At 52.2% G+C, this 57671-nt stretch carries 57 protein-coding genes (1 of these 57 running past the window's edge); 30 read left to right on the top strand and 27 right to left on the bottom strand.

Translation table 11 applies throughout. From position 1 onward, the window contains the following. Positions 1–403: the beginning of an acetate--CoA ligase gene (gene acs / locus B4N58_RS07135; RefSeq protein WP_291747440.1), read on the bottom strand. Its footprint begins 1580 nt before the window's first position; the window shows 403 of its 1983 coding nt (coding positions 1–403); it begins with the start codon at positions 401–403; the stop codon falls past the left edge of the window. Between the two features lie 203 nt (positions 404–606). Here acs and B4N58_RS07130 point away from each other — a divergent pair, with 203 nt between their 5' ends. Next, positions 607–1143, top strand: a complete 537-nt coding sequence (locus B4N58_RS07130; RefSeq protein ID WP_291747437.1) for a TIGR00645 family protein — start codon at positions 607–609, stop codon at positions 1141–1143. Positions 1144–1182: 39 nt separating this feature from the next. After that, positions 1183–2703 (top strand): fumarate hydratase, encoded by a 1521-nt coding sequence (locus tag B4N58_RS07125; protein ID WP_008252280.1) that lies wholly within the window; start codon positions 1183–1185, stop codon positions 2701–2703. Positions 2704–2725: 22 nt separating this feature from the next. Here the strand turns inward: B4N58_RS07125 and B4N58_RS07120 are convergent, their stop codons facing one another. Together B4N58_RS07120 and B4N58_RS07115 are read right to left on the bottom strand one after the other, a co-directional pair. Beyond that, positions 2726–3496 carry a M48 family metalloprotease gene (locus B4N58_RS07120; protein ID WP_291747432.1) on the bottom strand — a complete coding sequence of 257 codons (771 nt, stop codon included), beginning with the start codon at positions 3494–3496 and terminating at the stop codon, positions 2726–2728. Between the two features lie 120 nt (positions 3497–3616). Continuing rightward, positions 3617–5530 carry a propionate--CoA ligase gene (locus B4N58_RS07115; protein WP_291747428.1) on the bottom strand — a complete coding sequence of 638 codons (1914 nt, stop codon included), beginning with the start codon at positions 5528–5530 and terminating at the stop codon, positions 3617–3619. A gap of 175 nt (positions 5531–5705) precedes the next feature. Here B4N58_RS07115 and B4N58_RS07110 point away from each other — a divergent pair, with 175 nt between their 5' ends. Both B4N58_RS07110 and B4N58_RS07105 read left to right on the top strand, forming a co-directional pair. Then, positions 5706–6740 (top strand): Fe(3+) ABC transporter substrate-binding protein, encoded by a 1035-nt coding sequence (locus B4N58_RS07110; RefSeq protein WP_008252283.1) that lies wholly within the window; start codon positions 5706–5708, stop codon positions 6738–6740. Between the two features lie 130 nt (positions 6741–6870). Next, positions 6871–7530 (top strand): TetR/AcrR family transcriptional regulator, encoded by a 660-nt coding sequence (locus tag B4N58_RS07105; RefSeq protein ID WP_291747425.1) that lies wholly within the window; start codon positions 6871–6873, stop codon positions 7528–7530. A gap of 500 nt (positions 7531–8030) precedes the next feature. Here B4N58_RS07105 and B4N58_RS07100 read toward each other — a convergent pair whose 3' ends face one another. From B4N58_RS07100 to B4N58_RS07080, 5 genes are all read right to left on the bottom strand, one after another. Further along, entirely contained in the window at positions 8031–8921 is an 891-nt protein-coding gene (locus tag B4N58_RS07100) for a MaoC/PaaZ C-terminal domain-containing protein (RefSeq protein ID WP_291747421.1), read from the bottom strand. Between the two features lie 4 nt (positions 8922–8925). Beyond that, positions 8926–10206 (bottom strand): acetyl-CoA C-acetyltransferase, encoded by a 1281-nt coding sequence (locus B4N58_RS07095; protein WP_008252287.1) that lies wholly within the window; start codon positions 10204–10206, stop codon positions 8926–8928. Positions 10207–10253: 47 nt separating this feature from the next. Further along, the gene (locus B4N58_RS07090) at positions 10254–11681 is read right to left on the bottom strand and encodes a 3-oxoacyl-ACP reductase (protein ID WP_291747417.1); all 1428 of its coding nucleotides are present in this window, start codon (positions 11679–11681) and stop codon (positions 10254–10256) included. A gap of 127 nt (positions 11682–11808) precedes the next feature. Further along, the gene (locus B4N58_RS07085; protein WP_291747414.1) at positions 11809–12519 is read right to left on the bottom strand and encodes a glutathione S-transferase; all 711 of its coding nucleotides are present in this window, start codon (positions 12517–12519) and stop codon (positions 11809–11811) included. Next, a complete protein-coding gene (locus tag B4N58_RS07080; protein ID WP_291747411.1) occupies positions 12516–13511 on the bottom strand; it encodes a rhodanese-related sulfurtransferase in 996 nt (331 codons plus the stop codon). Before B4N58_RS07080 ends, B4N58_RS07085 begins: the two co-directional genes overlap by 4 nt. A 153-nt stretch (positions 13512–13664) precedes the next feature. Here B4N58_RS07080 and B4N58_RS07075 point away from each other — a divergent pair, with 153 nt between their 5' ends. After that, on the top strand, positions 13665–14960 hold the full coding sequence (locus tag B4N58_RS07075; protein ID WP_008252291.1) for a hemolysin family protein: 1296 nt from the start codon (positions 13665–13667) through the stop codon (positions 14958–14960). Positions 14961–14975: 15 nt separating this feature from the next. Here the strand turns inward: B4N58_RS07075 and ispH are convergent, their stop codons facing one another. Further along, positions 14976–15905, bottom strand: coding sequence for a 4-hydroxy-3-methylbut-2-enyl diphosphate reductase (gene ispH, locus B4N58_RS07070; protein WP_291747526.1), 930 nt, complete (start codon positions 15903–15905; stop codon positions 14976–14978). A gap of 7 nt (positions 15906–15912) precedes the next feature. Next, on the bottom strand, positions 15913–16377 hold the full coding sequence (locus B4N58_RS07065) for an FKBP-type peptidyl-prolyl cis-trans isomerase (RefSeq protein ID WP_008252293.1): 465 nt from the start codon (positions 16375–16377) through the stop codon (positions 15913–15915). Positions 16378–16547: 170 nt separating this feature from the next. Here B4N58_RS07065 and gloA point away from each other — a divergent pair, with 170 nt between their 5' ends. The 4 genes from gloA to rpmG all read left to right on the top strand — a co-directional run bounded on the left by gloA (position 16548) and on the right by rpmG (position 18406). Next, positions 16548–17093 (top strand): lactoylglutathione lyase, encoded by a 546-nt coding sequence (gene gloA, locus B4N58_RS07060; protein ID WP_291747406.1) that lies wholly within the window; start codon positions 16548–16550, stop codon positions 17091–17093. A gap of 75 nt (positions 17094–17168) precedes the next feature. After that, on the top strand, positions 17169–17855 hold the full coding sequence (gene radC / locus B4N58_RS07055) for a RadC family protein (protein WP_291747405.1): 687 nt from the start codon (positions 17169–17171) through the stop codon (positions 17853–17855). A gap of 136 nt (positions 17856–17991) precedes the next feature. Beyond that, entirely contained in the window at positions 17992–18225 is a 234-nt protein-coding gene (rpmB, locus tag B4N58_RS07050; RefSeq protein ID WP_008253404.1) for a 50S ribosomal protein L28, read from the top strand. Positions 18226–18238: 13 nt separating this feature from the next. Next, complete coding sequence (rpmG, locus tag B4N58_RS07045) at positions 18239–18406, top strand: 50S ribosomal protein L33 (RefSeq protein ID WP_008253405.1); 168 nt, start codon at positions 18239–18241, stop codon at positions 18404–18406. 222 nt (positions 18407–18628) lie between these two features. On the opposite strand, the gene B4N58_RS07040 is transcribed toward rpmG, so the two are convergent. The 3 genes from B4N58_RS07040 to purN form a co-directional block, all read right to left on the bottom strand. Beyond that, positions 18629–19822, bottom strand: coding sequence for a DesA family fatty acid desaturase (locus B4N58_RS07040; RefSeq protein ID WP_291747402.1), 1194 nt, complete (start codon positions 19820–19822; stop codon positions 18629–18631). Positions 19823–19954: 132 nt separating this feature from the next. Beyond that, entirely contained in the window at positions 19955–21301 is a 1347-nt protein-coding gene (locus B4N58_RS07035; RefSeq protein WP_291747399.1) for an RsmB/NOP family class I SAM-dependent RNA methyltransferase, read from the bottom strand. Positions 21302–21316: 15 nt separating this feature from the next. After that, positions 21317–21958, bottom strand: a complete 642-nt coding sequence (purN, locus tag B4N58_RS07030) for a phosphoribosylglycinamide formyltransferase (RefSeq protein ID WP_291747396.1) — start codon at positions 21956–21958, stop codon at positions 21317–21319. A gap of 104 nt (positions 21959–22062) precedes the next feature. Between purN and B4N58_RS07025 the strand changes: the two genes are divergently transcribed. The 6 genes from B4N58_RS07025 to B4N58_RS07000 all read left to right on the top strand — a co-directional run bounded on the left by B4N58_RS07025 (position 22063) and on the right by B4N58_RS07000 (position 29338). Then, positions 22063–23019, top strand: a complete 957-nt coding sequence (locus tag B4N58_RS07025; protein WP_291747393.1) for a bifunctional riboflavin kinase/FAD synthetase — start codon at positions 22063–22065, stop codon at positions 23017–23019. Between the two features lie 6 nt (positions 23020–23025). Further along, entirely contained in the window at positions 23026–25821 is a 2796-nt protein-coding gene (ileS, locus tag B4N58_RS07020) for an isoleucine--tRNA ligase (RefSeq protein ID WP_291747390.1), read from the top strand. After that, positions 25814–26386 carry a signal peptidase II gene (gene lspA / locus B4N58_RS07015; RefSeq protein ID WP_291747387.1) on the top strand — a complete coding sequence of 191 codons (573 nt, stop codon included), beginning with the start codon at positions 25814–25816 and terminating at the stop codon, positions 26384–26386. The genes ileS and lspA overlap by 8 nt, the downstream gene beginning before the upstream one ends. Before the next feature lie 12 nt (positions 26387–26398). Beyond that, the gene (coaBC, locus tag B4N58_RS07010; RefSeq protein ID WP_291747384.1) at positions 26399–27646 is read left to right on the top strand and encodes a bifunctional phosphopantothenoylcysteine decarboxylase/phosphopantothenate--cysteine ligase CoaBC; all 1248 of its coding nucleotides are present in this window, start codon (positions 26399–26401) and stop codon (positions 27644–27646) included. 14 nt (positions 27647–27660) lie between these two features. Beyond that, the gene (gene dut, locus B4N58_RS07005; protein ID WP_008252328.1) at positions 27661–28113 is read left to right on the top strand and encodes a dUTP diphosphatase; all 453 of its coding nucleotides are present in this window, start codon (positions 27661–27663) and stop codon (positions 28111–28113) included. 121 nt (positions 28114–28234) lie between these two features. Then, entirely contained in the window at positions 28235–29338 is a 1104-nt protein-coding gene (locus B4N58_RS07000) for a GGDEF domain-containing protein (protein WP_291747381.1), read from the top strand. 84 nt (positions 29339–29422) lie between these two features. On the opposite strand, the gene clpA is transcribed toward B4N58_RS07000, so the two are convergent. Next, positions 29423–31747 carry an ATP-dependent Clp protease ATP-binding subunit ClpA gene (gene clpA / locus B4N58_RS06995; RefSeq protein WP_008252330.1) on the bottom strand — a complete coding sequence of 775 codons (2325 nt, stop codon included), beginning with the start codon at positions 31745–31747 and terminating at the stop codon, positions 29423–29425. Next, positions 31744–32052 (bottom strand): ATP-dependent Clp protease adapter ClpS, encoded by a 309-nt coding sequence (clpS, locus tag B4N58_RS06990; protein ID WP_040513552.1) that lies wholly within the window; start codon positions 32050–32052, stop codon positions 31744–31746. The genes clpA and clpS overlap by 4 nt, the downstream gene beginning before the upstream one ends. Positions 32053–32414: 362 nt before the next feature. Here clpS and B4N58_RS06985 point away from each other — a divergent pair, with 362 nt between their 5' ends. After that, a complete protein-coding gene (locus B4N58_RS06985) occupies positions 32415–32636 on the top strand; it encodes a cold-shock protein (protein WP_008252332.1) in 222 nt (73 codons plus the stop codon). 80 nt (positions 32637–32716) lie between these two features. On the opposite strand, the gene icd is transcribed toward B4N58_RS06985, so the two are convergent. Beyond that, on the bottom strand, positions 32717–33964 hold the full coding sequence (gene icd, locus B4N58_RS06980; protein WP_291747377.1) for an NADP-dependent isocitrate dehydrogenase: 1248 nt from the start codon (positions 33962–33964) through the stop codon (positions 32717–32719). A gap of 161 nt (positions 33965–34125) precedes the next feature. Between icd and B4N58_RS06975 the strand changes: the two genes are divergently transcribed. Continuing rightward, positions 34126–34617, top strand: coding sequence for a DUF192 domain-containing protein (locus B4N58_RS06975; protein ID WP_008252347.1), 492 nt, complete (start codon positions 34126–34128; stop codon positions 34615–34617). 76 nt (positions 34618–34693) lie between these two features. On the opposite strand, the gene sodB is transcribed toward B4N58_RS06975, so the two are convergent. Further along, entirely contained in the window at positions 34694–35275 is a 582-nt protein-coding gene (gene sodB / locus B4N58_RS06970; RefSeq protein WP_008252349.1) for a superoxide dismutase [Fe], read from the bottom strand. Positions 35276–35352: 77 nt separating this feature from the next. Then, on the bottom strand, positions 35353–36720 hold the full coding sequence (xseA, locus tag B4N58_RS06965) for an exodeoxyribonuclease VII large subunit (RefSeq protein ID WP_291747371.1): 1368 nt from the start codon (positions 36718–36720) through the stop codon (positions 35353–35355). Positions 36721–37020: 300 nt separating this feature from the next. Here xseA and B4N58_RS06960 point away from each other — a divergent pair, with 300 nt between their 5' ends. The 6 genes from B4N58_RS06960 (at position 37021) to adk (ending at position 40894) form a co-directional block, all read left to right on the top strand. Beyond that, entirely contained in the window at positions 37021–37635 is a 615-nt protein-coding gene (locus B4N58_RS06960; protein WP_291747368.1) for a MotA/TolQ/ExbB proton channel family protein, read from the top strand. Between the two features lie 11 nt (positions 37636–37646). Continuing rightward, entirely contained in the window at positions 37647–38075 is a 429-nt protein-coding gene (locus tag B4N58_RS06955) for an ExbD/TolR family protein (RefSeq protein ID WP_008252366.1), read from the top strand. Beyond that, complete coding sequence (gene lpxK / locus B4N58_RS06950) at positions 38072–39142, top strand: tetraacyldisaccharide 4'-kinase (RefSeq protein ID WP_291747365.1); 1071 nt, start codon at positions 38072–38074, stop codon at positions 39140–39142. The genes B4N58_RS06955 and lpxK overlap by 4 nt, the downstream gene beginning before the upstream one ends. After that, complete coding sequence (locus tag B4N58_RS06945) at positions 39123–39299, top strand: Trm112 family protein (RefSeq protein WP_083797215.1); 177 nt, start codon at positions 39123–39125, stop codon at positions 39297–39299. The genes lpxK and B4N58_RS06945 overlap by 20 nt, the downstream gene beginning before the upstream one ends. A 6-nt stretch (positions 39300–39305) precedes the next feature. Further along, complete coding sequence (gene kdsB / locus B4N58_RS06940; RefSeq protein ID WP_291747361.1) at positions 39306–40067, top strand: 3-deoxy-manno-octulosonate cytidylyltransferase; 762 nt, start codon at positions 39306–39308, stop codon at positions 40065–40067. Positions 40068–40240: 173 nt separating this feature from the next. After that, entirely contained in the window at positions 40241–40894 is a 654-nt protein-coding gene (gene adk / locus B4N58_RS06935) for an adenylate kinase (RefSeq protein ID WP_008252374.1), read from the top strand. Between the two features lie 64 nt (positions 40895–40958). Here the strand turns inward: adk and murJ are convergent, their stop codons facing one another. Then, positions 40959–42518 (bottom strand): murein biosynthesis integral membrane protein MurJ, encoded by a 1560-nt coding sequence (gene murJ, locus B4N58_RS06930; protein WP_008252376.1) that lies wholly within the window; start codon positions 42516–42518, stop codon positions 40959–40961. 77 nt (positions 42519–42595) lie between these two features. Between murJ and rpsT the strand changes: the two genes are divergently transcribed. Beyond that, complete coding sequence (gene rpsT / locus B4N58_RS06925; RefSeq protein WP_008252377.1) at positions 42596–42862, top strand: 30S ribosomal protein S20; 267 nt, start codon at positions 42596–42598, stop codon at positions 42860–42862. Between the two features lie 123 nt (positions 42863–42985). On the opposite strand, the gene B4N58_RS06920 is transcribed toward rpsT, so the two are convergent. The 5 genes from B4N58_RS06920 to xseB form a co-directional block, all read right to left on the bottom strand. After that, complete coding sequence (locus B4N58_RS06920; protein ID WP_008252378.1) at positions 42986–43309, bottom strand: DUF3579 domain-containing protein; 324 nt, start codon at positions 43307–43309, stop codon at positions 42986–42988. A gap of 102 nt (positions 43310–43411) precedes the next feature. Next, positions 43412–44242: a GTP cyclohydrolase FolE2 gene (folE2, locus tag B4N58_RS06915; RefSeq protein WP_050771248.1), complete on the bottom strand. Its 831-nt coding sequence runs from the start codon at positions 44240–44242 to the stop codon at positions 43412–43414. Positions 44243–44249: 7 nt separating this feature from the next. Next, on the bottom strand, positions 44250–46172 hold the full coding sequence (dxs, locus tag B4N58_RS06910) for a 1-deoxy-D-xylulose-5-phosphate synthase (RefSeq protein ID WP_291747521.1): 1923 nt from the start codon (positions 46170–46172) through the stop codon (positions 44250–44252). Continuing rightward, positions 46166–47068, bottom strand: coding sequence for a polyprenyl synthetase family protein (locus tag B4N58_RS06905; RefSeq protein ID WP_008252384.1), 903 nt, complete (start codon positions 47066–47068; stop codon positions 46166–46168). Before B4N58_RS06905 ends, dxs begins: the two co-directional genes overlap by 7 nt. Beyond that, the gene (gene xseB / locus B4N58_RS06900; protein ID WP_008252386.1) at positions 47065–47325 is read right to left on the bottom strand and encodes an exodeoxyribonuclease VII small subunit; all 261 of its coding nucleotides are present in this window, start codon (positions 47323–47325) and stop codon (positions 47065–47067) included. The genes B4N58_RS06905 and xseB overlap by 4 nt, the downstream gene beginning before the upstream one ends. A gap of 183 nt (positions 47326–47508) precedes the next feature. Here xseB and B4N58_RS06895 point away from each other — a divergent pair, with 183 nt between their 5' ends. The 3 genes from B4N58_RS06895 to B4N58_RS06885 all read left to right on the top strand — a co-directional run bounded on the left by B4N58_RS06895 (position 47509) and on the right by B4N58_RS06885 (position 50438). Beyond that, complete coding sequence (locus B4N58_RS06895; protein WP_050771251.1) at positions 47509–48645, top strand: aromatic ring-hydroxylating oxygenase subunit alpha; 1137 nt, start codon at positions 47509–47511, stop codon at positions 48643–48645. 105 nt (positions 48646–48750) lie between these two features. Further along, the gene (locus tag B4N58_RS06890) at positions 48751–49527 is read left to right on the top strand and encodes a GntR family transcriptional regulator (protein ID WP_291747348.1); all 777 of its coding nucleotides are present in this window, start codon (positions 48751–48753) and stop codon (positions 49525–49527) included. 41 nt (positions 49528–49568) lie between these two features. Continuing rightward, positions 49569–50438, top strand: coding sequence for a DMT family transporter (locus B4N58_RS06885; protein ID WP_291747346.1), 870 nt, complete (start codon positions 49569–49571; stop codon positions 50436–50438). A 4-nt stretch (positions 50439–50442) separates the two neighbouring features. Here the strand turns inward: B4N58_RS06885 and B4N58_RS06880 are convergent, their stop codons facing one another. From B4N58_RS06880 to polA, 3 genes are read right to left on the bottom strand one after another with little or no spacing between them, the layout of a single operon-like run. Further along, the gene (locus tag B4N58_RS06880; RefSeq protein ID WP_008252394.1) at positions 50443–51228 is read right to left on the bottom strand and encodes a ZIP family metal transporter; all 786 of its coding nucleotides are present in this window, start codon (positions 51226–51228) and stop codon (positions 50443–50445) included. A gap of 19 nt (positions 51229–51247) precedes the next feature. After that, positions 51248–52153, bottom strand: coding sequence for a dienelactone hydrolase family protein (locus tag B4N58_RS06875; RefSeq protein ID WP_291747343.1), 906 nt, complete (start codon positions 52151–52153; stop codon positions 51248–51250). A 17-nt stretch (positions 52154–52170) separates the two neighbouring features. Beyond that, a complete protein-coding gene (gene polA, locus B4N58_RS06870; protein WP_291747341.1) occupies positions 52171–54954 on the bottom strand; it encodes a DNA polymerase I in 2784 nt (927 codons plus the stop codon). Here polA and B4N58_RS06865 point away from each other — a divergent pair, their 5' ends adjacent. The 3 genes from B4N58_RS06865 to B4N58_RS06855 are packed head-to-tail and all read left to right on the top strand — an operon-like array spanning position 54955 to position 57534. Further along, complete coding sequence (locus B4N58_RS06865) at positions 54955–55692, top strand: TIGR00730 family Rossman fold protein (RefSeq protein ID WP_291747339.1); 738 nt, start codon at positions 54955–54957, stop codon at positions 55690–55692. Positions 55693–55749: 57 nt separating this feature from the next. Beyond that, the gene (locus B4N58_RS06860) at positions 55750–56727 is read left to right on the top strand and encodes a homoserine kinase (RefSeq protein ID WP_291747337.1); all 978 of its coding nucleotides are present in this window, start codon (positions 55750–55752) and stop codon (positions 56725–56727) included. Between the two features lie 12 nt (positions 56728–56739). After that, on the top strand, positions 56740–57534 hold the full coding sequence (locus B4N58_RS06855) for a BPSS1780 family membrane protein (protein WP_291747335.1): 795 nt from the start codon (positions 56740–56742) through the stop codon (positions 57532–57534). The last annotated feature ends 137 nt before the right edge of the window (positions 57535–57671 follow it).

Genomic DNA, 57671 nt, shown 5'->3' with positions numbered 1-57671 from the left:
CACCCAGGCTTTTCAGGCCGTTGGCAATGCGGCTTACCTTGGCCAGCAATTCCTTGTAAGTCACCTTGGTCACTTCGCCGCCATCGGCTTCAAAAATCAGGGCAACCTTGTCACCCAAGCCGGCATTCACGTTCTTGTCCAGGCAATTGGCCGAAACATTCAATTCGCCGCCAGTGAACCATTTGTAGAACGGTGGGTTGGATTCATCCAATACCTGGTTGTAGGCTTTTGCGAACTGCAGGTTTTCTTTGGCCAGGCGGGCCCAAAAACCTTCAAAATCTGTCTCAGCTTCTTTGCACAAGGCTTTGTAAGCGTCCATACCGCCAATTGCGGCACTGCGTTGCCAGTCGGCACTGGGCTGAAACACGCGTGTTTCATGTGACACTGATTCGATCGATGACATCCTGTCCTCCAAGGGTTACTTAGTTTTCTATTAATTTAGTTTGCATAAACAATAGGCAAGAGCTCTTACTCTCACCTTACACCATGGCGCACCACAGCAATTCGCGTTCCAGCCGGGCGCAACTAGCGCCGGTGTAGCTTGGTTCTGCTATAGTTTGCGCCATTACCCCATTAACCATTGCTGCACTGCACACTTGTCACAAAATGGAACAACACAATAAACAACCCATCCCGCTGCTGGCTCGAATCATCTTCTCCAGTCGCTGGTTACAGCTGCCCCTCTATCTCGGTTTGATCGTTGCCCAAATCGTTTATGTGTATCACTTTCTAATCGAGCTTTGGCACCTGGTCGGCGGCACCGCCAGCCACCAGCTCGACGAAACCGGCATCATGCTGATCGTGCTCGCCTTGATCGATGTGGTCATGATATCCAACCTGCTGATCATGGTCACAGTGGGCGGCTATGAAACCTTTGTCAGCCGCATGAAGCTTGAAACCCACCCTGATCAACCCGAGTGGCTGGACCATGTCAACGCCTCGGTGTTGAAAGTCAAGTTGGCCATGGCAATCATCGGCATTTCCTCCATTCATTTGCTGAAAACTTTCATCAACGCCGAGCAATACGACACCAAAACCATCGTGGCCCAGTCTGCCATCCACGTTATTTTCCTGCTGTCTGCCGTTGCAATTGCCTGGTGTGACCGACTCATCTCGCAACCCGCCCATGGCAAAGCACATTAAAATAGCAGGCTAAGCACTCACTTTGATCAGGAGCAGTTCATGACCACCATCAAGCAAGAAGACTTCATCAGCTCGATCGCGGATGCCTTCCAGTACATTTCCTACTACCACCCGCTTGATTACATTCAGGCACTGGGCAAGGCCTACGAGCGCGAAGAAAGTGCTGCTGCCAAAGATGCGATTGCACAAATCCTGACCAACAGCCGCATGTGCGCCGAAGGCAAACGCCCAATTTGCCAAGACACTGGCATTTCTGTGGTGTTTTTGAAAGTAGGTATGAACGTTCGCTGGGAATCCACCATGAGCGTGACCGACATGGTCAACGAAGGCGTGCGTCGCGCTTACCTGCACCCAGACAACAAACTGCGCGCCTCCGTTCTTCTCGACCCGGCAGGTGCCCGCAAAAACAGCAAAGACAACACGCCTGCGGTCATTCACTACGAAATTGTGCCCGGCGACGATGTCGAAGTCATTTGTGCGGCCAAAGGTGGCGGCTCAGAGAACAAATCCAAAATGGTCATGCTGAACCCTTCAGACTCCATTGTGGATTGGGTCTTGAAAACTGTCCCCACCATGGGCGCTGGCTGGTGCCCTCCCGGCATTTTGGGTATCGGTATTGGCGGCACTCCTGAGAAAGCCATGCTACTGGCCAAAGAAAGCCTGATGGCACCTTGCGACATTCATGAACTGCTGGCCCGCGGCCCCAGCAACCGAATTGAAGAATTGCGCCTGGAGCTGTACGACAAAGTGAATTCCCTGGGCATTGGCGCTCAAGGCCTGGGTGGCCTGACCACGGTGCTGGATGTAAAAATTCTCGACTACCCCACGCACGCGGCATCACTGCCAATCGCCATGATCCCCAACTGCGCAGCCACACGCCACGTGCATTTCCATTTGCATGGTGACGGCCCCGCCAAGCTTGAAGTGCCAAACCTGGCTGACTGGCCACAGGTAAGCTGGACTGCCGACACCGAGAAAAGCAAGCGTGTGAACCTGGACACGCTAACCCCGGAAGAGGTGGCCAGCTGGAAACCCGGGCAAACCTTGCTGTTGAACGGCAAAATGCTGACCGGCCGCGATGCAGCGCACAAACGCATCGCCGACATGCTGGCCAAAGGTGAAAAATTGCCGGTGGACTTCACCAACCGCGTGATTTACTACGTGGGCCCGGTCGACCCAGTGCGCGACGAGGCTGTAGGACCAGCCGGCCCCACAACCGCCACACGCATGGACAAATTTACCCGCATGATGCTGGAAAAAACCGGTTTGATCGCGATGATCGGCAAAGCCGAGCGCGGCCCGGTTGCCATTGAGGCCATTCGCGACAACAAATCAGCCTATCTGATGGCTGTGGGTGGCGCCGCGTATTTGGTATCCAAGGCCATTACCAACGCAAAAGTGGTTGGTTTTGAAGACCTGGGCATGGAAGCCATTTACGAGTTCGAGATCAAGGACATGCCAGTCACAGTGGCCGTGGACAGTACCGGTATTTCGGTGCACAACACAGGGCCGAAAGAGTGGCAAGCCAAGATCGGGAAAATTCCGGTGAGTGTAGCTTAATGAGGTTGCTTAATATTTAAGTTCAACCCACACTGGTCCTGCGCCACCATCTTGGTATGGCGCAGGCCAACACTGCAATCGTTAACAAAACCGACACCTCAAATCCGTACAGCGTGTCACCTGCATAGCCACCATCGGCACCCGAAACCGGCCAGCTTTCTACCGCAGCCTTCACCGCAGAATCAACGGAACCCATTGGCTGGGCGTAGCTGGGTACCAAGGCTGCCAACACTTCAGCATCACTCAATTGCAGGGCCAAATGATTGAAAGTGCCAGAGAAATCTTCGGCGACCAGGCTTTGCTCACCCGCTTTAATTTTTGCGACCCGCAAGGTACCCTCGGGGTGCTGAATGCTTTTGGTTTCAGCCAGCAAAAATGAAGCTCCAGATACTGGGTCATGTCCCAGACCCAACACCAACTGCGCCCCAAACAAGTCAGCCTGCAGTTCCATCTCGCGCATCAACTTCGAATAATCGCGTTTCGCATCGAACGACAACATGAATTCATCGAAGCTAGAGGCGATGCCATACTGCTGCTGAATTTCCAGAGTTTTTTCAGGATGCTTCAGTACCAGGTGACCATACTCATGAGCAATCAAGAAAGCCAACTGATCACTACTCATGAACTGGATTCGATCAAGTCCAATACTTAAATTGGCAGCGCCTTGGTCGTCAATCCAGGTGCCTACCAAGCTACTGTTTTGAATGAAATGAACCTGCGTGGGCACACCATTGAAAAAATGGTTGTCGAACAACACGCTGAGCTTGAGCACTTCGAGCGATTGGTTTGCCATTCAGTAGCCCTCCCTGAAACGGCCTGTGACAAACCATTAAAGCACGTTTTAAAACACATCACAAAATTGAAACAAGCCCGACTTTCCGGGCCTGTTTTTTACTTCAGTTGTGCAGTTTGTTCATGCCATGGCACTTTTGATTTGAGCCAGCGCAGTAGGGTCTTCAATGGTGGTCATGTCGCCGGGGTCGCGGCCTTCACACACCGCCTGAATTGACCTGCGCAACAGCTTGCCAGAACGGGTCTTGGGCAGCACATTCACAAAGTAAACACGCGCAGGCCTGGCCACTGCGCCCAACTGGGAATCCACCACCTTCATGATCTCGGCCTCCAGTGTTTTGGCTTGAGCCTGATCAAGTGAATCGGCCGACTTCAAAATGGCAAACGCAACTGCCACCTGTCCTTTCACCTGATCGGCCACACCCACCACCGCCACTTCGGCCACGGCTGGATGAGACGAAATACTCTCCTCAATTTCGCGTGTGCCCAAACGGTGGCCAGCCACGTTGATCACGTCATCGGTCCGCCCCAGGATAAAGAAGTATCCGTCCTCGTCGCGAATGCCCCAATCAAAAGTGGAATACACCTGCCGGGTTTTGAAACTTGACCAGTAAGTTTTGACAAACCGCTCATCGTCACCCCACACCGTTTGCATGCAACCGGGAGGCAGCGGTCCTTCAATGGCCACCACACCTTTTTCATTCGCTTTACAAGGTTGCGCCGTATCCTCATTCAACACATTCACATTGAAACCAAACACCGGCACACCGGGGCTGCCCAGCTTGCCTGGCATTTCTTCAACACCACGCTGTACCGCCAAAATTGGCCAACCCGTTTCAGTTTGCCAATAATTATCAACAATCGGTTTCCCGATCGCGCCCGAAATCCAGTCCGACGTGGTTTCATCCAAAGGCTCGCCTGCCAGAAACAGCGCTTTCAGCGAACTCAAATCGTATTTGCTCAGGTAGGCAGGGTCTTGCTTCTTTAACACGCGCACGGCCGTGGGCGCCGAGAACAACACAGACACCTTGTGATCCTGCACAATCTTCCACCAAATACCGGCGTCTGGTCGAATGGGCACGCCCTCGTACATCACCGTGGCCATGCCCGCAATCAGTGGGCCATACACAATGTAGCTGTGCCCTACCACCCAGCCAATGTCACTGGTTGCGAAGAATGTTTTTCCTTTTTCGCCCATGAAAATGTACTTCATGGACGCTGCAAGTGCCACTGCATAGCCGCCCACGTCGCGCTGCACACCCTTGGGCTTTCCGGTGGTACCGCTGGTGTACAAAATGTAACTGGTGTCAGTAGCACCAAGCCAGGTCACAGGCACTTTGGCCGTGGCCAGTTCCTTGCGCAATGCGGCGTAATCGTGATCCCGACCTTCCACAGTGTTAAAAGGCACCAAACCACGATTCACCATCAACACATGACCAGGCTTGTAACTTGAACGCTCTATCGCCTCGTCCAGCAGCGGTTTATAAGCCACCGCCTTGCCTGCGCGTGAACCCGCGTCGGCCGACACAATAACCTTTGGCTTTGCATCTTCAATTCGAGAAGCCAGACTGTGCGATGCAAACCCCCCAAATACCACCGAGTGAATGGCACCAATTCGCGCACAGGCCAGCATGGCAAAAGTTGCTTCGGGAATCATGGGCATATAGATCAATACCCTGTCGCCTTTCTTCACACCCATTTTTTGCAGCATGGCCGCTGCAATTTGCACCTCTTGGTGCAATTGACGGAAGGTGTACACCTTTTCCTGGTCCACTTCCGTGGACACATAAATCAAGGCTGGCTTGTCACCCAATTGGTCGAGGTGCCGATCCACCGCGTTGTAACAGAGGTTGGTTTCACCACCCACATACCAGGCTGCAAAGGGGGGTTTGCTGTCATCCAGAACCTTCTCGAAAGGTTTTTGCCAATGAATCAAATCCGCCTGGCGAGCCCAAAAACCCTTGGGGTTGCGAATGGATTCATCGTACAAATTCTGATAGGTCCCATTGGACTGGTACTTCGTTTGCTCAACCACAGCACTGTCTCCTCATTCTTGTTGCACCCAATGTAGGAACTCGCGCTTACGACACTCTGACTACCGCAAAAATTATTGATAAACGAGAACACTTCTTGTTACATAAATGATTACTATTTGCTAGACTAGTGAAGTCAAATTTCAACCAACCACATTCAGGAAAGTCCTTATCATCATGAATAACACTTTCAAAAAACTGATTTCAGTTTCAATTGCAGGCTTGATTGGCGTAAGCGCAGCCGCGCAAGCCAACGAGAAAGTCATCAACCTGTACTCGGCCCGCCACTACTCAACCGATGAAAAAATGTACGAGGACTTCACCAAGCAAACAGGCATTGCAATCAAACGCCTGGAGCTGGGTGATGAAGCCCTGCTTGAACGCATGCGCAGTGAAGGCGCACGCAGCCCTGCCGACGTGGTGCTGCTGGTGGACGCGGCCCGCCTTGCCACAGCCCAACAAGACGGCTTGTTTCAACCTGTAAAGTCCAAAGTACTCAGCGAAAAAATCCCGGCGCAATTCACGGGTGAAAATGGTCTTTGGCATGCGTTTTCAGCACGCAGCCGCGTCATTGTGTACAACAAGGCAAACGTGGATCCCAAGCTGGCCCAAAACTATGAAGACTTGGCCAAGCCCGCATTGAAGGGCAAAGTTTGTACACGCACAGGCTCACACCCCTACATGTTGTCCTTGATGAGCAGCATGATCAGCCACTTGGGCGAGAAAGGCGCTGAAACCTGGGCACAAGGTGTGGTCGCGAATATGGCCCGCAGCCCCAAGGGTGGTGACACTGACCAAATTCGCGCAGTCGCATCTGGAGAATGCGGTGTTGCCTTGACCAACAGCTACTACTGGGTTCGCTTGCTGAATTCTTCCAAGCCAGAGGACAAAGAAGTGGTGTCCAAAGTTGGTTTCATTTGGCCCAACCAAAGTAGCTATGGCGTACACATGAACGTATCAGGCGGTGCCGTGGCCAAGAATGCACCGAATCGCGAAGGGGCAATCAAATTTTTGGAATACCTGGCCAGCGATTCTGCCCAAAAATACTTTGCCAATGGCAACAATGAATGGCCAACAGTGCCCGGCGTGAAAGTGGACAATCCTGCTTTGGAGTCACTGGGCCCCTTCAAGCAAGACGTAACTCCCGCCAAAACACTGGCTGCCAACACCGCCTTGTCTCAGCAAATCATGGATCGCGTGGGTTATAAGTAATCAAATTTGGTAACTTACTGACAGTCCATCCGTAAAAAAGCCCCACACTTTTTGTGGGGCTTTTTTTATTCACAAAACTGAAAGAAGCTTGCTACACTTCAAAACGTCAATGTAACCGGCTAGTAAATTGGTGAAAAAAGCGAACGACAACAATAAAAACGCGGCGCCTACCCTCGAGACAAAACGCCTGGGCACACGCAAAGTTCCCAAAGAACAACGAATGAGTCAAATTCTGGACGTGGCGGGCTCTGTCTTCTCGCGTCATGGTTTTCACTCCACCAGCATGGAGCAAATCGCAGAAGGCGCAGGTGTAACCAAACCTTTGCTTTACCGCTACTTTGGTTCCAAAGATGCGCTGTACCTGGCCACCATTACCCAGGTTGGCAATCACTTGATGTCGGGCCTTTCCATGCTGATGGCCAACCCAAACCCCAAAGAGCGTCTGAAATTGATCATGCTCAGCTTTCTGACGTTTGTAGAACGTCACCGGGATGGTTGGTCTGTGCTGTACAACGAAGCGCTCACCAGCGTAGGCCCAGTGGGCGAGAAGGTGGCTTTTTTCAGAAACAGCTTTATTGAAGCCTCGGCCAAAACCATTGAAGAATTGAACGATCCCACCAAGGCCAAAAACGGTGACAAAGCAGGCATTCAATCAGTGGCATTGGCCAACATCATGGTTGGTGCTGTTGAGGCCGGCGCACGGTGGTGGATCCAGCACCCGGAAATTCCGATTCGAGACATGCAGAAAATGATCGAAACCAGTTTGATGCCGGGACTGTCGGAGAGATAGCAGCGGTGTGTGGGCATTTGCAAAGTCGCATGCCCTGTTATTGCATCCGCAAAGTCGCATGCCCTCCCCCGCCTGAAAGTCTGTATTTCCCTTTTTGAAGTTCACACTGACTCACCGAGATTCGGCAAAAAAGATGGCCGAACTCGGTGTCGGCTCGTAGCCGAACGTGGCGTGTGAATTCAAACGGGCAGACTTTCCTGAAGGCGGAAGGACGGCAAAGCGAACTTTGCGAATGCTGAAAACAGCCGCTCGCTAGGTCATGAATCGGCCCTTAACCACTGGCGGAGATTGATTGGTTAGCCGGTTAAGGTTTGTAGCAGCGTTGCATCATTGTGCCGATTCAAGATCAAGTCGCCCGGTTTGATTTACAGCGAGGGGCGACCTGCAAGGTCGATGCGAAGACGCTTTTGCGTTTCGCATGAACCGAGCCAGAATCAAAAAGGGGAATTCGACTTGGATCTAGGCGCAATGAGTGACGCGCTGCAAACCGATTCAACTTCTTACGCGCCGATACTACCCACCATCAACACTTTCGAATCACGCTCCGCCAGCACTTCAAACTTCGAAGCACCATCGGCTGTCACATGCTTCACCGAAATACCAGAAGGCAAAAACACCGGCTGCTTGAACGACAAATCGAACTTGCTGGCACGCGTACCCAAACCGGCTTCAACAATGCTCAGTGTTTTTGCGGCAGTCCACATGCCATGCACAATGGCCTGTTTGAAACCAAACATTTTTGCGGTTTGCGCGTACAGGTGAATCGGGTTGTAATCGTTTGAAACCTTGGCGTACTTGCGTCCCATGTTCTCGGGCACTTTCACGGCGGCGTATTGCGCACCCAATGCACTCAAAGGCTCAACAGGTGCTGGTTTCGTCAAAGGCTTGGGCATACCCTTCACGCGGCACAAAATGGTCATTACACTGCTCCAGTGCACTTCCTCGCCGACCAAAAACTGGGTGTGTACATCAAATTCCAGACCCAGCGAAATGCTGCGGGTATCGCCCACTGTCACCAACACATCGTAAGCCACACCGTATTCCAGCGGCTTGGCGCATTCAATTGAGTTGTGCAAGTGAACCATGCCCAACATCGGCATGGGGTGCTCAGGGCGGCTCAGCAAATACATGTGCAGGGGCGAAGCCACCACCTGAGGCGCGGTCAGGGAAATTTCATCTTCCTTGAAGCCACACACAGCGTTGTACTGGCGTACCCACTCGCGGTCAATAAACACTTTCTTCACCCGGGCACCCAGGCGTGCAGCCTGTGTGTCGGGTTTTGGTTTTTTATTGGACGTGGTGGCAGCCTTCAGCAGCAGCGCCTTGCCGTTTGGAAACTCGGTCAGCTCGAAAAATTTCGCCGCTGCTTTCAGGGTGTCATTCACGCTCATGATTTCACTTCTCGATAATTGCTGTTACGCCGATACCACCGGCTGCACAAATAGAGATCAAGCCCTTGCCGCTGCCTTTTTCATTCAACAGCTTGGCCAAGGTGGCAATAATGCGGCCACCAGTGGCGGCGAACGGGTGGCCCACAGCCAGTGAACCGCCTTTCACGTTCAGCTTGCTGCGGTCAATTGAACCCAAAGCTGAGTCCAGACCCAGTTTTTCCTTGCAGAACTTGGGGTCTTCCCAAGACTTCAAGGTACACAGAACCTGTGCAGCAAACGCTTCGTGAATTTCATAGAAATCGAAGTCTTGCAGCTTCATATTTGCTTTCTTCAGCATACGTGGCACTGCGTAGGCTGGGGCCATCAACAGGCCTTCCTTGCCCGATACAAAATCAACACCGATTGTTTCGCTGAAAGTGAGGTAAGCCAAGGGCTGAATGCCACGTGCCTTGGCCCAGTCTTCAGAGGCCAGCAGCACAGCAGAAGCGCCGTCAGTCAGTGGTGTCGAGTTACCGGCAGTCATCGTGCCCTTGCCGCTCTTGCGATCAAATGCAGGCTTCAAACCTTGCAGGCGCTCTACAGAAGAATCGGCACGCAGATTGTTGTCACGGGTCAAACCGTTGAATGGTACAACCAGGTCGTCAAAGAAACCTTCTTCGTAGGCCTTGGCTGCTTTCAAGTGGCTGCTCACGGCCAGTTCGTCTTGCTCTTCACGAGAAATATTCCATGTTTGCGCCATCACTTCACAGTGCGCGCCCATGCTCATTTTCGTGCGTGGTTCAGCATTGGCAGGTGGCAGTGGTGCCAAGTGCTTGGGGCGAATTTTCAACAGGGCAGCCAGCTTGCCTTTGGTGTCGCGGGCGCGGTTGGCTTCCAGCAAAATTTTGCGCAGGCCTTCGCTTACAGCAATCGGTGCGTCGGTGGTGGTGTCTACACCGCCAGCCATGCCCACTTCAATTTGACCCAAGGCAATTTTGTTGGCCACCACAATGGCCGCTTCCAGGCCAGTACCGCAGGCTTGCTGAATGTCGAAAGCCGGTGTCATTGGGCTCAAACCTGAACCCAATACAGATTCACGGCACAGTGAAAAATCGCGGCTGTGCTTCACTACTGCACCAGCTACTACATCGCCCAGTTCTTCACCATGCAACTGAAACTTGTCGACAACACCTCGGAATGCTGCAGTCAACATGTCCTGGTTGGATTTGCCAATGTAGGCTGTGTTTGAACGTGCAAATGGAATGCGTGAACCGCCAATAATGGCAACGCGACGACCGTGTTTCATAGAATTTTCTCCAAATAATTTTTTAGTTGCAGGCAGCGTGTTTGTATTTACGCGCCCACCAGGTTTTGTCCGCACACACGCAAGGTGGCACCATTTACACCAGCAGCCAAGGGGCTGGCCATGAAGGTCACTGCTTCTGCAATATCCACAGGCAAGCCGCCCTGCGACAGGCTGGACAAACGACGCGCCACTTCACGGGTAACCACGGGAATGGCCGCTGTCATTTGGGTTTCAATAAAGCCCGGTGCAATCGCGTTAATCGAAATGCCCTTGCCTTCCAGTTGCTTGGCCATGGCATCCACATAACCAATCACGGCACTCTTTGTCGCTGCATAGTTGGTTTGGCCTGCGTTACCGGCAATACCGCCAATCGACGAAATGCACACAATGCGCGCATTCATGCCAAATGCATCACCTGCCAACAACTGATCGTTACAACGAACAATCGCACCCAGGTTCACGTCCAACACCATGTCCCACAGGTGGGCAGCCATGTTGCGCATCATCTTGTCGCGGGTAATGCCTGCGTTGTGCACAATAATGTCGATCTTGCCACCCTTCTCAGCTGCTACAGCAGCCAGCTTTTTGCCTGCGTCAGCATCAGTAATGTCCAGCGGGCAGGCAATGCCGCCAATGCTGCTCATGGTGGCGCCCAATACGCTTTCATCCGCGGGGCGATCCACGCCGATCACGGTTGCACCCTCGCGGGCCAGCACTTCTGCAATCGCCGCACCAATGCCGCGTGCAGCACCGGTTACAACAGCCAGTTTGCCAGTCAATGGCTTTTCAGAAAACGCTGCAACTTTCACGCCCTTGGGCGCGCCAACCACTGGCAACACCTGGCCGGTTACAAACGCTGAATGCGGGCTCAGGAAAAAGCGCAGCGCACCTTCAATGCCGTTTTCAGCACCGGTTTTCACCTGAATCAAATTGGCTGTGGTGCCGTTCTTGCCACTTTCTTTCGCAAGGCTGCGAATAAAACCAGGCAAAGAAGACTGCGCTGTTTCAGCCAATGCATCTTTGCAATCACCGCGGGGGCGGCCAATCACCACGATGCGGCTGTTTGATGGCACTTTGCGCAAACGTGGATTGAAAAAGTCATACAACAAACGCAGGTCAGCCACATTGGCGGCTGACGTTACATCCAGTACGTAAACATTTTCAGGCACGCCGTTGTCAGCTTGAGAAATGCTCACATCTACTTTGGCCTTGGCCGCAGCTTGCTTGATGCCGTCCAGACCTGCCAAATCGGCAGACACCTTGATCGATGCACCCATGGCATTCAATGCCTTCACCACGGCAGTGGCCACCGGGCCAAACGCGCTGGCTCCCACCAATGCATTTGAATTGGCCAATGATTTTTCAGCGTATCCGGCTTTGGCGCGCTTCAACATGGGGGGCACGGGCAAGCCCAGTGCAGCGGCAATTTGTTTACCTGTCGAGGTGTGAACAAATTCAAGAATTTTGTCGGCCATGAGTCTCGTCCTTCTTATAGGGGGAATGTCTTTTTTCAGGGCTTAGCATAGCCCACCAAGACAATGTTACTGTTGCGTAACTTGCGAGTGTATAGAAAGTTGACCAGAAAATCGTAGAGGGTCGTCTCTAACCCGGAAAGGTTAAAGGTGTATCACCCGGTTGCCAAGGGCTGTACTTTGTCATGGCCCGTTCAAGCACATTCGACGCGAGGAAAGCGCTTAACCAACGCTTCAGAGCATCGTAGCCGGGCGCAGCATCAAACCACGCCTCATCGGCAATTCTGAACTGGCGCACAAAAGGCAAAATTGCATAGTCTGCAAAGCTGGGTTGAGCACCGAACAGGAAGGTGTCCGCTTGTTGCCCATGCTGTTCAAGCACTGCATTCCACTGCGCCAGAATTTTTTCACACACCGCACGGTGTTCAAGCGGGTCGCAGGTGTAGGTTTCCGCGTCATTTTTAACATGGTATCTGTGCGGGTATTTGTATCGGTCCAGATTGCGCTTGAATTCGCCATCAAGCAGCGCGATCCAATCATCACATTGTTGTTGCTGCCCAGCATTCAGCACCAACCAGTCTGCCGGAAAACTCTGGTCCACCGCCCAACGCATCACATCCAGACTTTCGTCAATCACCGTGCCATTGGGTAACCACAACACGGGCACTGTGCCTTTGGGTGAAATTTCAAGCATGTGTGCCGGTTTGGCGCGCAACACCAGTTCGCGCACCTCAACCTGCAAACCAGCTGCAACTATCGCTAGTCGCGCACGCATGGCATAGGGGCAACGGCGAAAGGTGTACAACACAGGCAAACCAAGCTGGTGATCCAACTCAATCACTCCGCGTGCGCTTCTTTGGGAGGTACTTCTTTGGGCAACATCTTGCGGCCAATGTGCTTTTCATTGCGCAGCTTGGCCAGTTGAATCTGCTTTTGGCGCTCACCAAAACGCTTCTTTTGGTCGTCAGTCAACGAATCGTAGCAATGCGGGCAACCTACTCCCTGAATGTATTTCTCGCTTTGCTTTTCTTCCTCGGTAATCGGCATACGGCAGGCATGGCAAAGGTCGTAATGCCCCACTTGCAAACCATGGGTGACCGATACCCGTTGATCAAATACAAAACACTCGCCTTTCCACAAACTTTGTTCTTCAGGAATTTCTTCCAGGTACTTCAAGATGCCACCTTCAAGGTGGTACACCTCATCAAAACCTTGTTCCAACATGTAGGCTGTGGACTTTTCGCAGCGAATGCCACCGGTACAAAACATCGCAATCTTCTTTGGTCGCTTGTCTGCAGGCAAGTTTTTCAAGTTCTTTTCAACCCATTCCGGAAACTCGCGGAATGTCGTGGTGGCAGGGTCTACAGCACCTTCAAAAGTACCAATTGCATACTCGTAGTTGTTGCGGGTGTCGATCACTAAAGTGTCTGGGTCTTGAATCAAGGCATTCCAGTCGGAAGGCTTCACATAACGGCCCACCAAGCGATTCGGGTCAATACCGTCTTTGCCCATGGTCACAATTTCACGCTTCAACTTCACCTTCATGCGCGTGAAAGCCTGTTCAGGCGCAATTGAATACTTGGGTGACAAATCACCAAAACGTGTATCGGCCCACAAAAAATTCATCAAGACAACGATACCGGCGCGCGGTGCGCTTACCGTGCCATTAATTCCCTCTTTGGCCAGCAACAGGGTACCCAATACACCGTTTTCAGCGCACACCGCCTCAAGCCGGGGCTTGATGTCTTCGAAATCAGGCAGGCTGACAAACTTGTACAGTGCAGCGACCACGATTTGATCAGATTGTGGAATGGAGTCTTCGGTCATCGCCATGGCAATTCTTTCTGTGGATTAAACTTAGCCTGCTATTGTAACCGAGCCCCCGGTTTTACCCAATCAAGCAAAAAGCCAAAGCAGCATGGGCTTTGGTAAACTGAGGCACAAGCAATACAGCCAGTCGCAACACCCATTACAAGAACACACATCATGAATGCCTTCTGGATCTTGGTCCTTTTGATTTTGGTTTCCGGCTTTTTCGCCCTCTCGGAAATGGCACTGGCCTCCAGTCGGCGCTCCAAGCTGCAGGCCATGGCCGACGCAGGCAATCCCAAAGCTCGAATCGCCATTCAAATCATGGACAATCCAAGTCGCTTGCTGGCCGCCACACAAACGGGCATCACAGCGGCTGCTCTGCTCATGGGTATTTACGGCGAATCAGCGCTAACAGCCACCTTTCAGCATGTCATTGACCAATATTTCCCAACACTCAGCGATTGGGCCGGAGTCATTTCATTTGCAGTCACAATCGCCTTGGTAACCGGGTTCTCCATTATTTTTGGCGAAATCGTACCCAAACGTCTGGCCATTGCCAATCCGGAAAAAGTGGCTGCGTTCTGCGCCCCCTTCATGTCGATATTCCTGAAAGTGCTCAGCCCTGCCATTGCCCTGCTCTCCAAGGGTTCCGACCTGGTGCTCAGCTTCATCCCGTTCAAAGCCGCCCCTGCTGTCAGCACCATTGAAGAAATTCAGGCATTTCTCGATGAAGGCGCCAAAACCGGCATGCTGGCCCCCGAAGAACGCCACCTGATGAGCAATGTGTTGCGCCTTGAAGACCGTCGCCTGGCCTCGGTCATGACCCCTGTCAGCGACATTGCTTACCTTGATTTGCACGCCCCGCGCGAGGACAACCTGCGCCTGTTGCGTGAAGCACCCCACTCGATGTTGCCCATATGCAAAGGCAGTTTGCAGCAGGTCATCGGCGTGGCTGAAAGCCACGATATTCTCCAGGCCGCCATGGAAGGGGACATTGATTTCGCAGAAATTCCCCTGCAAAACCCCTTGTTCGTCCCGGCCTCGCTCACACTTGTCGATTTGCTGCGTACCTTCCGTCAACAGAAAAAGACCTTTGCATTCGTGGTCAGCGAATTTGGCATGACTGAAGGCATCGTGACGATTGATGATGTGTTGTCCAGCGTGGTGGGCGACATGATGCCCATGATGGACACCCCCGAAGAGGCCTTGGCTGTGAAACGCGAAGATGGCTCATGGCTACTGGACGGCCTGCTGCCCATTGATGAAATGAAAATCAAACTGGGAATTCGTGGTTTGCCTCAAGAAGACTTGGGCAACTTTCACACCGTCGGTGGATTCGTGTTGGCCTCATTGGGCCGAATTCCGAAAAAAACCGAGAAATTTGACTGGAACAACTGGCGATTTGAAGTGGTGGATGTGGACCGCAACAGGGTAGACCAAGTGCTGGCCACCCCGAAGCAGTCGGGTTAATTCAAACCCTGCAATTCAAACTCTGGGGTTCAATCCCTTCGGCATGGGGAAGGCAATATTTTCCTCCACGCCTTCCATATTTCGCACCGACAAAGCACCCCATTCTTTCAGGCGCTTCACCACGCCTTGCACCAGGTGCTCGGGCGCTGAGGCACCCGCAGTCAAGCCTATGTGTTTCACACCATCAAACCAGGCACGCTCAAGGCTGTCTGCATTTTCAATCAGTTTGGCAGGTACACCCAGTTTTTCAGCCACCTCGCGCAGGCGATTGGAATTGGAACTGCTGGGGCTACCCACCACCAACACCAAATCCACCTGGCGTGCCATAAACTTCACCGCGTCCTGACGGTTTTGCGTCGCATAGCAAATGTCTGCTTTCTTGGGCTCTCGAATCTCAGGAAACTTCGATTTCAGCGCTGCAATTACCCTCGAAGCATCGTCAACGCTCAAAGTGGTTTGCGTCACAAAAGCCAATTGCGTACCCGCTGCAATATTCAGCTTGGCCACATCCTCCTCAGTTTCCACCAAGTAAATGCCGTCCTTCACCTGTCCCATGGTGCCCTCTACTTCGGGGTGGCCTTCGTGACCAATCATGATGATCTCGCAACCCTGTGCACGCATCTTGCTGACTTCCACATGCACTTTCGTAACCAGTGGGCATGTCGCATCAAACACTTTCAAGCCCAGGCTTTCCGCTTGGGTGCGAACATCTTGCGACACCCCATGGGCGGAAAACACAACTGTGGAGCCGGTGGGTACATCTTCCAGTTCATCCACAAAAATTGCACCCTTACCGCGCAAATCTTCGACCACCGTTTTGTTGTGAACAATTTCATGCTTCACATAAATGGGCGAACCAAATTGCTGCAAGGCACGTTCCACAATTTCAATGGCGCGGTCTACACCCGCACAAAAACCGCGCGGTTGGGCCAGGCTAATTTCCATACTCACCTCACAGCACCCCGATCAACTGCACTTCAAAGGTCAGTGCCTTGCCTGCCAGGGGGTGGTTAAAGTCAAACAAAATATCGTCCTCACGCTCTTCCACTACCGTGCCAGCAAACTGACCGCCATCGGGCGCAGGAAAATGCACAAACTCACCGGGCTCAAACGTGGTGCCCTCCTCGGCATATTTTGACAGCAATGCCTTGCTCACCGGGCGGTACAAATCGGGATTGGTGTCGCCGTAACCGCTGCCCGCGGGCAAAGTGAATATGTCACGCTGCCCCGCCTGCATACCAAACAGGCAACGCTCCAAACCTTCAGCCAACTGGCCCGCGCCAATCGACAATGTTGCCGGCTTGTCCTCAAAGGTAGACACAATCACCTGCTGGCTCTCGGCCAAGCGAATGCGGTAATGCAGGGTCACGAATGAAGATTCGTTCACCACGGGCTTGGGCTGTACTGCGTCGGTCATTTCAACATCCTGAATTCATTTCAAAAACGGCTCTATTCTACGCCTTTGGAGGCAGTCAGACATCCCAAAGCGGGTGCGAATGATTCGAGTTCAGCCTCACATTGTGGTAATAAAATGAGCGTGAGCATGAAATATCTGCATTCAGAAACAAACACAGGAGTTTGAAAACCATGGCGTTTAACACAGAGAACCACCCCGGAGTCAGCCCAACAGTGCCGAAGGCCACGCAAGGTTTCGTGCTGAATCACAGCATGTTGCGGGTGAAAGACCCGGCCGTCTCACTCGATTTTTACACCCGGGTGTTGGGTATGCGGGTGCTTCGGAAGCTGGACTTTGCCGAAATGAAGTTTTCGCTGTACTTCCTCGCTCGAGTCACCGAGACCGACGAAATACCCGAAGATGAAGGCACCCGCACCGCCTGGACATTCAGCCAAGCCGGTATTCTCGAACTGACGCACAACTGGGGCACAGAAAACGACCCAGAATTCAAATATCACGACGGAAACCAGCAACCACAAGGATTCGGACACATTTGTTTCTCGGTACCTGATCTTGCTGCAGCGGTTCGCTGGTTTGACGAAAACCAGGTTCCCTATATAAAACGCCCGGAACAAGGCAAGATGAAAGATGTGGCCTTCATCAAAGACCCGGACGGCTACTGGATCGAGATCGTCCAGCCATCACTGCTGCACAAGCTGGGGAATTCCGGCCAGTAACTTGGTCACTGCCACGGTAGTTTGGGAACTTGACTGAACCGAAGGCCACCAAGTGGCTTTCAGGTTCAATTCTTCATGAGTATTCAAAGCTGGCCCAAACACGATCGTCCCCGCGAACGGTTAATCAAACAGGGCGCGCAAGCGCTTTCAGATGCTGAATTGCTTGCTATTTTTCTGCGCACTGGCTTGCCTGGAAAAAGTGCAGTCGACCTGGCCCGTGAAATGATCAGCCAGTTCGGCGGCCTGCAAAATTTAAACCGCGTTTCACTCGCTGAATGGATTCAAGTTCGCGGCCTTGGCGAAGCCAAATATGCACAGCTGCGCGCCTGTCTTGAAATGGCCAAACGATGTTTAAGCCACGAATTGCAGGAAGCAGAACAAGGCCTCCTTGCTTCTCCCGACTTATTCGAGCAATTCGTGCGTGCGCAAATCGGATTAAGCGAAGTCGAGAATTTCCTTGTGATCGCCCTGGATAGCCAACTGAAAGTACTGGACCACAAAATACTCTCCAGCGGAACGGTGAACAAAACTGTGGTTTTTCCGCGTGAGGTGCTTAAATTTGCAATTCAAACCAATGCGCCCCGCATCATGGTGGCGCACAATCACCCTAGCGACTGCTGCACCCCCAGCAGCGCAGATGACCGGCTGACCCGCGAGCTTTCATCGGCTTTGGCACTGGTTGACATAGAATTGGTAGACCATTTGGTGGTTGGCCCCAACTGCGGCTACTCCTACAGGCTGCACAATCGCCCACCTTTTTGAGTTTTTCCGCAAAAAAGGCTGGGCAAAAGATTAGTAATTGGTTACAATCTTGGACTTCGCCGCAAATCCATGGCTATTCAATTCATGCCGTGTGGTTTTGCAGATACACTAATTTGCTGAATTTTTTGGGGTCATCATGGCTCGCGTATGTCAAGTAACGGGTAAGCGCCCGATGGTTGGAAACAAAGTTTCCCACGCCAACAACAAAACAAAACGTCGTTTTCTGCCTAACTTGCAGTCACGCAAGTTCTGGGTTGAAAGCGAAAACCGCTGGGTTCGCCTGCGTCTAACTAATAACGCCCTGCGCACTATCGACAAAAATGGCATTGATGCTGTTTTGGCCGATCTTCGTGCACGTGGCGAAATCTAAGCAGGAGTAAATCATGGCTAAAGGTGGTCGCGAAAAAATTAAACTCGAATCTTCTGCTGGTACTGGTCACTTCTACACCACGACCAAAAACAAGCGTACGAAGCCCGAGAAAATTGAAATCATGAAATACGATCCAGTGGTTCGTAAGCATGTGTCATACAAAGAAACCAAGCTGAAGTAACTCAATTATTTCCGCTGTTTCTACATAAACCCGCTACTGATATTCAGAGCGGGTTTTTTGTTGGCCCAGCTGCATGCGCAAGGTCGCATGTCCTTTTAATGCATACGCAAGTTGGCATCATGCGCGGAAGGTTTGGGTGCCACATCGATCACAGCGCTGATGCCGAAACAAAAAAGCCGCTGATTCTCACCAGCGGCTTTCATCAATCAAATAACTTGCAAATTACGCCGCGTAGCGACGAATCCGGATCGACATGTCTTCCAGCCAGCGAATACCGCTCTGCTCTGCACGTTCGCACCAAGCCTGCAACTGAACCAGCATTTGCTCACGGCTCAAATTGGTTTTCTCCCAAATCTGGCGAAGTTCAGCCCGCATTTCTACCAAGGTGCTGATCATCTTCGACTGCGCACACAATTGCGCCAATTCAGCACGCTGAACATCGCACAACTTGCTTTCATCGATCGACAACAACTTGGTGCCTTTGGCCAACACTTTACGCTCTTGAGCATTGGCTGCTTTTTGCTTCAATGCAGCCACTTCAGAACGGAACGCTTTGCGCATGGAACTGGCGTAACGCGCCATCACATCGTAACGGTGGTTCACAACAGCCTGCACAGTCGTCAAGCTAAGCACTGGCTTGGACTCGGACGAAAACTTCGGCGATTCAGCCACTTTTTTCACTTTGGCCAAGCCCAGGAAACTGAAAATCTTGATGTACATCCAGCCAATGTCGAACTCGTACCACTTGTTGCTCAACTTGGCTGAAGTGGCGTGCGTGTGGTGGTTGTTGTGCAACTCTTCACCACCGATCAGGATACCGAAGGGTGAAATATTGCGGCTTGCATCAGGGCAATCGAAATTGCGATAGCCCCAGTAGTGGCCAATACCGTTGATCACGCCAGCGGCCAACACGGGAATCCACAACATTTGAATGGCCCAAATGCTGACACCAGGAAAACCAAACAAGATGAAGCTGAGCACCAAGGTAAAACCTACGCCCTGCCAGGGAAAACGTTCGTAAACCTGAAATTCCAGAAAATCGGCTGGTGTGCCATGGCTGTATTTGGCCAGGGTTTCTGCATTCTTGGATTCGGCACGATACAACTCGGCACCGCGCCAGAATACTGTTTTCAGGCCACGGGTTTGCGGGCTGTGGGGATCATCGGGTGTTTCGCACTTGGCGTGATGCTTGCGGTGAATGGCAGCCCATGCACGTGTGCTCATGCCGGTGGTTAGCCACAACCACGCACGAAAGAAATGCGCGAGCGCAGGGTGTACTTCAAGGGCGCGGTGAGCCTGGCAACGGTGCAGGTAAACCGTTACCGCCACAATCGTAATGTGGGTCACGATCAGCGTGTAAATCACCATTTGGCCAATGCTTGCGCCAGTAATGCCCGAGGTCAAAAATTCAATCATATTCACTAACTCTCAACAGGTCGTATTTCAAAGGTTACGGCCATCTCAACTTGCTTCTGAAGGAGCCGTATCATATTTTCAGTGTACAAGTGTACTTTTAAAGCCGGAACACATTTGGAATTTATATTCAGTTCAGGCTTTGGAACGTTGTAACACTGCTGCAAAAAAGCCATCAGATTCCCCATCCTCTGGCCACAATCGAAGCATGTCATCAGTCGTATTCGCCTTGACAGGCCGTTCTCCGGGGTTCAACACTTCAGTCCAGCGACGAAGCCGGAATTCCGGGTGACTTTCCAGGAACGCATTGACAATGTCTTCGTTTTCATCGCGAAGAACACTGCAAGTGATGTAAACAAGCCGACCATCGGGCTTTACCAGCTTGGCAGCATGCTCGATGATGGATTTTTGCTTCGCGGTTAATTCTGACAGACTCTGCAAGTTCTGTCTAAATTTAAGATCCGGGTTACGCCTTAAGGTTCCCATGCCGCTGCACGGCACATCGGTTACCACGCGGTCGGCTTTGCCAAAATACTTGTTCAGGCGCGGGTCGGCTTCGTCATTGATTACCATGGTGTAAAAGTTGCTCAAGCCTGAACGCGCGGCACGGGGCTTGAACTTCACCAGGCGCTTCTCCGAAGTATCCAGCGCCACAATTCGGCCCGTATTCTTCATTTGCGCACCAATGGCCAGGGTTTTACCGCCTGCGCCTGCACAAAAATCAATTACCAAGTCGCCGCGGCGAGGCGCTACAAGGCGACTAACCCACTGGCTGCCCGCGTCTTGTACTTCAAAGTACCCTTCCTGAAACACTTCAGTTTTGCCCACAATGGGTTTGCCCACCGCGCGCAAACCTTCCGGCAAACCCTCAATCGGGTTCACTTGAATACCCATATTGGTCAAAGCCGCCAACAGGTCAGTGGTACTGGCCTTTACCGTATTCACCCGTAGGTCCAACGGCGCGGCGCTTAGCACAGCCTGCGAGAACGACTCGGCGCGATCCTGCCCAAATTGCTCGGCCAGCTTGGTGTAAAACCATTCGGGCAAACAGGTGCGCGCTTCAACACCCAGATCATCGGCTGAAATATTGATGACCCGACTCAGCCACTCATTGTCAGCCTGCTTGCCGGCAGACCAAATCTGTTCGGGTGCGCCCGACCACAACAAAGCCAGTTTGGCTTGACGAACCACCGAGGGACCTTCCCCCGACTGCGCCAAGTGGTTGATTCGATAACGGTAACGCAACCAGCAATACACCGCTTCAGCCACCATAGGGCGGTCACGACCACCCAACTCGGGATGGTCTTTGAAAAACCGGGAAATCGCCGCATCGGCAGGGCCTTCAAACTGCGCCAGCAAGTCAATCAACTGCGCAACTGTGCTCACCAGGCCATAACGCGACTGGGCACCTTGCCGCTCAACTTTGCTGTCGCGCCGCGTACTGGGTTTGCGAAATGGGGTTTTCTTTTGGGACCCGGCCATATTGAATATCCTGTTTTATTGAATTGCGTGAACCAGGGCTGGGGCCAAAGTGCCTTCCAGCTTCCCGTTCACCATTTTAATTTGCCCGCTGGCCAGCGCTGCCACTGCACGGGGATAGATTTGATGCTCAAGCCCCAGGACGCGCGCGGCCAGTGTTTCGGCAGTATCACCGGGCAACACCTGCAACAGCGCCTGATCCACAATTGGGCCATGGTCAAGTTCAGGGGTCACCAAGTGCACGGTTACTCCATGCACCCTCACCCCTGCCTCCAGCGCCTGCTGATGGGTTTTTAACCCCGGAAAAGCAGGCAACAGCGAGGGGTGAATGTTCACCAAGCGCCCCAAATACCGGTTCACAAAACCTGCAGTCAACACCCGCATGAAGCCAGCCAGCACAAGCCAATCGGGCTGATATTGGTCGATGAGACCGGCTAGGGCTGCATCAAAGGCTTCTCGGCTCTCGTACTCAGTGTGGTCAAGAATGGCAGTGTCTAGCCCCGCCGATTGCGCCAAAGCCAAACCAGCCGCGGCTGGGCGGTTGGAAATGACTGCACGAATTTGGTAGGCCCCGGTCTGTTTGGCATGATCGATCAGGGCATTCAGATTTGAACCGCGCCCCGAGATCAAAATGACGACGGAAGGTGTGGAATTTTGCATGGCGCGAGTTTATCACTGTGCGGGCGAAAAAGCCCTATTTTTCACCATTCAGGCCTTATAATGACCGGTTGTTTTGCAACCACTAAAGAGCCGACACACTCGGTATGAAAATCATTCGCCGCCCCCGGCCACACACATTTGCCAAGGGCACTGCGCTCACCATTGGAAACTTCGACGGCGTTCACTCCGGCCATGCCGAGTTGTTCCGCCGCGTGGTGTCTGCCGCGCGCGCGCAGGGTTTGGTGCCCACCGTGGTTACACTGCACCCTCACCCGAAAGAATTTTTTAATCCTGCCTTCAAGCTCGATCGAATCTCCACGCTGCGCGACCGGATCATTGAGATGAAGCGCTGCGGCATTGAACAAGTGTGTATCCTGCCCTTCAACAAACGCATGGCAAGCCTAAGCCCTGAGGCGTTTGTGCAGGAAGTTTTGTTGAACCAGTTGAATGCGAAACAAGTGTGGGTGGGCGACGATTTTCGCTTCGGCGCCAAACGTGCAGGTGATTTCGCATTGCTGAAAGGCTTGGGTGAATCACATGGCTTCACAGTCAACGACCTTGCTGAAGTTCAAACCGATGGCAGCCGGGTTTCAAGCTCAAACATTCGGGAAGCCCTGAAAGCTGGCGACGTGGCCAAAGCCGCCCACATGCTTGGGCATCCACTGGCCTACTCCGGGCATATTATTCACGGTAAAAAACTGGGGCGTACTTTGGGTTTCCCCACCATGAACCTGCGTATTGCCGGGCGTGCCAGCGCTTTGACCGGAATTCTCGCAGTGTGGGTCCACGGACTGGCCGAAAAGCCCTTACCTGCTGTAGCCAGCATGGGTGTGCGCCCCACGGTTGAACAATCCGATCAAATTTTGCTCGAAACATTCATTCCAGACTGGCAAGGCAACGCTTACGGCAAGCTGCTGCGCATCGAGGTATTGGCGCACATACGCCCCGAGCAACACTTTGATTCGCTCGATACGATGGTTGAGCAAATGCACAAAGACACGGCAAAAGCCATGGCAATGCTGGCTGCCAACCAACCCAAGATTTCAAATACAGGCTGTTAACCCAATATGGATTACAAGAACACACTGAACCTGCCCGATACGCCCTTCCCCATGCGCGGCAACCTGCCAGCAAGGGAACCGAACTGGGTTGAACAATGGTGCAAGGAAGATTTGTACAAGGCGATTCGCCAGTCCAAGGCCGGCAAGCCAAAATTCGTGCTGCACGACGGCCCCCCTTATGCGAATGGCGACATCCACATTGGCCATGCGGTCAACAAGATCCTGAAAGACATCATCGTGAAATGTCGTTGCCTGGCTGGCTACGATGCCCGATACGTTCCAGGCTGGGACTGCCACGGCATGCCGATTGAAATCCAGATCGAAAAAACCATCGGCAAGGGCAAACCCACACTGGAAGTTCAAGAGAAAAGCCGCGCTTACGCAGCTGAACAAATTGAACGCCAGAAAAAAGATTTCATCCGGCTGGGTGTGCTGGCTGATTGGGACAACCCTTACAAAACAATGAACTTTGGCAACGAGGCAGACGAGCTTCGCGCGTTGGGCAAAATCATGGAGAAGGGCTATGTGTTCCGTGGCCTGAAACCCGTGAACTGGTGCTTCGATTGCGGTTCTGCATTGGCTGAAGCCGAGGTCGAGTACAAAGACAAACAAGACATCGCTGTCGATGTGGGTTTTGCATTCGACGAATCGAACCTGGACAAGCTCGCCGCAGCATTCAACATCCCCAAGGCCACGCTTCAGGCCAAGCCAGGGCAATTGGTCATTTGGACCACCACCCCATGGACACTGCCGGCCAACCAGGCACTGAACATGCACCCCGAACTGGTGTACAGCCTGGTTGATGTGGGTAACAAGTATTTGTTGCTGGCTCAGGAACGCGTGAAACCCTGCCTTGAAAGCTACGAACTACAGGGTTCCGAACTAGCCACTGCCAAGGGCGCTGCGCTGGAAGGCATTGCCTTTAAACATCCCTTCTACGACCGCTTGAGCCCCGTGTACCTTGCTGAATACGTGAGTACCGATGCAGGTACAGGCATAGTTCACTGCTCGCCAGCCTATGGTGTAGACGACTTCTTGACCAGCAAAGCTTATGGCTTGAAAGATGCCGACATCATCAACCCGGTGACAGGCAATGGTGTTTACGCAGATTCCCTGCCCTTCTTCGGCGGCCTGCACATTTGGAAAGCCAACCCGCTCATCGTTGAAAAAATGATTGAACTGGGCACACTCGTCAAACAAGTGAAATTTGGTCACAGCTACATGCACTGCTGGCGCCACAAAACCCCGATCATCTACCGGGCCACCTCACAGTGGTTTGCCGGCATGGATGTAAAACCCAACGACGGTTCCGGCAGTTTGCGTGAAAAAGCACTGGCTGGTGTGGAATCAACCGAGTTTTTCCCGGCCTGGGGCAAAGCACGCTTGCACGCCATGATCGCCAATCGCCCAGACTGGACCCTGTCGCGCCAACGCCAGTGGGGTGTACCCATGGCATTCCTGGTGCATCGCGAAACCGGTGAATTGCACCCACGAACCCCTGAGCTGACCGAAATCATTGCACAACTGATCGAAAAACAAGGCATTGAAGCCTGGCAACACGTCACTGTTGAAGAATTGATCGGTCATGAAGCGAAAGATTACGTCAAGAATCCCGATACGCTCGATGTGTGGTTCGACTCTGGCACCACGCACGAAACCGTGCTGCGCGGCAGCCATGCCGATGAAAGTCATTTCCCGGCGGACTTGTATCTGGAGGGCTCTGACCAGCACCGCGGATGGTTCCACTCGTCATTACTCACCAGCTGCATGATCAACGGTGTACCACCCTACAAAGCCTTGCTCACCCACGGTTTTGTGGTGGATGGCCAGGGTCGAAAAATGAGCAAATCTGTGGGCAACGTGATTGCACCCCAACAGGTATCCGACAAAATGGGTGCGGAAATTTTGCGCCTGTGGGTGGCCAGCACGGATTACTCTGGCGAACTCACTATTTCCGATGAAATTTTGAAGCGTGTGGTCGAAAGCTACCGCCGCATTCGCAATACACTGCGCTTTTTACTGGCCAATATTTCCGATTTCGACTTTGCCACAGAAGCCGTTCTCACCGAAGAACTGGCCGAAGTAGACCAATACGCACTCACACTGCTGGGCAAGCTGCAAAGCGAGTGCGAAGCGCACTACATGAAGTACGAGTTCCACCCGATTGTCAGCAAACTGCAAATTTTCTGTTCCGAAGACTTGGGTGCGTTTTACCTCGATGTATTGAAAGATCGTTTGTACACCACCGGCGAGAATTCCAAAGCACGTCGAAGCGCACAAACAGCGCTGTACCACATCACTCACGCCCTGCTTCGCCTCATGGCACCAGTGCTCAGCTTTACCGCTGAAGAAGCCCGAGAAGTAATGGGCAATGTAGAACCTTCGATTTTCTGCAACGAGTTTTACAAAGTGCCCCAAGTGGCGCAGGCTGATGAATTGGGCAACAAGTGGGCTGAATTGCTCGCGCTGCGCGCACGCGTGGTCAAAGAACTGGAGAACCTGCGCACCGAGGGCAAAATTGGCTCCTCCCTGCAGGGCACAGCAACACTTCATTTGCCACCTAATCTGTATCAGGCGGCGGCCAGTCTGGGCGATGATCTGAAATTCCTGTTCATCGTTTCCAGCATTGAAATAGCCCAGGCGGCTGAGGAGAAAATTGAAGTGGGTATTGCAGAAGGTGAAAAGTGCGAGCGTTGCTGGCATTTGCGGCCCGACACAGGCGCAAACCCTGAACACCCCGGAATTTGTGGCCGCTGTGTCAGCAATCTGTTTGGCCAGGGCGAGGTGCGTGATCATGTCTAAGCCCATGCCAAGAAAACCTGCCTCACCAACCAAAACCACCAATGCCACTGGCGCTTTGAAAGCGCCCAAAAAATCAATCCTTCCCTGGATCGGTTTTTCCTTGCTGCTTATCTTGATCGATCAAATCAGCAAACTGTGGGTTCAATCGCGCCTTGATTTGGGTGCAGTGGTTGAAATCACCAGTTTCTTCAATCTGGTCTACGTGCTCAATCCTGGTGCAGCATTCAGCTTTCTTGCCGATCAGGCGGGCTGGCAAAGGCACTTTCTTTCCGGTGTCGCAGTCGTCGCATCCATCGTTATTCTGTTCATGATGCGCTCCTCCAGCCATCGGAAATTCGCAATGTTCTGCCTGGCCTGTATTCTGGGCGGAGCAATCGGCAATTTGATTGATCGCTTGGCTCACGGGGCGGTCATCGACTTCCTCGATTTTTATGTCGGCACTTATCACTGGCCTGCTTTCAATGTGGCTGACGTTGCAATTACCATGGGTGCAATCGGTCTGATCATTGACGAACTGTTCTTCAACAAAGAACACAAAGCCCCCAAACCAGCCAAAAGCGAATAAGGTCTTTAGCCCATGCGCCCAGTCGAATTGCCACAGCTTCCCGGTTTGAACCAACTGCGCGTGGTTTTGGGCGTGTGCGGCGGTATCGCCGCTTACAAATCGGCTGAACTGGTGCGCCTGTTAGTGAAACAGGGCTGCGAAGTTCAGGTGGTCATGACTGAATCAGCCACGCAATTTGTTGCGCCACTCACATTCCAGGCCTTGTCTGGCAAATCAGTGCATGTGTCGCAGTGGCCTGTTGAAAACAGCGATACCGGCAGTATCGAGCGTGGCATGCCGCACATCGACATCAGCCGCAACGCTGATTTTTTATTGATTGCCCCGTGCACCGCCAACTCCATGGCGAAATATGCACACGGGTTTGCTGACAATCTGCTGGACAACCTCGTATTGGCCCGCAATTGCCCCATGGCCATTGCGCCGGCCATGAACGTGGAAATGTGGAACAACCCAGCCACCCAGCGCAACATCAGTCAACTTAAAACCGATGGTATCAATGTGTTTGGCCCAGCGGCGGGCGAACAGGCCTGCGGTGAAGTGGGCAGTGGCCGCATGCTTGAACCCTTTGAGATCGTATTGGAACTGGCGCGGGCAGTGAATCACAAACCCCTGGCTGGTAAAAAGGTATTGGTAACAGCCGGCCCCACCTTTGAAGCCATTGACCCGGTGCGCGGCATCACGAATCGATCCAGCGGAAAAATGGGCTACGCCTTGGCACAAGCAGCATGGTTAATGGGTGCCGAAGTGAGTTTGGTGAGTGGCCCTACCGCTTTGCCAACACCGTACGGTGTGCCCATGGTGAGTGTTCAATCTGCCAGGCAAATGCATGCTGCAGTATTCGGTCAAATCGAGCAACAAGACCTGTTCATTGGTGTCGCCGCTGTGGCCGATTATGGTATTAAAAACCCAAGCACCCAAAAGCAGAAAAAACAACTCGGTCAAGCCGCGGGTTTAAACATGGAGTTCGAACTGAACCCCGACATTCTTGCAGATGTTGGCGAATTTGCCAGCACTCGAAAAAAATCGCTGACTGTGGTCGGTTTTGCTGCGGAAACAGAAAATCTGGATGACTACGCCAACCGCAAACTGGACAGCAAGAAAGCACAATTCATCATCGGCAATTTGGCTCAACATGCCTTGGGCGCCGACCAAACCGAGCTAACCATTTACAGCAAAAAACTAAAGCCCGAACGCCTAGGCAGCATGGACAAGCTACGCGCTGCACAAACAGTTCTGACTTTTATTTCCAAACACTCCTGAACACAAGTACACCCATGAAAATTCAAGTTGAACTCAAAGTCCTCGACCCACGCATGCAAGACCAACTGCCCGCATACGGCACCCCCGGCAGCGCGGGTATCGACCTGCGCGCCTGCTTGAACGAAGCACTGACTTTGCAACCCGGCCAGGCTGAACTCGTACCGACCGGACTTTCGATGTACATTGGCGACCCAAATTACTGCGCGACCATTCTGCCCCGTTCAGGTTTGGGCCACAAAAAAGGCTTGGTTCTCGGCAACCTCGTGGGTTTGATTGATTCCGACTACCAAGGGCCGCTCATGGTATCGGCATGGAACCGTAGCCAGGTAGCAGTCACCATTGAACCCATGGAACGCATCGCTCAATTGGTCATCTTGCCAGTGGCACACGCTGACTTCAAAGTGGTCAGCGACTTCACTCCTAGCGAGCGTGGTGAAGGCGGATTCGGCAGCACTGGAACACGCTGAAAGAAAACCACTCAAAGGGAACCACTACAAACACTTTTACCACTGAGTGTCATTGTGAATCATCAGGAAAACAATGGACTCAGGGGGCAGTGGGCCAGCTATAAAAACAGGCCGAACATGGATGATTCACGCAGTCCGGCAACTGCGTCCCTGTTCTGAAATAACCATCCGGTATTTTTGGTTGGCACTCTGCGCAATTCTCGCGTTTGTAGCCGTCTTCAACTACAGCAAAGCCCATGAAATTCAAGGTGACCTGGCCAAGAGGCGACTTCTTGAGGTTTCCCTCCAAGATCTGATCGTACAAAGCACGGCCTTGCATCACCTTGGCAATCCGCACACCTACGAAACCCAACTTGGCCTGGAAACACGTGGCTACCGCTCGCCCCAGGAATTACTCAATCAACTTGCTTCAAGGTTGGCTGTCATCGAAACGATCAACACCCACAGCGGGCTGGCTGATTCGGCTGCAAACCTTCGAGAACACCTGATCACGATGGACCAGCAACTTGAAAAATTCGGAAAACCCGACCCTCAACGCATCGAGTTTTGGTTGATCGAGCTTGGCATCTTCAATTCCACCCTGAAGAGAAATACCCAAGAGGCCGACGAAAAGGTCAATCAACTACAACGCAACAACTTGATACTGACCTTGGTCGTGTTGATTCACTCCGTGGGTTTTGTCAGCCTCACACTGTGGCGGCAATCGACTTTGCGAAAACGCTTCGCGGTAGAACTGCTTCACCTCAGTAATCAGGCCTGCAGCGATCCCCTGACAGGTTTACTCAATAGCCGGGGCTGGCAAGACATGAGCAGTGCATACCTGCGAAGAATGCAACGAGAAAATCAGCTACAAGGCAGTGTGGCAATTATCGACATTGACTACTTCAAGCAATACAACGACACCTATGGTCATGAGGCTGGGGATATTCGACTTCGCGAGTTTGCAGAGACGCTTCGTACCAATTTCAGACCGGGCGACTTGATCGCACGTGTCGGAGGTGAAGAATTCGCAGTACTGCTCCCCAACTGCACTGCCGACGACACCCAAAGGATAGTGGACAGAATTCGCCTGAATGGTTGTTGCAAAGTCGGATTTTCAGCAGGAATTTGCGATATATCCCACACCGACAGTATTGACCGCACCATGGCGCAAGCGGACCATGCGCTCTATCAGGCCAAAAACAAGGGCAGAAACCGCAGTTGCCTTGGCAAGGTGAGCGTCTGAGTTATCCACACAGGACAACTCAGGCGAATGAAGTTCTGAATCAAACCAGGCTATTTTTAGCTGGCTTGCTGCCAGGCCGTACATTCAGTCAACCGCCACCTCAGTACCGCTCTCTGACTCTTGACCTGATGAACCCTCATCAAAGGTTAGTGACACCTGGTCGTTCTCAACATCATGGTCTACAGTCACTTTGCCACCATTCACCAGCTTGCCGAACAGCAACTCGTCGGCCAAGGCTTTGCGAATTGTGTCTTGAATCAAACGCTGCATTGGGCGAGCACCCATCAATGGATCGAAACCTTTCTTGGCCAAATGCTTGCGCAATTCGTCTGTGAACACTGCATCCACTTTCTTCTGGTGCAGTTGCTCTTCCAGCTCCATCAGGAACTTGTCAACCACGCGAAGAATGATTTCTTCATCCAGCGCACGGAAGGAAATGACAGAATCCAGACGGTTGCGGAACTCAGGGCTGAACATGCGCTTGATGTCTTCCATCTCGTCGCCCTGCACCTTGGATTCCATGAAGCCGATACCTCGCTTGGTCAGGGCTTCTGCACCCGCGTTGGTGGTCATGATAATGATCACATTGCGGAAGTCAGCCTTGCGACCATTGTTGTCGGTCAAAGTACCGTTGTCCATGACCTGAAGCAGAATGTTGAACACATCGGGGTGCGCTTTTTCGATTTCGTCGAGCAACAACACGCAATGTGGCTTCTTGGTAATGGCCTCGGTCAACAAGCCGCCTTGGTCAAATCCAACATAACCTGGGGGCGCACCAATCAAACGAGAAACCGCGTGGCGTTCCATGTATTCCGACATGTCGAAACGCAGCATTTCAATGCCGAGAATAAAGGCCAACTGTTTGGCCACCTCGGTTTTACCCACACCCGTGGGGCCGCTGAACAAGAACGAGCCAATCGGCTTGTCGGCCTTGCCCAAACCAGCACGCGACATTTTGATGGCGTTTGCCAAAGCCTCAATGGCAGGGTCTTGCCCAAACACAGTGGCTTTCAAATCGCGATCGAGTGTAGCCAGCTTGTTGCGGTCATCGGTATTGACCGACTGTGGCGGAATACGGGCAATTTTTGAGACGATGTCTTCGATGTCACCCTTCGTAATTGTTTTACGCTGTTTGCTTTTCGGCAAAATACGCTGTGCCGCGCCTGCTTCATCAATCACATCAATGGCCTTGTCAGGCAAATGGCGGTCGTTGATGAACTTGGCCGACAACTCAGCTGCTGCTGAAATGGCGGCGCTGGAATATTTAACACCATGATGGTCTTCGAAACGGCTTTTCAAACCGCGCAAAATTTCAATGGTTTGCTCCACTGTGGGTTCAGACACATCAATTTTCTGGAAGCGACGTGAAAGCGCATGATCTTTCTCGAAAATGCCACGGTACTCAGTAAAGGTGGTTGCACCAATACACTTCAACTGACCTGAAGACAAAGCAGGCTTCAGCAAATTGGAGGCGTCCAGCGTGCCGCCAGAAGCAGACCCAGCACCGATCAGGGTGTGAATTTCATCAATGAACAACACAGAATCGGGATTGGCTTTCAACTGTTTCAACACCGCTTTCAAGCGCTGTTCGAAATCTCCGCGGTATTTGGTACCCGCCAACAACGCACCCATGTCCAGAGAATGCACTTGTGCTGTGGCCAGAATTTCCGGCACATCACCTTGCACAATTCTCCAGGCCAGGCCTTCTGCAATCGCGGTTTTTCCAACGCCGGCTTCACCCACCAGCAGTGGGTTGTTTTTGCGGCGACGGCACAACACTTGGATAACCCGCTCCACTTCCTGCTCTCGACCAATCAGCGGATCAATTTTTCCTTCCTTGGCCAAGGCGTTCAGATTCTGGGTGTACTGATCCAAGGGTGACTGCTTGTCGCCCACGCTTTGTGTGGCCTCGGCTTCTTGCTCCTGACCTTCGTTCTGAGAATTCTCGGGCTTCGGCGCGGGGGCCTGCGGCGTTTTGGTAATACCGTGTGAAATGTAATTCACCACATCCAGACGCGTAATGCCTTGCTGGTGCAGGTAGTAAACGGCATGTGAATCTTTTTCACCAAAGATTGCCACCAACACGTTGGCGCCGGTGACTTCTTTTTTGCCATTGGATGTGCTCTGAACATGCATAATGGCGCGCTGGATAACCCGCTGAAAACCCAACGTGGGCTGTGTGTCCACTTCATCCTGACCCGACACCACAGGTGTGTTGTCCTTGATGAAATTTTGCAGGTTCTTGCGAATTTCCTCAACATCAGCGGAGCATGAACGTAGCACCTCGGCTGCTGAAGGATTGTCCAGCAAGGCCAATAGCAGATGCTCTACCGTGATGAATTCATGCTTTTGCTGACGTGCGTCAACAAATGCCATGTGCAAACTTACTTCTAACTCTTGCGCAATCATGTTTCCTCCATCACGCACTGCAGCGGGTGTTGATGCTGCTTTGCGAATCCGCATACCATTTCGACCTTGGTCGAGGCGATGTCTTTGGGATAAACCCCACAGACCCCTTTTCCCTCTCTATGCACTTTCAGCATGATTTGGGTGGCCTGTTCCCTTCCTTTTCCAAAAAACTTCTGCAAAACAATCACGACGAACTCCATGGGGGTGTAGTCATCGTTCAAGAGCACGACTTGATACATCGGGGGCAGCTTCGCTTTTTGCGTCTGCGATTCCAGTACTGTTGATGGATTGTTTTGCGAACTCATAACTTCATTGTAATCACTTCTAAGGGGCACGCAACAAGGATTAGAGAGCAATACACCGCCTTTATTCAAGGCTAGAAATTTTTCCTGAAAATTCAATCAGGAACGTCTAAAAAATTATGCGAACCTACTCTCAAATTTGCAATCGGTAGCCCACAAGATCAATCACCCGAAAAGCCTGAATTCATTAAATGTAGACAACACCTGTCTATTACAAGGGGTAAACCCTAAAAAATGTATCTATTGTATGGTTGACCCCAGCCCAAACAGGTCAAAGAATAGTAGTCAAGCTGGTTCAGACTGGCGAGTTGTCGGAAAGTTCGTGCGTTCCGATCGAAGTATTGTTTTTTGAAGGAGGTTTCGCGATGGCGACCGGCACCGTAAAATGGTTCAATGATGCAAAGGGTTTTGGTTTTATCACTCCAGATCAAGGGAGCGATGAGCTTTTCGCCCATTTTTCAGCAATCCAGGCATCTGGATTCCGCACACTCAAGGAAGGTCAGAAAGTGACTTTTGAGGTGGTGGATGGACCAAAAGGTAAGCAGGCTCAGAACATCTCTGTGATGGACGCAACCAGCGCCGCCTGATAAGTAAAATAATCAAACCACCGATTAAGAAAAAAGCCGGCCCCAAGCCGGCTTTTTTCTTGGGGCAGATCGAATGCCTTTTACATGTGGTCGATCATGACCTGACCAAAACCGGAACAACTCACTTGTGTCGCGCCATCCATCAAGCGCGCGAAATCATAAGTCACTTTTTTGGAGGTAATGGATTTCTCCATGGAAGTGATAATAAGATCAGCTGCTTCAATCCAACCCATATGGCGCAGCATCATCTCGGCAGACAGAATTTGTGAACCAGGGTTCACATAGTCTTTCCCCGCATACTTGGGCGCTGTACCATGGGTGGCTTCAAACATCGCGATTGAATCAGACAAGTTTGCACCTGGAGCAATACCGATACCACCAACCTGGGCGGCCAGCGCATCGGAAATGTAGTCGCCGTTCAGGTTCATGGTTGCAATCACGCTGTATTCCGCTGGGCGCAATAGAATTTGCTGCAGGAACGCATCCGCGATCACATCTTTGATCACGATGTCGCCATGCGCCGCCTTGATTTTCATCCAGGGGCCGCCGTCCAACAGTTCAGCACCAAACTCATTTTTAGCCAAAGCGTAGGACCAAGCCGCAAATGCGCCTTCGGTGTACTTCATGATGTTGCCCTTGTGAACGATGGTCACAGAAGGCTTCTTGTTGTCGATGGCGTACTGAATAGCCTTGCGGAACAGGCGTTCTGTACCTTCTTTGGAAATTGGCTTGATGCCGATGCCTGAAGTTTCCGGGAAGCGGATTTTGCTAACACCCATTTCTTCGCGCAAAAACTTGATCAGTTTTTTGGCTTTGTCGGTTTCAGCTTCGTATTCAATACCGGCATAAATGTCTTCCGAATTTTCACGGAAAATCACCATGTCGGTTTTGTGGGGTTCTTTCACTGGGCTGGGTACACCCGCAAAGTAACGGACTGGGCGCAGGCACACATACAAATCCAGCTGCTGACGCAGAGCCACGTTAATGGAACGAATACCGCCACCCACGGGTGTGGTCAATGGGCCTTTCACAGACACCACATATTCCTTCAACACTTCCAGGGTTTCTTCAGGTAGCCACACATCGGGGCCGTATACCTTGGTGGACTTTTCACCAGCGTAAATTTCCATCCAGCTGATTTTGCGCTTGCCACCATAGGCTTTGGCTACAGCAGCGTCGACAACGTCGATCATCACTGGTGTAATGTCAAAACCAGTGCCATCGCCTTCGATGTATGGAATGATGGGTTGATCTGGAACATTCAACGAGTAATCACTATTGACCGTGATTTTTTCGCCGACTGATGGGACTTTAATGTGTTGGTACATGGTCTCTCCGCTGCTTCTCTGGTGTGTTAGAGGGAACACTCTAGTGTATCCCTTCACTAAGAAAATCACAATTATTTCGCAATATGAAATTGCATTCCTTATTGCGCCAAGCCGTATAATAACGCCATCTTCTTTCAGATCTCTGACAGGAACAAGATTTCATGCACTTTGATCAAATCAACAAATACCAGCTTGGTTTCAAGTTGACTTTGGTAACAGCTGCGCTGGGCCTGGCTGCCTGCGTAAGTAATGCGGCCGGACCGGGCCAGTCAGAGTTGGCAACACTGGATGTGCGCGTGGGCGAACATCATGTAAAAGCGGAGTTGGCCAATACCGATTTAAGCCGTCAGATCGGACTGATGAATCGAAAAGAGCTTGGCAAGAATTCGGGAATGCTGTTCGTATTCAATCGCAGCGAGACACAATGCATGTGGATGAAGAACACCCTGATTGATCTGGATGTGGCTTTTGCAGACCCCAGCGGAAGAATCCTGAATATCGAACAGATGAAAGCAGGTACCGCCGATATTCATTGCTCCAGCGGCAACGCCAAATTGGCACTGGAAATGAACAGGAACTGGTTTTCAAAACACGGCGTTGTAGCAGGTGAAAGGCTGCACGTGCCTGAGCAGGCCATGGACACCCAAGAATAAAAGACAAAAAAAACCGACCCTGCGTCGCGCCGGGGGCGCGAGGAAGGGCCGGGCTTTTGAAGCAGACTTCGAACGATTAGCCTTCGAAATTCTTCGATGCGAATTCCCAGTTCACCAAGTTCCAGAAAGTTTCAATATACTTGGGGCGGGCATTGCGATAATCGATGTAGTAGGCATGTTCCCACAAGTCGCAAGTCAACAGCGGCTTGTCTTGCGTGGTCAGTGGAGTGGCTGCGTTGCTGGTATTCACGATGTCTACTGAACCATCTGCCTTTTTCACCAACCAGGTCCAGCTGGAACCAAAGTTGCCGATCGCGCTTTTCGTGAATGCTTCCTTGAATGCATCGTAGCTACCGAACTTGGCATTGATGGCCTCGGCCAGTTTTCCAGAGGGCGCTCCGCCACCATTGGGCGACAAACAGTGCCAATAGAAAGTGTGGTTCCAGATTTGCGCGGCGTTGTTGAACACACCACCGGTGGACTTCTTGACGATGTCTTCCAGGCTGGAGCTTTCAAACTCGGTGCCTTTTACCAGATTATTCAGATTGGTCACGTAAGCAGCGTGGTGCTTGCCGTAGTGGTACTCCAGTGTTTCCTTGGAAATATGGGGGGCCAGCGCGTCCATCGCGTAGGGCAAATCAGGCAGTGTATGTTGCATATCAGTATCCTCTCTCACTTCAATCAATACGAAAACATCAGCTTGGGGCAAAACCCCGCATTTCAACCCCTCTGATTCTATCTTGAATTTTTCACATCCTCGTGGAACGGCCCACGCAGCTCAGTTTTCTCGCGCACATTCACTAAAATTTCACCATCCGCCAGAGTGGCACGCAAGGCATCACCGGCTTGTACATCCGCCACGGAGCGAACCACCGCATTTCCGTGTTGTGGCTGCAAAAAGGCATACCCTCGCTCCAGGGTTCGTTGGGGTGAAACAGCCTCAACTACAGAACCAAGACGGTCCACGCGAGAATCCAATGCGGCAATGTTCCGCCGCTGCACAGCCATTAGCCTACTTTCAAGAAGCTGGGCACTTCGAGTGGCTGCATTTTGTGTCGCACTCATTTCAAACGACATGGATTCCCACAAGGCCTGGATTGCATTGGTTTCTTCGGCAATACCCCGCTCGACAAGGCGCGGCAACCGGCTACTTGCATGCCCCAAACGAGATTCCAGAGTATTCAGGTAGGCGGTGGGGGTCAGCAGACCAAGCTCGGCTCTATCCACGCGCTGAACCAACATTTGCGCTCGGTGGCGCAAAGCCTTTCGCAAGCCCACATGCAAGCCTTGAATTTCGGCCAGCAGTTCGCGCGTGGGCCGGCTGATCAATTCGGCAGCTGCGGTAGGCGTGGCGGCGCGAAGGTCTGCGGCGAACTCAGCCAAGGTCACATCAGTTTCGTGCCCTACTCCAACTACGATCGGTGTTTTACAAGCCGCGACTGCGCGCACAACGGCCTCGACGTTGAAACTCCACAAGTCTTCCAGGCTCCCGCCCCCACGGCATAGCACAAGCGCTTCATGGCCAGCGGAATCCGCTTTGCGAAGGGCCTCAATAATTTGTGCTGCAGCCTGCTCTCCCTGAACTGCGGTGTGGTAAACCGAGAATTCAACATGGGGCGCACGCCTTGCCAAGGCCTGCTTTACATCGGCAAGTGCCGCCGCCTGCAGAGATGTAACCACCCCAAGATTGAACACCACAGAAGGGAGCGGACGTTTGCGTGCAGAATCAAACAAACCTTCTTGGGTCAACTTGGTTTTTAGCTGCAAATACTGTTCATGCAAATTGCCCTGCCCGGCCTTCTTCATGACATCAACGATCAACTGCAACTCGCCACGCTGTTCATACATGGCCAATTGGGCAAGCACCTCCACTTTGTCGCCTACTGCCGGAAAAAAACCAGCAAGAACATTGCGTTGGCGAAACATGACCGCCTTCATCTGTGCTGATTCATCTTTCAGGGCCAAATACCAATGCCCAGAGGAGGCACGGGTAAAAGACGCCACCTCACCCTGAATCCGGATGGAGCCAAATTCATTTCGGAGGTGATCATTCAGGTGCCTGGCGAGCTGGCTGACCGAGAAAACCGTTTTTAAGTCAATCATTTATAGACCAAATTGGCTAAAAAACCAGAACATTTCCACATGCGCTAACAAAAAGCTACTTTCTGTGCAACATGGCTGAAATACAAGAAAATAAACACAAGCGACTGATTAAAAAGGAAAAATACAACAAAATACGATACACAAAAAGTTCATTTTTCTCACAAGCGACTGATTATTCGAAAATTTGGGGGGCTTTTCCCCAAAGTTATCCACAATGAACAAATATGTCGGCTTTTGTGTAATTTGTGTAATGTTGGTTTTTTCGCTAGAGTCCCTGTCTTACTGAATAGGAGTCTACTTGTGTGGTCAATCATTTCTGCGGCGGGCTGGCCAATTTGGCCTTTGATTTTTGGCTCGGTGGTCGCGTTGGCAATCGTGCTTGAGCGCGTTTGGGCCTTGCGAAAAAAAGACTTGATCCCGGAAAACCTGGTGGCCGATGTGTGCAAAACACTGCCTCAGTTCAAAGACCGGCAAAATATTGCCCGCCTGGAGGCGCACAGTGCTCTCGGAAGTCTGATGGCTGCGGGTCTGTCTGCGTTTTACAAAAACGAGGACATCGAAAGCGCAATGCAGGACAAATCAGTCGGTATTCAAAACACGCTTGAAAAACACCTGGACGTGCTGTCCATGATCGCCAGCGCTGCACCTTTGATGGGTTTGCTGGGCACGGTCATTGGCATGATCGAAATTTTTGCAGTGCAGGGATCAGGCACCCAAACGCCCGAAGCAATTGCAGCCGGTATCGCTGTGGCCCTGTATAACACCGCATTTGGCTTGATTGTCGCCATACCAGCTCTTGTCGCCTATCGACTGTTCCGGATCCGGATCAACAGCCTGCTCGAAGACATGGGAGAATCACTCAAGCCTTTTGAGGATCTGTTGAAACAGCATGCCAGTTCACGCAAAGCGGGTTGAGGAGCGGGTCGTTGAGAATAAAGCGAACAATCAGTACGGAGGCTCCCGACATCAACCTGATCCCGCTGATCGATGTGTTGCTGGTCATCGTGATTTTCCTGGTCGTGTCCACCACATTCATGCAACCCAGCCAACTGGAAGTTGATCTGCCAGGTACGCAAAGCGCAAAAGAAGACACCATGCCGCCTGAAGCACTTCGAATTCGGGTGGGGCGAGATGGAAACTATGCACTAGGCGCCCAGACTGTATTGACCGAAACCCAATTGCGCACAGAACTCAGCAAAGTTTTGTCGACCATGCCTGCTGGCGAGGAACGTAGGGCGATTGTTGAAGCGGACGCAGCAGCCACCCATCAATCAGTGGTGATGGTGATGGACATGCTGGCCTCGTTGGGCGTTGCCAGGGTGTCGATTGCTACTGCCGGTGGCAAGACCCCATGACCACGGGTGATCGCAAGAGCAGAATTGAATCTGGCTTGCTCAACATTTGGTACGAAGGACAAAAGCCCGGGCTGTTGGCGGGCTTTACCCTGAATTTACTGGAGTCTGTTTACAAAGGTCTGCGCTGGGCCACACGGCAAAACAGCAAATCATATGCAGCAAAGAAAACATGTCAGCCGCCGGTGCTGGTTGTTGGCAACCTGATTGCCGGGGGTGCCGGCAAAACACCAATCGTGATGGCGATTTGCCAACACGCACGAGCCCGCGGTGTCCAAGTGGGCATCGTCAGCCGGGGTTATGGTCGATCCGAAAAAGCACCAATCTTGATTGATCCAGCCGAAAATGCCCCCGCAGCAAGTAATGCAGGAGATGAGCCTTTGTTCTTGAGCCGTGAAACTGGTTGCCCGGTGGCTGTGTGCGCGGATCGAAACCAAGCGGTCAGGCTTCTTTTGACCCACTTCCCGGATTTGAAATTGATTGTGTCAGACGATGGTCTGCAACACCACAAACTTGCCCGACAACTTGAATGGGTGGTATTTGACCGGCGGGCACATGGCAATGGCCGCATGTTGCCGGCTGGCCCTCTGCGCGAGCCACTTTCCCGGCTTAATTCGGTGGATGCAGTGCTGTGCTCCAATATTTCGCCCGAATCCTTAAGCAAGTCCTTGAATTGGCCATCGCGAGACAACTGGCATGCGATCCATGTTCAGCTCACAGGCTTTCGACAACTGAGTTCTGGCATTTTTCTGACACTGGAACAGGCCGTGCAACAATGGAAAGCGCTGAAACTGCTGGCTTTCACGGGACTTGCTGACCCGAGCAAGCTGTTCGACGCCATTCGATCCGCTGGTCTTCATCTGGAGGCAAGTCGCGGCCTTCCGGACCATTTCAGCTACCCAGAAGACTTTTGCGCACAGTTCGATCAAGATGTGTTGATAACAAGCGGCAAAGATGCCGTAAAATTAAATCCTTCGGACCCGAAAGTTTGGGTGGCTGAAATAAGCGTAAAGTTACCCCCTGCCTTGACAAAAGCCCTAGAGGATTGCATTGGACCCACAATTGATTGACATTCTGGTTTGCCCCATCTGCAAAGGGCCACTTGAAAAACGCCCTAGCGATGGTCACCTGGTGTGCAAGGCAGACAAGCTTGCGTTTCCCGTAAGGGACGGCATACCCATCATGCTGGTGGAACAGGCCGAACCCGTATCAACCCCCAATAGCTAAGCCCCCATGTTCAAAGCCGTTATTCCGGCCCGCCATGCGTCAACTCGCCTGCCAGGCAAACCGCTGCTGGACATCGCTGGCAAGCCCATGGTGGTGCGTGTGGCCGAACAGGCCTTGAAATCTGGGGCAGACGAAGTACTGGTGGCTACCGACCACCCGGAAATTGAGTCGGTGTGCAAAGCCCATAATTTACCAGTTGTAATGACCCGCGGCGACTGGCCGACCGGTACAGACCGAATTGCGGAAGTGGCCCAGATCACAGGGTGGTCAGACGACACCGTGGTGGTGAATGTACAGGGCGATGAACCCCTGATTGACCCGGCTTTGATTGACCTGGTCGCCAAAGCCCTGCTGGAGGATGCACAGGACATCGCGACCTGTGGCCACGCAATCGACAACTGGGAAGAGTTCAAAAATCCAAATGTAGTTAAAATCGCCATGCGGGAAGACGGCGAGGCGCTTTACTTTTCCCGTGCGCCCATTCCTTATCCGAGAGATGCCTATGCCACCGAATCATGGCCTCCAGGTGCGCCAGCGGGACAACTTGGCATTCGCCACATCGGCCTCTATGCCTATCGCGCCCGCTTTCTCAAGGTGTATCAAACACTGCCTCCAGCCCGAATTGAAGTGCTTGAATCACTTGAACAACTCAGGGCGCTGGCCAATGGCTTTCGCATAAAAGTGTGTATGATTCAGGATGCCCCGCTTCCCGGGGTAGACACCGCGCAGGACCTGGAAAAAGTCAGGGCATTGTTTGGGTCTCGTTAAGGCTGAACGACCATGAATAAATATTCGAGCCAGACAGTGGGTAAGTTTTCTGCAAGTTGACGCACCCATAATCGCAAAGGCCTCGAATAAGAAAAAACGGCCAGAAATATCGCCTGTTGTAACCGACGCATCTTGTACAACAGGCCAGCAGATTTAAAACTCTTGAGGCGACTATGCGTTTAATTCTATTGGGAGCGCCCGGTGCTGGAAAAGGCACGCAGGCGACATTCATCAAGGAAAAATTTGGCATTCCCCAAATTTCCACCGGCGATATGCTGCGCGCAGCAGTCAAAGCTGGCACCCCTTTGGGCATCGAGGCCAAGAAAGTCATGGACAGTGGCGGCCTTGTTTCTGACGAAATTATCATCAATCTGGTGAAAGAACGTTTGAAAGAATCCGACTGTGCCAATGGCTATTTGTTTGACGGGTTTCCACGCACCATTCCACAAGCCGAAGCAATGAAAGAAGCGGGCGTAAAGATTGATTTCGTACTTGAAATTGATGTTCCCCACGACGCGATCATCGACCGGATGAGCGGACGCCGCACACACCCGGCTTCTGGGCGTACTTATCACGTCAAGTTTAATCCTCCGAAGCAGGAAGGCATTGATGACATCACTGGTGAACCCTTGGTTCAGCGAGATGATGACAAAGAAGAAACTGTGAAAAAGCGTTTGGACGTGTACGAAAAGCAGACACGCCCATTGGTGGACTACTATGGTCAATGGGCTGCCACAGGCGACGCCAGTGCGCCGCAGTACCGCAAAATCGCGGGAGTTGGCAGCGTAGAAGAAATCAAGGCACGTGCTTTTGACGCATTGAAGTAAAACTGAAGTTAAAAGTCATACCCAGTTGCAGCACCTGATCAGGTGCTGCATCACTACCCCCGGTTCATACAACAGGCTTGCGAATCAAGCGTTTCGGATTCAAACCCAAGCCAGCCAGCACCGCAAAGTAAAGTACACCACACACTCCGATTACCCCAAGCACAGTAGCCACACGCAAAAGCGGTGCGGAAGCCATACCCAGCCAGTCAAACTGCTGATTCATGAACCACAGGGCTACCCCCATGGCAATTGCTGCCACCGACACTTTCACGAAATACACACCCCAGCCGTTTGAAGGCGTATAAAGGCCCCGCCTGCGAAGCCCCCAGTACAAGACCGTGGCATTGAGAACGGCACCCGCACTGATGCTCAGCGGCAGGCCAGCATGCCCAAGCAAGGGCACTGTCAACAGGTTCATCACTTGAGTGGCCACCACAACCATGATCCCGATTTTCACGGGCGTCCGAATATCTTGTTTGGCATAAAAACCAGGGGCCAGAATTTTGACCAACACCAAACCAGCCAAGCCCAGACTGTAAGCAATCACGGCCTGGCTGGTCATTGCCACGTCGTTGGCATCAAAGCGCCCGTAGTGAAACAACAGAGCCACCAAGGCATCTGAAAACAGGCCCATGCCCACAGCCGCCGGTAACACCAGCACCACCGTCAAGCGCAAACCCCAGTCCATCAAACGTGAATATTCCTCATGGCTTCGTGTGGCCGCGGCAGAAAGCGATGGCAACAACACTGTGCCCAACGCAACACCCAACAAAGCAGTGGGAAATTCCATCAAACGATCACCATATGAAATCCAGGAGACACTGCCCTGCTCCAGATGCGACGCAATGTTGGTGTTGATGATCAAACTGATTTGCGCCACCGACACGGCAAGCGTTGCTGGCACCATGTTTTTCAGTACCCTCCGAACACGCTCATCCCCCCAAGCTGACTTAATAGCCCCCAACCCTGCAAAAGGATTAATCAGGCAATCGGTGCGCGCCAATCCGTACCACAGCACAGCGACCTGAAGAACACCACCTACCATCACCGCAACTGCAAACGCTTTCACTGCTTGATCAAAATACGGGGCAAGAAGCAAAGCGCCTGCGATGAAGCTGATGTTCAGCAGCACGGGTGCAAAAGCTGGCAAGGCAAATGAACGGAATGTATTCAGCAAGCCAGAAGCCAGTGCGACCATGGAAATCAGAAGAATGTAAGGAAACATCCACTGGGTCAGCAACACAGTGAGTTCAAACTGTTCACTGCCACGCCCCAGCCCGCTGGCCATACCCATGACCACCCAACTGCCCCCCAATACGCCCGCGACAACGATCAGCAACAAGGCGATGAACAACAGAGAACTGACTCGCCGGGCCAGATCGACAGCGGCTGATTTACCCTCCGTTGCATTGGTTTGGGACAAAATCGGAATAAAGGCCTGCGAAAAAGCGCCCTCGGCAAACAATCTGCGCAACAAGTTGGGAATTCGGAAAGCAATAAAAAATGCATCGGATTCGGCACCCGCCCCCAAAAGGCGCGCGGTGATTGTCTCTCGGATCAAACCGGTGATCCGGGAGAGCATGGTCATGGCGCTGACCGCAGCGGCCGACTTCAATAAATTCATATAGTGATTGTGAAAGGGCTATTATTTTGTTAAAATTGCGGGTTTTCGAATTCTACACCCCTTGGAGCCTCAGCAATATGGCCAACACAGCACAGGCGCGCAAGCGCGCAAAACAAGCCGCCAAAGCAAATGCGCACAATTCAGCCATTCGCTCAGCGATGAGAACCGCAGTTAAAAAAGTACGCGCTGCTGTTGAAGCAGGCGACAAAGCAGCCGCTCAGGCAGTTTATCGCGAAACAACAAGCATTCTGGATCGCGTTGCAGACAAAGACCTGATCCACAAAAACAAAGCTTCTCGCAACAAGTCACGCTTGTCAGCACTAGTAAAAGGCATGGCCGCCTAATTTCGTTTTAAAACCGTCAGCTTTAACACCGTCGGCTCTAAAACTCATTTACATGAAAAAGCCCCTTGATTGAAAGGGGCTTTTTGTGTTTCTGGAAGGTTTTACTCGATTATGCTGCCCCAGCTACTCGGGATCGGGCAACAGGCAGGCATCCAACACCTGTAAATCATTGTCGCGCGCAAAGTTCAAAACAAACGTCATGGCCATGGGTTCGATCTCGCGCAAACGCTCATCGACTACCACGCACTTAATATTGTTCATCAAAATTGGTTTGGCGTAAGGGCTGTAAGCCAAATGTTGCTGGCTTTGCTGGCGGCCTGGCGGACGGTAACAAGACAACACACCGCAAAGGCGCTCTGCCCAGTCCGAGGGACGAAAAGGACGCCCACCTGACGTGAGGCCGAGAATAAAGAATTCCTTGGGCTTGACCTTGGATGGTTCAGCCATAACCGAATAGCTCCTGAGGTACACACGCACCCCGACATGTAATTTTGTGTGTATTGTCGGGGTTGATTCTTACAGCGCGCTGAAGAACCGGCGAGGGTCTACTTAAGCTCGATCGATGCGAGCGTAAGCCGAGTGATTGTGAATGGATTCGAAGTTTTCAGCCTCTACTGTGTACTGACCCACCTGCGAAAACTTGTTCATGGCGATGGCCACATCCCGAACCAGATCTTCCACAAACTTCGGATTGTCATAAGCGCGCTCGGTCACATACTTTTCATCGGGGCGCTTGAGCAAACCATACAGCTCACAAGAGGCCTGCTGCTCGATTGCAGAGATAAACTGTGCAATGTCCACATCTTCTTTCAACTGAACTCGCGCGGTGACGTGCGAGCGCTGGTTGTGCGCACCATACTCCGAAATTTTCTTGGAACAGGGGCACAGACTGGTCACCGGGACAACCACGGTCAAGTAGATGTCTTGCCCCGTTGCCGTGGCTGAACCTTCAAGGGTCAGCTGATAGTCCATCAGGCTTGAAACCCCGCTGATGGGCGCAACCTTGGACAGGAAATAAGGCAATTCCATTTTGATACGACCGGAAGGCGCATCCAGACGCTGCAACATCTCGACCAGCATCGCGCGGAAACCGCTGACAGTCAGCACATTGCCCTGGGCTTCTTCAAGCAAGGCAATGAAACGAGACATGTGCGTGCCTTTCTGATCGGCAGGCAGAAACACGGTCATTTCGAACTCGGCCACAGAGGGCATTGGCTTTTGGCCTTGGAGCTCAATCAGAACTGGATATTTGACAGAACGAATGCCCACCGATTGGATTGCAATGTGGCGGGTGTCGATGGTGCTTTGGACATCGGGAATAGCCTGGTCGATTGGGTTAGTGGCCACGGCATTCTCCAAGCCTTTGTCACGTGTATTCATAACTTCCTCATGTGTTCGCGGCACGCCCTGCTACATGGCGTACCACATTGGTGTGGCGATCAAAGAGCTCGCAATAGTGCTGCTTGATGGACGTTTCTATGCCTTGGGCGTCCAGTCCAAGATTCTTGAGCAGAAGAACAGGGTCTCCGTGGTCGATGAATTCATCGGGCAAGCCGAGTTGCAACACTGCGTTATTAAATCCTTGGGCATGCAGGTGTTCAGTCACGGCCGAACCTGCGCCACCCATGATACAGCCCTCTTCAACAGTCACAAAGCTGTAGCGCTGCTCGGCAAACCGTTGTAACAATTCTGCATCAATAGGCTTGACCCAGCGCATGTCCACCACGGTGGCGCCCAGCGTACGGCCAGCCTCAAGGCTAGCTTCACACATGGAGCCAAATGACAGAATTACAAGTTTATGCTCTGATTCATCGGGCGAATAACGCACAATTGCCTTGCCAATTTCCAATGTATCCAGCGATTCATCCGCCACCACACCCGGACCAACACCGCGTGGATAACGCACTGAAGCGCAACCAGGGTAGTGGTAGGCGGTTGTCAATAATTTGCGACATTCGTCCTCGTTGGAGGGTGCAGCAATCACCATATTCGGAATGCAGCGCAGGTAAGCAATGTCGTAATTGCCTGCGTGGGTTGCACCATCAGCCCCCACCAAACCAGCTCGATCCAGTGCGAATGTCACATCCAGATTCTGTAGGGCCACATCGTGAATCAGCTGATCGTAGGCGCGCTGCAGAAAGGTGGAATAAATGGCCACTACAGGTTTCATACCCTCGCAGGCCAAACCAGCCGCAAAAGTAACCGCGTGTTGTTCTGCAATACCCACATCAAAGTAACGCGAAGGAAAGCGACGCTCAAATTCCACCATTCCGGAACCTTCACGCATGGCAGGCGTAATGCCCACCAGCTTGCGATCAGATTGCGCCATGTCACACAACCACTTGCCAAAAATTTGGGTGTATGTGGGTGGCTTGGGTGTGGTGGATTTTTGAATGCCGATGCTGGGGTCGAACTTGCCTGGGCCGTGGTACAGCACCGGGTCTTGCTCGGCCAGCTTGTAGCCCGCGCCTTTTTTGGTAATCACATGCAGGAAGATCGGGCCTTTCATGGCACGCAGGTTTTGCAAGGTAGGCACCAAAGCGTCCAGGTCGTGACCATCAATGGGGCCGTAGTAATTGAATCCAAATTCCTCGAACAGTGTCGCCGGGCTCATCATGCCTTTGACATGCTCTTCAAGTCGATGTGCCAGTTCATACAGAGGCGGGGCCACACCCAAGATGCCCTTACCAACTTCCTTCACATTGTTCAGCATGCGACCGGACAACAACTTGGCCAAATACTTGTTCAGTGCGCCCACAGGCGGGGAAATCGACATGTCGTTGTCGTTCAGAATGACAAGCAAATCGATGTCGGGAGTAACGCCGGCGTTGTTCAAGGCCTCAAAAGCCATGCCTGCGGTCATCGAGCCATCGCCAATCACAGCAATGTGTTTACGATTCACGCCCAGATTGCGGGAGGCAACCGCCATGCCCAAGGCAGCGGAAATAGAGGTGCTGGAATGGGCTGTACCAAAGGCATCGTATTCAGATTCCGAACGCTTCGGAAAACCTGAAATGCCACCGTACTGGCGCAAGCCCGGCATGGCATCACGCCGGCCAGTCAAAATTTTATGCGGGTAGGTTTGATGGCCTACGTCCCACACCACGCGATCATTCGGAGTGTTGAACACATAATGCAAGGCGACTGTCAATTCGACCGTACCCAGGTTGGACGACAAATGCCCGCCGGTCTTGGCGACTTGCTCCACAATGTAATTGCGCAACTCGTCGGCCAGCTTGGGCAACTGGTTTTCGGACAGTCGCCGCAAGTCTGCGGGGCAATCAATTTTTTTCAGCAGATCGGTCATGATTTCCGGTTTGTAATCAGTTCTACAAGGGTTTCCAACGGAGCACGGCGCGTTGCAGCAATCACCTCACAGGCCGAAAAAGCCTGCTCACGTAACCGGGCCAAAAGCGCTTTGGCTTCGCCCAAGCCCATCAAACTCACCATGGTGGGTTTGTTGTTCAGTGCGTCTTTGCCCGATGTTTTACCGAGCACGTCACTGGTGGACTCCACATCTAATATGTCGTCTATTACCTGATATGCCAAGCCCAAACAATGGGCATAGGCCTCTAATCCATTCTTCTCAACGGCTGAAAGCGTCGCGTTGCTGACATACCCCATGCGCACAGACGCCGTGATCAGATCACCGGTTTTGCGCGCATGCATCGTGGCAAGCGACTGCAAATCCATGGGTTTGCCCACATGCGCAAGATCGATTGCCTGCCCAGCGGCCATGCCTTGCAAACCAGCGGCGCTGGCCAAGGCAGCAATTTGCTGCATGCGAACCTGCACACTGCCCTGATTCGATTCAGCCAACCATTGAAAAGCGGCGGTTTGCAACGCATCGCCAGCCAATAAAGCGAAGGCCTCACCAAACTTCACATGGCAGGTTGGCTTGCCCCGGCGCAGCACATCGTTGTCCATGCTGGGCAAATCATCATGCACCAACGAATAGGCATGCATGGCTTCGATGGAGCAAGCAGCATCATTTAACTGAGAGGTGGGCGTTTCCACAGCGTAGCCCGCTGCGAACACCAACATGGCACGCAAGCGCTTTCCACCATCCAGCAAGGCATATTCCATGGCCGCATTCAACTCGCTGGAGGGCCCTTCGAACTGCTTTAACTTGTCAGCCAATACCGCTTCAAAACCCGCTCGGGTCTCGTCAAACCAGTTCAATTGAATGGGTTGGGCGTAATTCACTGCGCACCTTCATCAGCCGGTTTGTTCAATGTTTGTTCAATCTCGGTTACCTCTTTGCGAACCTGGCTTAAACGGTCCCTGCAATACTTCACCAAATACGCACCGCGTTTGTAATCGGTCAGCAATTGATCCAGGCCAAGATTCTGGGAATCCATGGTATTCACCAAAGCCTCAAGTTCGGCCACCGCCTCTTCAAAAGAGACTGGCACCGCTTGGGCGTTGTCGACAGGCGCTGTTTTCGATTTGCTTGAGCTCATTGTGCTGCTGTGCGTGATGCAAAGTCTTCCATTTTACTGCGACTTTGCCCAAAGGCGAAAAGTCTTTGGCCGGAATGCAGACTAAAGGGTACAATCCCACTTTCTCTTTTTGTTCAACAGGTTAATTTGCATCAGTGTCGATCAGGGACACTGTTGGAGGAGGTCCCCGGGATCATGTCCGATTTGAGTGATTTGTCCAAGGTGTCACATGCTGTGACGCAATCAAGCTTGCAGCCTCATGTTTCAACGTATTTTGATGAACATGTTTTAAAGGATGAAATCCAACTACTCTATCGAGACGGACCGGGTTACGTCGGCCACACCCATTGGGTGCCCGAGCGAGGCGACTGGAGGTCACTTCCGTGGGAAGGTGACGGTCGCATTCTGGTGAACAACGGCTCTGAAATCGAGCTTTTGTCCAATGTATGTCGTCACCGCCAAGCCATCATGCTGAAAGGCCATGGCAATTCCAGCAATATTGTTTGTCCGCTTCACCGCTGGACATACGATTTGAAAGGTGAATTGCTGGGTGCACCCCATTTTGCGCAACAGCCTTGTACCAAGCTGCAGTCGTATCCGCTTCAAAACTGGCGTGGATTGCTGTTCAATTCCGGACGCAATGTTCTTGAAGACCTGAAGAAGGTACCGTTTCTGGAGGAAATTGATTTCTCTGAGTTCCAGCTGGATTCGGTAAAAACCAATGTGCTGCCCTACAACTGGAAAACCTTCATCGAGGTTTATCTGGAGGATTACCACGTTGAGCCCTTTCACCCAGGTCTTGGCCAATTTGTCAGTTGCTCGGATTTGCAGTGGTATTACGGCGAAAACTGGAGCGTTCAATCCGTGGGCGTGAAAGCTGGCCTGCGCCGCCCGGGTACACCGGTTTACAAGCAGTGGCACGAGGCCGTCAAGAAGTTCAGCAACGGTGTAGAGCCCAAATACGGCGCAATCTGGTTTTGTATGTACCCCAACATCATGGTGGAGTGGTACCCGCATGTGCTGGTCGTTTCAACGCTGCACCCCCAAGGCCCGCAAGAAACCTTAAATGTGGTTGAGTTCTATTACCCCGAAGAAATTCGCCTGTTTGAACGGGAATTCGTGGAAGCTGAACAGGCTGCCTACATGGAAACCGCTGTTGAAGACGACGAGATTGCCGAACGAATGGATGAAGGCCGACGGGTGCTGATGGAACGCGGAGAACACGACGCTGGCCCTTATCAAAGTCCAATGGAGGACGGCATGGCGCACTTTCACGCCTGGTACGGGGCCCAAATGAACCCCACCCACGACCAGTCCGGGAAACTAAAAAAGACCTTCTAAACGGCAAAACCACGCATCGTCAAAATCAATATCGCGATTTGTATTTTTGTTTAATCTTTTTCTGGTACATTGATTAGACAAAAATAAAACTCTGGATATATTTAAATGATGCGTGGCTCCAATTCTTTGGACGGGCCCGTTGTACGCAGTGGCGGCCCCGCCTACCAGCAAATCAGTGAAGTACTGACCCATGAAATTTTCAGGCAAACCTGGAAAGTCGGTGAACCACTGCCCAATGAAAAAAAGCTCTCGGACCGCTTCCAGGTCTCTATTGGAACCATACGCCGAGCGATTGAAGCTTTGGAAAAATCGGGACTGGTGACAAAAATGCAGGGTATCGGTACATTCGTCACCGACAAAGCCCTGCCTTCACCAGTTTATGACCGGGCAGATCCCTTCAAACTCAATAATCATTGGGCCACCGAGTACGCGGGTACCGAAGTAAAAACCGAGTTGATCAGCCTGGAGAGTATTCAGGCTGACGCCGAAGAATCTCGCGCTCTTGGCATCGCCTTGGGCGATCCAATCTGGTTGATTGAAGTTCGGCACATGCTGCACACCCAACTGATTGCTTACGAGCAGCTGTGCCTCTCCAAAAAGGTTTTTCCGAAGTTGAGCATTGAAATGCTGCAGAAATCGGCCGGCAACCTGTACCGTTTGGCCTCCGAGGTGTTTCAAATGCGGATTGGCCAGATGACCGATGAAGTGTCGGTGAAGTCGATGGAACCGCGTATCGCGAGCCTGTTCAATAAAATTCCGGATGCGCCCAGCCTGCGTGTATTTCGCATTACCCATTCGATGGACAACACGCCCCTGGAGAAACGGGAGGTGTGGCTTGATCCGAGCTTTGCACATTACAAAGCCACGCCCGAATTGTCCTGATCATTCATCCACGTCTGGAAGCCGAGCTACAATCTGCCCCCATGCAAGCACTCTGGATGTTAATGGCCTGCCTGTGTTTCGGCACCATGGGCCTGATGGTCAAACTCGCGGGCACCCATGCCACTTTGGGTGAAATTGTCCTGTTTCGCGGTGCAGTGCCCGCCATTGCAATCACCGTTTGGGCTCTGCTTCAGGGCCTGAGCCTGAAAAGCCCAGTGGCTATGCTGCATTTGAAGCGAAATGTTGCAGGAATTATTGCCATGTGGTGCGGTTTTTACGCCACCACACAGCTGCCCCTGGCCACCGCCACCACCCTCATGTATACCTCCCCCCTGTTCATCGCCCTGATTCTGTGGCTTTGGTATGGTCAGTCAAGAAACCGCCTGGAACAGTTCGCAATTGCAATCGGCTTTTCTGGCGTTATCGCTGTTCTTCAACCTGTGTTTTACGGCGACCAACTACAAATCGCCCTCATAGGCCTGGGTGCTGGTGCAGTGTCAGCCGTGGCTTATATGCAATTGAAAAGCCTTGGACAAGCACGCGAGCCCGAGTGGCGAACCGTGCTGTACTTCGCAGGCACTGCGACAGTCACGTCGCTGGTGTACATCATTGGCTTTGGTGAATTTGTAGTGTTCGAGGCTCCAGATGCCAATTGGTCTTTGTTGTGGCTCGTAGCGTTGGGATTTTTTGGCGGCGCTGGCAACCTTGCCTTGACACGCTCATTTGGAAGCGGCTCAACCTGGCTTTCCGCTGCGTTACAATATTGCACGATTCTGGTGTCGACTTTCTTCGGAATTTTGGTGCTGGGCGACATACCAACCAGCACAACCTGGTTGGGTGTTTTGCTGATTATCGCCTGCGGAGGAATTTCTTCTTATGCCACCCACCAGAGAAAACAAGCGGGCGGCTAGCTGTTCAATGATGGTGATGAAGGATTTCAGCCAATAAGGCCACCAATGCAACGCCTGACCCAATGCATAACAGTTGCACCACACTTTCCTTGATTTTCACGCGCTGCTGCATTTGAGGGATAAGGTCGGCAACCGCCACATAAATAAAGCTGGCGGCAGCGAACACCAGAGCGTAGGGCAACAACGCCTGCAATTCAGTGAACAAGGTGTAACCCAAACCCGCACCCAACACTGCAGCCAGACCAGCGACCGACATCAACTGCAAGGCTTTTTTGCGGGCGATACCTGCATTCACCAGCACCAGATAATCGCCGGTTTGTTGTGGAATTTCATGCAGCACCACACTTAGTGTAGTGACCAAACCCAACTCGAAATCAACCAAAAATGCACTGGCCACCAACAAGCCATCGGCAAAGTTGTGAATTGAATCGCCCACGACGATCAACAATCCTCCACGACGGGCTTCGCGTTTGTCGAAACCATGGTGATGGTCGTGTCCATCATGTTCGTGATGGTGGCTATGGCGAAATATCGAGAACTTTTCCAGCACAAAGAAAAACAACAAACCTGCCAGCAACAAGGCAAACAAGTTGTGATGATCCATGCCCTTGTCCAATGCCTCGGGCAACAAATGCAAAAGCGACGCGCCCAACAGCACGCCAGCAGACACGCTGACCATGGGCTCAAGAGAGCGAGCGATGTGTCGTGCTGTCAACAAGGCAGATGCAAAAATGGCCAAGGCCGTGCCCAAGGCAGCGGCCAGGAGAACAAGCGGTAAACTGGATTGCACGATTTGGATTGGTCCGAAATTAGATCAGGTTCTTGCCCCGCAAGAACTCAAGGGCCTGATTGTACGCCTGTTTCGCCGCGGCCGAATTGTAGGTGGGTCGATAATCGGCATGGAAACCATGCTGAGCTTTGTCAAACACGGTGATGCTACTGGCCTTTGCAAATGGATTGGTCTGGGCTGCGGCCAGGGCTTTTCTCATTTGATCCACGGTGTCCAGCGGAATCGAGCTGTCTTCTGAACCATACAAACCCAATACCGGAGCCTTCAATTGCGCGGCAACATCCACAGGGTGCACCGGCGTTAAGTCAGTTTTCGCCCCCACCAAGCGACCATACCAAGCCACCCCGGCTTTCACAGCGGGCTGGTGTGCCGCGTACAACCAGGTAATTCGCCCACCCCAACAAAACCCAGTGACCGCGAGCTTTTGGAGATCGGCACCCTCTGTGCCTGCAAATTCAACACATTTGTCCAGGTCGGCCATCACCTGTTTGTCGTCCATTTTGGCGATGACATTTTCCAGAATGGCGGCCACGGTGGCGTATTGCCCTGGCTCGGAATGGCGAAAGAATATTTCGGGGGCCAAGGCATAGAAACCCGCTTGGGCAAAACGTCGGCACACATCTTCCAGATAAGCGTGTACCCCAAAAATTTCAGGCACCACCAGAATGACCGGTGCATTCTTTTTGCCTTTGGGGTAAGCGCGATAAGCAAACATGTCATCGTCGCCTACATCCACAAACACGCGACCTTCCTCAAGGCCATCACTGGGCGTGGTAATCGCTTGAGCCAACACAGGCGACGCTGCTGCTGCAAAGCCGCCAACCGTGAAACCCTTCAACAAAGTGCGGCGACTCATCGGCAGCTTGCCGCCGCCGGTCAATGCTTCAAGGTGTTCCTGATTTTCTTTGTTTTTAATTGTGCTCATCACATGCTCCAGAGAATTCAATGCGCCTCTTCCCAATTATTGCCAACGCCACATCCCACTTCCAGAGGCACTCGCAGCTTGGCCACTTGGGTCATGATTTCAGGTACGCGCTTCTGAATCAATTCGAGTTCACCCTTGGGTACTTCGAAAATGACTTCATCGTGCACCTGCATGATCATTTTTGAATTGAGTTTTTCTGCCTTCAACCAGGCCGACAATTCCACCATGGCCATCTTGATCAGGTCTGCAGACGTGCCCTGCATGGGCGCGTTGATCGCAGCCCGTTCCGCGCCCGCCCTGCGTGGGCCATTGGGGCTTTTGATTTCAGGCAGCCACAGCCGGCGCCCAAACACGGTTTGCACAAAGCCGTCTTCCTTGGCTTGTGCGCGCACATTGTCCATGAACTTCGCAACACCCGGGTAGCGGGCAAAGTACCGGTCAATGTACAACTTGGCCGCCTCTCGGGTAATGCCCAGGTTACCGGCCAAACCAAACGCGCTCATGCCATAAATAAGACCAAAGTTAATAACCTTGGCTGTGCGACGATGATCAGAGGTAACCTCGTTCAAACCCACACCAAAAATTTCAGATGCGGTGGCACTGTGAATGTCCAAGCCTTCATTGAAAGCATGGATCAGCGCTTCATCCCCGGAAATATGCGCCATGATGCGCAACTCGATCTGCGAATAATCAGCCGAGACCAAGACACAGCCAGGCGCCGCGATAAAGGCCTCGCGCACTCGACGACCTTCGGCGGTGCGCACAGGGATGTTCTGCAAGTTGGGATCATTGCTGGCCAAGCGGCCCGTAACAGCCACCGCCTGCGCATAATTGGTATGCACACGCCCGGTGCGTGCATTCACCATACGCGGCAATTTGTCGGTGTAGGTGCTTTTCAGTTTGGCCAGTGATCGGTGTTCCAATAACTTGGCAGGCAAAGGATAATCTTCGGCCAGTTTGCTGAGCACTTCTTCATCGGTCGAGGGCGCACCACTGGCGGTTTTTTTAACGACTGGCAAACCCAATTTGTCGAACAACAATTCGCCAATTTGCTTGGGTGAGTTCAAATTAAAACTGCCGCCGGCCAATTCGAAAGCCTGTTCTTCAATCAGTTTAAGCTTGTCAGCAATTTCGGCGCTTTGTGCCTCCAGCTTGTCTGAATCAATCAACACGCCATTGCGTTCTACTTCAAACAACACCTGTCCGAAAGGCAACTCCACGTCGCGGTACAGCTTGGCAAGTTCTGGCACCTTGTCCAGCTCGGCTTTCAAGGTGTGGGCAAGGCGCAAGGTAACTTCCGCGTCTTCGGCAGCGTATTTGGTGGCGGTGTCAATCGGCACCTGGTCAAAGGTAATTTGGCTGGCACCTTTGCCGGCCACTTCCTCGTACTTGATGGTGTTGTAGTTCAACCAGCGCAGGGCCAAGGCGTCCATGCCATGCGGCTTGTGTGCTTCCAGAATGTAGCTGGCCAGCATGGTGTCTTCGAACAAACCCTTGACCCACACATCATGATTGGCCATCACATGTAAGTCGTATTTTGCATTCTGGGCAATTTTGGGCGAATCGGAATCTTCAAACCAAGGCTTCAGAAACGCCAACACCTCGGCCAGTGGCAGTTGCGGCTCTGCCGTCAAATCCTGGTGCGTCAGTGGAATGTAATAGCCCACGCCCGGCTTCACTGAGAATGAAAGGCCCACAATGCGGGCATTCATGGGTTCCAGCGAGTCGGTTTCAGTATCAAAAGCAACCGGCGTTTTACTGGCTGCAGCGGCTTTTAATTCAGCGAGTAGCGAATCAAGCTGTGCTTGTGTTTGTACACAAATGGTTTCGATGGAGTCTACGGCTTGCGTGGGCGCATCAAACAGGCTCATCGAACTGCCGTCAGGCGGTCCTTCCACTTTCGGCTTGGCTGAAGCTTCGTCTTCACCCACACCGCCCAAAGCGCGAAACCAGGTTTTGAATTCAAACCGTTGAAATAAATCCTTGAGCGCGTCTTTGTTTTCCGGATTGGCCTTTAGCTGTTCCTCAATGTGGCGGCGCAGCTCAAACTCGCAATCTGTTTTAATGGTGACCAGAGATTTGCCTGTGGGCAACCAGTCCAGGGCCTTTTGCAGGTTCTCCCCCACTTTGCCGCCAATTTTGTCGGCATTGGCCACCACGCCATCCAGCGTCTTGTACTCAGCCAGCCACTTTGCAGCGGTTTTAGGTCCCACTTTTTCTACACCTGGCACGTTGTCAACCGTGTCGCCTACCAGGGTCAGGTAATCCACAATCTGCTCGGGATACACGCCAAACTTTTCAAACACCGAGTCCCGGGTCATGACTGCGTTTTTCATGGTGTCGACCAGTCGAACCTTGTCGTTCACCAATTGCGCCATGTCTTTGTCGCCAGTGGACACAATCACCTCATCGAAACCCTGCTCCAGCGCCACTTGCGCCAGGGTGCCAATGACATCGTCCGCCTCAATGCCGGGCTCCATCACAATGGGCCAGCCCATGGCACGGGTTACTTCGTGAATGTGGGGGATTTGCGCAGCCAGGTCCTCGGGCATGCTGGCCCGGTTCGCTTTGTATTCCGGGTAAATGTCGTCGCGAAAGGTTTTGCCCGGCGCATCGAACACACAGGCGATACAATTGGAAGTGATATCGTCAGTGTTGTAATCTGCACGCAGGCGTCGAAGCATGTTGACCATGCCATAAATGGCCCCAGTGGGCTCGCCTGCGCGGTTTCGCAAATCGGGCATGGCATGAAAGGCACGGTACAGGTAGCTCGACCCATCAACCAGGAGTAATCGCTTCATATGACAACCAAAAATAAGAATATTCCGACATTGCGCCACCTTCCCTCCAAAGAACAATCCACCGCAGTGAAGGCCAGGGAGTCGTGGCATGTGTTGGGAATTATGGCAGAGTTCATTGAGGCGACCGAGAAGCTGTCGGCAATTCGCCCTTCAGTCTCCATTTTTGGCAGCGCGAGAACCCCGCTAGACCACCCCTATTACACGCTCACTGAGAATATTGCCAGGGCTCTGTCTGACTCCGGATTTGCTGTCATTAGCGGTGGCGGGCCTGGCATCATGGAGGCCGCCAACAAAGGCGCGCATGCGGGTGAATCACCCAGCGTCGGTTTGAATATCGAACTGCCGTTCGAGCAAAGCGGCAATGCCTATCAGGATATTTCACTCACATTTCGCCACTTCTTTGCACGCAAGGTGGCATTTGCGAAGTATGCCAGTGCCTATGTGGTGATGCCAGGTGGCTTTGGCACCCTCGATGAAATGTTCGAGGCACTCACGCTGATTCAAACCAACAAAGGCAGACGTATTCCCATTATTTTGGTGGGATCCAAGTTCTGGGCGGGTCTGATTGATTGGGTAAAAAGCCATTTGCTGGGCGAGGGAATGATCAGCCCGGGAGACATGGACCTGTTTGAGGTGGTTGAAACACCAGAGGAGGTGTTGAAATGCATATTCCACTTCTACGAGAAACGCACCTTCAATCCATCAGACAGTGAAACAGAGAAGCTGTTGGACTTATAAAGCAGGGTCAAACACAGGTAAAATCCGGAGTGCTCATGACCCTACTCAGGACTTTGAATGGCTGTTTTTACACGCATTACCCAAACTGAACTGCAACAATGGCTGGAGGGCCGGGATTGCGGTGAATTGCTTTCATTTGAAGGCATTGAGTCGGGCATTGAAAACACCAATTATTTTGTCAACACCAGCAAGGGCCGGTTTGTTCTAACCCTGTTCGAAAAGCTGAAGGCGGAAGACCTTCCGTTTTACCTGGGTTTGATGAAACATCTGGCCAAAAAGGGCTTGGCTGTGCCTGGTCCGATACCCAATGCGCAGGGCGAGTTATTCAGCGAACTGAATGGCAAACCTGCCACGTTGGTGAATTGCCTTGGCGGGAAATCGGTTGAGCGGCCCAATGCAGCCCAATGCCAACAAATTGGTCGATTTTGCGCACAGGCTCACCTAGCGGTGGCTGATTTTCCTTGCAACACGCCCAACCCCCGAGGTTTGGCGTGGATTGAAAGTGCAATGAATGCCCTGGATTCATACCTGCCCAACCCGGTCAAAGAACTGTTGCACAGCGAAGTCCATCATCAGAAGGCGGTTGCTGAACGCCATGCCTACAGAATGCTGCCCAAAGGGGCAGTACACGCCGATCTGTTTCGCGACAATGCTTTGATGCAGGGCGATTCTCTTGGCGGGGTTATCGACTTTTATTTCGCTGGTGTAGATACCTTTTTGTTTGATCTCGCGGTGACCGCAAACGACTGGTGCATTGAACTGGCCAATGACAAGCCCGACCAGGGTGAACTCAAACCCGAACTGTTGGGTGCTTTGTTGAGTGGTTATCAAGAGGTTCGCAAATTGAACCAGCATGAGTGCGAACTTTGGCAAGACATGCTACGCGCTGCAGGGCTTCGTTTTTGGACCTCCAGACTTTACGATTTTTACATGCCACGTGAAGCCGAAGTACTAAATGTGAAAGATCCAAAACATTTTGAACGCGTATTGCTTGCCCGCAGGCAGGGAATACCGCTTGCTCTTCAACCGAATTAAGGAAATAATCACTTGGCCAACTATGTACATACTTGCCCGCCAAGCGCGGGATGGGATTGGCTGATGCAGGGCGTGCAGCTATTCAGAAGCAAACCGGGCGAAATGTTCCTGTTCGGCAACACTTATCTTTTTATCATTCTTTTCATCGGGATACTGATCCCTTTCATCGGTGCTGCCGCGGTTGCTGTCGCATCACCCGCCTTGGGTTTTGGAATCATGCTGGCAGGCAAAATGGGGCAAAAAGGCTTGCGGGTCAGCCCTAGCGTTTTGTTCAACGCCTTTAGTCAGGACAACAGAAAACACCTACAGTCTTTGTTGATTTTGGGAGCAATTTACACCGCATGCTTTGCGTTGATCCGCCTGCTTGCACACCTTGTTCTTGGCGCACAACCCACGGTGTCGATTGACGACCTGCAAAAGGCCGATGCGGCAACCAGTGCCGCATTCATGGAGTACATGGTGCTGTATATGATCTTTATTGGCATCACCAGTATCCCGGTGTTGTTGGCATTCTGGTTTGCGCCGGTTTTGGTCGTTTGGCACAACATGAAACCCATGCAAGCCCTGTTCTCAAGCTGGATTGCTGTGTGGCGAAACAAAGGCAGCTTTCTGATTTATGGCATGGGTTGGCTTATTTTGGGTTTGGGTTTTTCATCGGTGTTCGTTGTTTTATTCACTTTATTGGGTTTGCCTGCCGCGTTCGTGAGTGCACTGAACATGATGTGCGTGGCGCTGGTGATGGCGGTGTCGCTATGTACCTTTTACCCAACCTACAGAGCAGTGTTTGAGCACGACCCAACTGAGTGACCGGCCTGGACTGCAGCCTCTCGGTGCTTGTTAATTGCCCTATCGGCTTGGGTTCCGATCTCTCGCCAGAAAACCTGTTGATACCTTGCTGAGCCTTGCGATGCCTGAGAACGACCCTCCTAAACTGCGGGTCGGGT

It is taken from the genome of Limnobacter sp. UBA3528 (assembly GCF_002377005.1).
Taxonomy (GTDB): Bacteria; Pseudomonadota; Gammaproteobacteria; order Burkholderiales; family Burkholderiaceae_B; genus Limnobacter.
Note: the sequence above shows the minus strand (reverse complement) of the source record. Positions and strands in the feature narration are given on the sequence as shown.

Excerpts from the sequence above, each read along its gene's own strand:
- B4N58_RS07130 (WP_291747437.1), top strand. The coding sequence starts at position 607 with ATGGAACAACACAATAAACAACCCATCCCGCTGCTGGCTCGAATCATC.
- B4N58_RS07125 (WP_008252280.1), top strand. The coding sequence starts at position 1,183 with ATGACCACCATCAAGCAAGAAGACTTCATCAGCTCGATCGCGGATGCC.
- B4N58_RS07120 (WP_291747432.1), bottom strand. The coding sequence starts at position 3,496 with ATGGCAAACCAATCGCTCGAAGTGCTCAAGCTCAGCGTGTTGTTCGAC.
- B4N58_RS07110 (WP_008252283.1), top strand. The coding sequence starts at position 5,706 with ATGAATAACACTTTCAAAAAACTGATTTCAGTTTCAATTGCAGGCTTG.
- B4N58_RS07100 (WP_291747421.1), bottom strand. The coding sequence starts at position 8,921 with ATGAGCGTGAATGACACCCTGAAAGCAGCGGCGAAATTTTTCGAGCTG.
- B4N58_RS07095 (WP_008252287.1), bottom strand. The coding sequence starts at position 10,206 with ATGAAACACGGTCGTCGCGTTGCCATTATTGGCGGTTCACGCATTCCA.
- B4N58_RS07090 (WP_291747417.1), bottom strand. The coding sequence starts at position 11,681 with ATGGCCGACAAAATTCTTGAATTTGTTCACACCTCGACAGGTAAACAA.
- B4N58_RS07080 (WP_291747411.1), bottom strand. The coding sequence starts at position 13,511 with ATGGCGATGACCGAAGACTCCATTCCACAATCTGATCAAATCGTGGTC.
- B4N58_RS07075 (WP_008252291.1), top strand. The coding sequence starts at position 13,665 with ATGAATGCCTTCTGGATCTTGGTCCTTTTGATTTTGGTTTCCGGCTTT.
- ispH (WP_291747526.1), bottom strand. The coding sequence starts at position 15,905 with ATGGAAATTAGCCTGGCCCAACCGCGCGGTTTTTGTGCGGGTGTAGAC.
- B4N58_RS07065 (WP_008252293.1), bottom strand. The coding sequence starts at position 16,377 with ATGACCGACGCAGTACAGCCCAAGCCCGTGGTGAACGAATCTTCATTC.
- gloA (WP_291747406.1), top strand. The coding sequence starts at position 16,548 with ATGGCGTTTAACACAGAGAACCACCCCGGAGTCAGCCCAACAGTGCCG.
- radC (WP_291747405.1), top strand. The coding sequence starts at position 17,169 with ATGAGTATTCAAAGCTGGCCCAAACACGATCGTCCCCGCGAACGGTTA.
- rpmB (WP_008253404.1), top strand. The coding sequence starts at position 17,992 with ATGGCTCGCGTATGTCAAGTAACGGGTAAGCGCCCGATGGTTGGAAAC.
- rpmG (WP_008253405.1), top strand. The coding sequence starts at position 18,239 with ATGGCTAAAGGTGGTCGCGAAAAAATTAAACTCGAATCTTCTGCTGGT.
- B4N58_RS07040 (WP_291747402.1), bottom strand. The coding sequence starts at position 19,822 with ATGATTGAATTTTTGACCTCGGGCATTACTGGCGCAAGCATTGGCCAA.
- B4N58_RS07035 (WP_291747399.1), bottom strand. The coding sequence starts at position 21,301 with ATGGCCGGGTCCCAAAAGAAAACCCCATTTCGCAAACCCAGTACGCGG.
- purN (WP_291747396.1), bottom strand. The coding sequence starts at position 21,958 with ATGCAAAATTCCACACCTTCCGTCGTCATTTTGATCTCGGGGCGCGGT.
- B4N58_RS07025 (WP_291747393.1), top strand. The coding sequence starts at position 22,063 with ATGAAAATCATTCGCCGCCCCCGGCCACACACATTTGCCAAGGGCACT.
- ileS (WP_291747390.1), top strand. The coding sequence starts at position 23,026 with ATGGATTACAAGAACACACTGAACCTGCCCGATACGCCCTTCCCCATG.
- lspA (WP_291747387.1), top strand. The coding sequence starts at position 25,814 with ATGTCTAAGCCCATGCCAAGAAAACCTGCCTCACCAACCAAAACCACC.
- coaBC (WP_291747384.1), top strand. The coding sequence starts at position 26,399 with ATGCGCCCAGTCGAATTGCCACAGCTTCCCGGTTTGAACCAACTGCGC.
- dut (WP_008252328.1), top strand. The coding sequence starts at position 27,661 with ATGAAAATTCAAGTTGAACTCAAAGTCCTCGACCCACGCATGCAAGAC.
- B4N58_RS07000 (WP_291747381.1), top strand. The coding sequence starts at position 28,235 with ATGATTCACGCAGTCCGGCAACTGCGTCCCTGTTCTGAAATAACCATC.
- clpA (WP_008252330.1), bottom strand. The coding sequence starts at position 31,747 with ATGATTGCGCAAGAGTTAGAAGTAAGTTTGCACATGGCATTTGTTGAC.
- clpS (WP_040513552.1), bottom strand. The coding sequence starts at position 32,052 with ATGAGTTCGCAAAACAATCCATCAACAGTACTGGAATCGCAGACGCAA.
- B4N58_RS06985 (WP_008252332.1), top strand. The coding sequence starts at position 32,415 with ATGGCGACCGGCACCGTAAAATGGTTCAATGATGCAAAGGGTTTTGGT.
- icd (WP_291747377.1), bottom strand. The coding sequence starts at position 33,964 with ATGTACCAACACATTAAAGTCCCATCAGTCGGCGAAAAAATCACGGTC.
- B4N58_RS06975 (WP_008252347.1), top strand. The coding sequence starts at position 34,126 with ATGCACTTTGATCAAATCAACAAATACCAGCTTGGTTTCAAGTTGACT.
- sodB (WP_008252349.1), bottom strand. The coding sequence starts at position 35,275 with ATGCAACATACACTGCCTGATTTGCCCTACGCGATGGACGCGCTGGCC.
- xseA (WP_291747371.1), bottom strand. The coding sequence starts at position 36,720 with ATGATTGACTTAAAAACGGTTTTCTCGGTCAGCCAGCTCGCCAGGCAC.
- lpxK (WP_291747365.1), top strand. The coding sequence starts at position 38,072 with ATGACCACGGGTGATCGCAAGAGCAGAATTGAATCTGGCTTGCTCAAC.
- kdsB (WP_291747361.1), top strand. The coding sequence starts at position 39,306 with ATGTTCAAAGCCGTTATTCCGGCCCGCCATGCGTCAACTCGCCTGCCA.
- adk (WP_008252374.1), top strand. The coding sequence starts at position 40,241 with ATGCGTTTAATTCTATTGGGAGCGCCCGGTGCTGGAAAAGGCACGCAG.
- murJ (WP_008252376.1), bottom strand. The coding sequence starts at position 42,518 with ATGAATTTATTGAAGTCGGCCGCTGCGGTCAGCGCCATGACCATGCTC.
- rpsT (WP_008252377.1), top strand. The coding sequence starts at position 42,596 with ATGGCCAACACAGCACAGGCGCGCAAGCGCGCAAAACAAGCCGCCAAA.
- B4N58_RS06920 (WP_008252378.1), bottom strand. The coding sequence starts at position 43,309 with ATGGCTGAACCATCCAAGGTCAAGCCCAAGGAATTCTTTATTCTCGGC.
- folE2 (WP_050771248.1), bottom strand. The coding sequence starts at position 44,242 with ATGAATACACGTGACAAAGGCTTGGAGAATGCCGTGGCCACTAACCCA.
- xseB (WP_008252386.1), bottom strand. The coding sequence starts at position 47,325 with ATGAGCTCAAGCAAATCGAAAACAGCGCCTGTCGACAACGCCCAAGCG.
- B4N58_RS06890 (WP_291747348.1), top strand. The coding sequence starts at position 48,751 with ATGATGCGTGGCTCCAATTCTTTGGACGGGCCCGTTGTACGCAGTGGC.
- B4N58_RS06885 (WP_291747346.1), top strand. The coding sequence starts at position 49,569 with ATGCAAGCACTCTGGATGTTAATGGCCTGCCTGTGTTTCGGCACCATG.
- B4N58_RS06875 (WP_291747343.1), bottom strand. The coding sequence starts at position 52,153 with ATGAGCACAATTAAAAACAAAGAAAATCAGGAACACCTTGAAGCATTG.
- polA (WP_291747341.1), bottom strand. The coding sequence starts at position 54,954 with ATGAAGCGATTACTCCTGGTTGATGGGTCGAGCTACCTGTACCGTGCC.
- B4N58_RS06865 (WP_291747339.1), top strand. The coding sequence starts at position 54,955 with ATGACAACCAAAAATAAGAATATTCCGACATTGCGCCACCTTCCCTCC.
- B4N58_RS06860 (WP_291747337.1), top strand. The coding sequence starts at position 55,750 with ATGGCTGTTTTTACACGCATTACCCAAACTGAACTGCAACAATGGCTG.